This window comes from Pseudomonas sp. D4002 (genome assembly GCF_013385665.1).
Lineage (GTDB): Bacteria > Pseudomonadota > Gammaproteobacteria > Pseudomonadales > Pseudomonadaceae > Aquipseudomonas.
The window spans coordinates 474-44,362 of sequence record NZ_JACAPN010000030.1 but is presented as its reverse complement, the minus strand read 5'-3'; the positions used below and the strand labels follow the sequence as shown (position 1 = coordinate 44,362).

Annotated in this window: 41 protein-coding genes and 1 pseudogene; 14 read left to right on the top strand and 28 right to left on the bottom strand. The window is 62.7% G+C overall.

The features are described from left to right. Positions 1–19 precede the first annotated feature (19 nt). Together HX824_RS21675 and HX824_RS21670 are read right to left on the bottom strand one after the other, a co-directional pair. Positions 20–334 (bottom strand): SCP2 sterol-binding domain-containing protein, encoded by a 315-nt coding sequence (locus HX824_RS21675; protein ID WP_017479029.1) that lies wholly within the window; start codon positions 332–334, stop codon positions 20–22. Positions 335–390: 56 nt separating this feature from the next. Further along, positions 391–1,101 carry a histidine phosphatase family protein gene (locus tag HX824_RS21670; protein WP_177019898.1) on the bottom strand — a complete coding sequence of 237 codons (711 nt, stop codon included), beginning with the start codon at positions 1,099–1,101 and terminating at the stop codon, positions 391–393. Positions 1,102–1,294: 193 nt separating this feature from the next. On the opposite strand from HX824_RS21670, the gene sohB reads away from it, so the two are divergent. Next, a complete protein-coding gene (sohB, locus tag HX824_RS21665) occupies positions 1,295–2,320 on the top strand; it encodes a protease SohB (protein ID WP_008434663.1) in 1,026 nt (341 codons plus the stop codon). 152 nt (positions 2,321–2,472) lie between these two features. Here sohB and HX824_RS21660 read toward each other — a convergent pair whose 3' ends face one another. Further along, a complete protein-coding gene (locus HX824_RS21660; RefSeq protein ID WP_177055047.1) occupies positions 2,473–4,002 on the bottom strand; it encodes an MFS transporter in 1,530 nt (509 codons plus the stop codon). Continuing rightward, positions 3,999–4,484 carry a heme-binding protein gene (locus HX824_RS21655; RefSeq protein WP_177008647.1) on the bottom strand — a complete coding sequence of 162 codons (486 nt, stop codon included), beginning with the start codon at positions 4,482–4,484 and terminating at the stop codon, positions 3,999–4,001. The genes HX824_RS21660 and HX824_RS21655 overlap by 4 nt, the downstream gene beginning before the upstream one ends. 103 nt (positions 4,485–4,587) lie before the next feature. On the opposite strand from HX824_RS21655, the gene HX824_RS21650 reads away from it, so the two are divergent. After that, positions 4,588–5,469 (top strand): LysR family transcriptional regulator, encoded by an 882-nt coding sequence (locus tag HX824_RS21650; RefSeq protein WP_102605152.1) that lies wholly within the window; start codon positions 4,588–4,590, stop codon positions 5,467–5,469. A 141-nt stretch (positions 5,470–5,610) separates the two neighbouring features. On the opposite strand, the gene dhaL is transcribed toward HX824_RS21650, so the two are convergent. From dhaL to HX824_RS21615, 7 genes are all read right to left on the bottom strand, one after another. Next, the gene (gene dhaL / locus HX824_RS21645; protein WP_003215682.1) at positions 5,611–6,255 is read right to left on the bottom strand and encodes a dihydroxyacetone kinase subunit DhaL; all 645 of its coding nucleotides are present in this window, start codon (positions 6,253–6,255) and stop codon (positions 5,611–5,613) included. A gap of 3 nt (positions 6,256–6,258) precedes the next feature. Further along, on the bottom strand, positions 6,259–7,260 hold the full coding sequence (locus HX824_RS21640) for a dihydroxyacetone kinase subunit DhaK (protein ID WP_003215684.1): 1,002 nt from the start codon (positions 7,258–7,260) through the stop codon (positions 6,259–6,261). A gap of 181 nt (positions 7,261–7,441) precedes the next feature. Further along, positions 7,442–8,557: an erythritol/L-threitol dehydrogenase gene (locus HX824_RS21635; RefSeq protein ID WP_008434653.1), complete on the bottom strand. Its 1,116-nt coding sequence runs from the start codon at positions 8,555–8,557 to the stop codon at positions 7,442–7,444. A gap of 28 nt (positions 8,558–8,585) precedes the next feature. Further along, positions 8,586–9,341 carry an SDR family oxidoreductase gene (locus HX824_RS21630; protein WP_076016986.1) on the bottom strand — a complete coding sequence of 252 codons (756 nt, stop codon included), beginning with the start codon at positions 9,339–9,341 and terminating at the stop codon, positions 8,586–8,588. Positions 9,342–9,492: 151 nt separating this feature from the next. Next, on the bottom strand, positions 9,493–10,500 hold the full coding sequence (locus tag HX824_RS21625; RefSeq protein ID WP_087694868.1) for a substrate-binding domain-containing protein: 1,008 nt from the start codon (positions 10,498–10,500) through the stop codon (positions 9,493–9,495). Positions 10,501–10,539: 39 nt separating this feature from the next. Then, the gene (locus HX824_RS21620) at positions 10,540–11,529 is read right to left on the bottom strand and encodes an ABC transporter permease (RefSeq protein ID WP_003215711.1); all 990 of its coding nucleotides are present in this window, start codon (positions 11,527–11,529) and stop codon (positions 10,540–10,542) included. Beyond that, positions 11,526–13,013 (bottom strand): sugar ABC transporter ATP-binding protein, encoded by a 1,488-nt coding sequence (locus HX824_RS21615; RefSeq protein ID WP_003215714.1) that lies wholly within the window; start codon positions 13,011–13,013, stop codon positions 11,526–11,528. Before HX824_RS21615 ends, HX824_RS21620 begins: the two co-directional genes overlap by 4 nt. 284 nt (positions 13,014–13,297) lie before the next feature. Between HX824_RS21615 and rpiB the strand changes: the two genes are divergently transcribed. Next, positions 13,298–13,759 carry a ribose 5-phosphate isomerase B gene (rpiB, locus tag HX824_RS21610; protein WP_102368794.1) on the top strand — a complete coding sequence of 154 codons (462 nt, stop codon included), beginning with the start codon at positions 13,298–13,300 and terminating at the stop codon, positions 13,757–13,759. A gap of 63 nt (positions 13,760–13,822) precedes the next feature. After that, a complete protein-coding gene (locus tag HX824_RS21605; protein WP_003215718.1) occupies positions 13,823–14,803 on the top strand; it encodes a sugar-binding transcriptional regulator in 981 nt (326 codons plus the stop codon). Positions 14,804–14,943: 140 nt separating this feature from the next. Here HX824_RS21605 and HX824_RS21600 read toward each other — a convergent pair whose 3' ends face one another. Then, complete coding sequence (locus tag HX824_RS21600) at positions 14,944–15,897, bottom strand: aliphatic sulfonate ABC transporter substrate-binding protein (RefSeq protein ID WP_134326328.1); 954 nt, start codon at positions 15,895–15,897, stop codon at positions 14,944–14,946. 138 nt (positions 15,898–16,035) lie between these two features. Here HX824_RS21600 and HX824_RS21595 point away from each other — a divergent pair, with 138 nt between their 5' ends. Further along, the gene (locus tag HX824_RS21595; protein WP_177055046.1) at positions 16,036–16,641 is read left to right on the top strand and encodes a histidine phosphatase family protein; all 606 of its coding nucleotides are present in this window, start codon (positions 16,036–16,038) and stop codon (positions 16,639–16,641) included. A 101-nt stretch (positions 16,642–16,742) separates the two neighbouring features. Here the strand turns inward: HX824_RS21595 and HX824_RS21590 are convergent, their stop codons facing one another. Then, positions 16,743–17,183, bottom strand: coding sequence for a GFA family protein (locus HX824_RS21590; RefSeq protein WP_177008644.1), 441 nt, complete (start codon positions 17,181–17,183; stop codon positions 16,743–16,745). 117 nt (positions 17,184–17,300) lie between these two features. Here HX824_RS21590 and HX824_RS21585 point away from each other — a divergent pair, with 117 nt between their 5' ends. Together HX824_RS21585 and HX824_RS21580 are read left to right on the top strand one after the other, a co-directional pair. Continuing rightward, positions 17,301–18,194, top strand: a complete 894-nt coding sequence (locus HX824_RS21585) for a LysR family transcriptional regulator (RefSeq protein WP_102605159.1) — start codon at positions 17,301–17,303, stop codon at positions 18,192–18,194. A 30-nt stretch (positions 18,195–18,224) separates the two neighbouring features. Then, positions 18,225–18,404 (top strand): annotated as a pseudogene (locus HX824_RS21580) (cupin domain-containing protein); the annotation flags it as partial. Positions 18,405–18,410: 6 nt separating this feature from the next. On the opposite strand, the gene HX824_RS21575 reads toward HX824_RS21580, so the two are convergent. Further along, positions 18,411–19,274 carry a LysR family transcriptional regulator gene (locus HX824_RS21575; protein WP_177022116.1) on the bottom strand — a complete coding sequence of 288 codons (864 nt, stop codon included), beginning with the start codon at positions 19,272–19,274 and terminating at the stop codon, positions 18,411–18,413. A gap of 102 nt (positions 19,275–19,376) precedes the next feature. Here HX824_RS21575 and HX824_RS21570 point away from each other — a divergent pair, with 102 nt between their 5' ends. Continuing rightward, positions 19,377–20,375 carry a quinone oxidoreductase gene (locus HX824_RS21570; RefSeq protein WP_177055045.1) on the top strand — a complete coding sequence of 333 codons (999 nt, stop codon included), beginning with the start codon at positions 19,377–19,379 and terminating at the stop codon, positions 20,373–20,375. A 238-nt stretch (positions 20,376–20,613) separates the two neighbouring features. Here HX824_RS21570 and HX824_RS21565 read toward each other — a convergent pair whose 3' ends face one another. The 3 genes from HX824_RS21565 to HX824_RS21555 form a co-directional block, all read right to left on the bottom strand. Continuing rightward, a complete protein-coding gene (locus tag HX824_RS21565) occupies positions 20,614–20,922 on the bottom strand; it encodes a hypothetical protein (protein WP_008434626.1) in 309 nt (102 codons plus the stop codon). A 137-nt stretch (positions 20,923–21,059) separates the two neighbouring features. Next, positions 21,060–21,782, bottom strand: a complete 723-nt coding sequence (locus HX824_RS21560; RefSeq protein ID WP_008434624.1) for a pirin family protein — start codon at positions 21,780–21,782, stop codon at positions 21,060–21,062. Positions 21,783–21,865: 83 nt separating this feature from the next. Next, positions 21,866–22,297, bottom strand: a complete 432-nt coding sequence (locus HX824_RS21555) for an AraC family transcriptional regulator (RefSeq protein WP_023658747.1) — start codon at positions 22,295–22,297, stop codon at positions 21,866–21,868. A gap of 170 nt (positions 22,298–22,467) precedes the next feature. Between HX824_RS21555 and HX824_RS21550 the strand changes: the two genes are divergently transcribed. From HX824_RS21550 to HX824_RS21535, 4 genes are all read left to right on the top strand, one after another. After that, the gene (locus HX824_RS21550) at positions 22,468–23,058 is read left to right on the top strand and encodes an antibiotic biosynthesis monooxygenase (protein ID WP_003207311.1); all 591 of its coding nucleotides are present in this window, start codon (positions 22,468–22,470) and stop codon (positions 23,056–23,058) included. Next, positions 23,055–24,893, top strand: coding sequence for an amidohydrolase (locus HX824_RS21545; protein ID WP_003207313.1), 1,839 nt, complete (start codon positions 23,055–23,057; stop codon positions 24,891–24,893). Before HX824_RS21550 ends, HX824_RS21545 begins: the two co-directional genes overlap by 4 nt. Positions 24,894–24,917: 24 nt before the next feature. Continuing rightward, a complete protein-coding gene (gene ycaC / locus HX824_RS21540; protein ID WP_003207315.1) occupies positions 24,918–25,535 on the top strand; it encodes an isochorismate family cysteine hydrolase YcaC in 618 nt (205 codons plus the stop codon). Between the two features lie 182 nt (positions 25,536–25,717). After that, complete coding sequence (locus HX824_RS21535; RefSeq protein WP_003212824.1) at positions 25,718–26,605, top strand: LysR family transcriptional regulator; 888 nt, start codon at positions 25,718–25,720, stop codon at positions 26,603–26,605. 1 nt (position 26,606) lies between these two features. Here HX824_RS21535 and HX824_RS21530 read toward each other — a convergent pair whose 3' ends face one another. The 11 genes from HX824_RS21530 to HX824_RS21480 form a co-directional block, all read right to left on the bottom strand. Next, positions 26,607–29,285, bottom strand: a complete 2,679-nt coding sequence (locus tag HX824_RS21530; RefSeq protein ID WP_256347042.1) for a TonB-dependent siderophore receptor — start codon at positions 29,283–29,285, stop codon at positions 26,607–26,609. Between the two features lie 36 nt (positions 29,286–29,321). Further along, positions 29,322–29,813, bottom strand: coding sequence for a RidA family protein (locus HX824_RS21525; protein ID WP_177055044.1), 492 nt, complete (start codon positions 29,811–29,813; stop codon positions 29,322–29,324). Positions 29,814–29,838: 25 nt separating this feature from the next. Continuing rightward, positions 29,839–31,413 (bottom strand): FAD-dependent oxidoreductase, encoded by a 1,575-nt coding sequence (locus HX824_RS21520; protein ID WP_177055043.1) that lies wholly within the window; start codon positions 31,411–31,413, stop codon positions 29,839–29,841. 26 nt (positions 31,414–31,439) lie between these two features. Further along, positions 31,440–33,560, bottom strand: coding sequence for a TonB-dependent receptor (locus HX824_RS21515; RefSeq protein ID WP_177055042.1), 2,121 nt, complete (start codon positions 33,558–33,560; stop codon positions 31,440–31,442). 309 nt (positions 33,561–33,869) lie between these two features. Continuing rightward, positions 33,870–34,829, bottom strand: a complete 960-nt coding sequence (locus HX824_RS21510; protein WP_087694855.1) for a D-isomer specific 2-hydroxyacid dehydrogenase family protein — start codon at positions 34,827–34,829, stop codon at positions 33,870–33,872. Continuing rightward, positions 34,826–36,004, bottom strand: coding sequence for an acyl-CoA dehydrogenase family protein (locus tag HX824_RS21505; RefSeq protein ID WP_003211304.1), 1,179 nt, complete (start codon positions 36,002–36,004; stop codon positions 34,826–34,828). The genes HX824_RS21510 and HX824_RS21505 overlap by 4 nt, the downstream gene beginning before the upstream one ends. A 139-nt stretch (positions 36,005–36,143) precedes the next feature. Beyond that, positions 36,144–37,148, bottom strand: a complete 1,005-nt coding sequence (locus HX824_RS21500; RefSeq protein ID WP_003211303.1) for an ABC transporter substrate-binding protein — start codon at positions 37,146–37,148, stop codon at positions 36,144–36,146. A gap of 13 nt (positions 37,149–37,161) precedes the next feature. Continuing rightward, entirely contained in the window at positions 37,162–38,505 is a 1,344-nt protein-coding gene (locus HX824_RS21495; protein ID WP_177055041.1) for an LLM class flavin-dependent oxidoreductase, read from the bottom strand. 13 nt (positions 38,506–38,518) lie between these two features. After that, positions 38,519–39,475 (bottom strand): ABC transporter substrate-binding protein, encoded by a 957-nt coding sequence (locus HX824_RS21490; protein ID WP_003211301.1) that lies wholly within the window; start codon positions 39,473–39,475, stop codon positions 38,519–38,521. A gap of 102 nt (positions 39,476–39,577) precedes the next feature. Further along, a complete protein-coding gene (locus tag HX824_RS21485) occupies positions 39,578–41,158 on the bottom strand; it encodes a rhodanese-related sulfurtransferase (protein ID WP_177055040.1) in 1,581 nt (526 codons plus the stop codon). Next, on the bottom strand, positions 41,155–41,778 hold the full coding sequence (locus HX824_RS21480; RefSeq protein WP_008434600.1) for a cysteine dioxygenase: 624 nt from the start codon (positions 41,776–41,778) through the stop codon (positions 41,155–41,157). Before HX824_RS21480 ends, HX824_RS21485 begins: the two co-directional genes overlap by 4 nt. A 220-nt stretch (positions 41,779–41,998) precedes the next feature. On the opposite strand from HX824_RS21480, the gene HX824_RS21475 reads away from it, so the two are divergent. Together HX824_RS21475 and HX824_RS21470 are read left to right on the top strand one after the other, a co-directional pair. Next, positions 41,999–42,904: a LysR family transcriptional regulator gene (locus HX824_RS21475; RefSeq protein ID WP_008434597.1), complete on the top strand. Its 906-nt coding sequence runs from the start codon at positions 41,999–42,001 to the stop codon at positions 42,902–42,904. Between the two features lie 107 nt (positions 42,905–43,011). After that, the gene (locus HX824_RS21470) at positions 43,012–43,806 is read left to right on the top strand and encodes a class II aldolase/adducin family protein (protein ID WP_063031004.1); all 795 of its coding nucleotides are present in this window, start codon (positions 43,012–43,014) and stop codon (positions 43,804–43,806) included. Positions 43,807–43,889 lie beyond the last annotated feature (83 nt).

Here is a 43,889-nt window from a genome sequence, read left to right as displayed (position 1 = left end):
CTTGCCAGGGTTGCCCTGATCAGGCCGGGAACAGCTCGCTCAATTTCATGGCCAGCATCATGTCGCCTTCAGTGCGCAGTTTGCCGCCCATGAATGCCTGCATGCCGTCGGTGGAGCCGTCAACGATGCCTTTCATGGTTTCGCCGTCCATCACCAGGGTGACTTGGGCGTCCGGGTTTTCACCTTCCAGCAGTTCGCAGGTTTTGTTTTTCACGACCAGCGAGAAGTTCTGGGTGTCGTCGATACGGAAACCGAACACCAGGTCCAGGCCGTCGGCAGCGGCTGGGTTGAATTTGGCTTTCATTGCTTCTACGGCTTTAGCTACGTCAGTCATGGTTTCGATCCTTTTATGGTGAGTCCAGTGACCTTGGGGTCACGGTTGGCCGCAATTCATCGGAAAGTGATGAGCTGCGGCGCCTTCAACAGTTGCAAGTGGGTATGGCTGTTGAAGGAAGCCAGTGCCACCTCGCGACCACGGAATTTCAGCTGGTTGAGCGAGGTGTTAACAATTTGCCAGTTCAGTTCGAAGGCCTGTGCGGCAGGCATTCGGGTAATCAGGTGGAGCAGGGCCGTGATGGTGCCACCGGAGGTGAACACGGCGATCTTGTCACGGTTGTCGGCGGCTTCGAGGAGGCGTTGCAGGCCACCCTGGACACGTTCGACAAATCCCAGCCAGCTTTCCAGGCCCGGCGGGTCGTAGGTGCCGGCCAGCCAGCGTTCGATGATCAGGGAAAAGATGCGCTGGAATTCGCCACGGTTTTGCGCGGCGTTGCGCAGGATATGCAGGGCTTCGGGTTCGCTGTGCAGCAGGTCCGGGAGCAGGGCGCGGATGATCGCCTCGGCGTCGAACTCGTTGAACGCGCTGTCGACTTCCAGCGTGGGTACCGGCAGGCCGAGGGCGCTGTATTGTTCGAAGGCGGCGGTAGCAGTGTGCTGCTGGCGGCGCAGGTCGCCCGACACGCAGCGGTCGAAGCTCAGGCCCAGTTCCGCCAGGTGGCGGCCAAGCACTTGCGCCTGTTGCACACCGATGGGCGACAGCACGTCGTAGTCGTCTGCACCGAAGGAGGCCTGGCCATGTCGAATCAGGTAGATGCTGCCCACGTCCGTTTTCCCGGTACGTTGAAAGTCTGGCGAGGTTATGAGGATGCCGGGAAGCTGTCAATGAAAAAACATACGCTTGTTTTAAAAGGTCGTTAGAGGCCCGCTGCTGGCGGTTTGATCACTGGCCCCATGGCGGTGGCGTCGGTATGCTTGGGCAATCCGCGCCTGGCGCACTGCACTTGTAAGGAGTCACATGGATTTTCTGGCCGAGTACGCTACTTTCCTGGCTAAAACCGTCACCCTGGTCGTCGCCATCCTGGTGGTGCTGATCAGTTTCGCCGCACTGCGCAGCAAAGGCCGCCGCAAAGCTGCCGGCCAGTTGCAGGTCAGCAAGCTCAATGACTTCTACAAGGGTTTGCGTGAGCGCCTGGAGCAGACCCTGCTCGACAAGGACCAGCTCAAGGCCCTGCGCAAGTCTGAAGGCAAGGCCGAAAAGAAGAAGGGCAAGAAGAAGCCAGAAGCCAAGCCACGGGTGTTCGTGCTGGATTTCGACGGCGACATCAAGGCCTCGGCCACTGAAAGCCTGCGCCATGAAATCACGGCACTGCTGAGCCTGGCCACACCCAAGGACGAAGTGGTGCTGCGCCTTGAAAGCGGCGGCGGCATGGTTCACAGCTACGGCCTGGCGTCGTCGCAACTGGCGCGTATCCGCGAGGCGGGCGTGCCGTTGACCGTGTGCATCGACAAGGTCGCGGCCAGCGGCGGCTACATGATGGCGTGCATCGGCGAGAAGATCATCAGCGCACCGTTTGCCATCCTTGGCTCGATTGGCGTGGTGGCGCAGTTGCCCAACGTCAACCGCCTGCTGAAGAAGCACGACATCGACTTCGAAGTGCTGACCGCCGGTGAATACAAACGCACCCTGACCGTGTTTGGCGAAAACACCGAGAAGGGCCGCGAGAAGTTCCAGGAAGACCTGGACATCACCCATCAACTGTTCAAGAACTTCGTGTCGCGCTACCGCCCGCAGTTGGCCATTGATGACGTGGCCACCGGTGAAGTCTGGCTGGGCGTCGCGGCGCTGGACAAGCAACTGGTGGACCAGCTGCAAACCAGCGACGAATACCTGGCGACCAAGGCCAAGACCGCCGAGGTGTTCCACCTGCACTATGCCGAGCGTAAAAGCCTGCAGGAGCGGGTGGGCCTGGCGGCCAGCGGTTCGGTCGACCGGGTGCTGCTGACCTGGTGGAGTCGCCTGACCCAGCAGCGTTTCTGGTAACAATTCCGGCTGACGTTCGAAGATCAAAATGTGGGAGCGGCGGTGCGACGATTCGACTTGCTCGCGAATGCGGTGGATCAGTCACAGATGTATTGACTGACCCACCGCATTCGCGAGCAAGCCCGCTCCCACATTGGGTCGTGGTGGTCGCATTATCGAGTCAGTAAAGAGGCCTGCGGCACCGCCGGTATGGGATGCCGCATCAACGAGCCCACCACCAACGCCCCCAGCAAACCCAACACCCCCGCCACCCACAACACCACGCTGAACCCGCCGACAAACGCCTGCCGCGCCAGTGGCTGCACCATCCCTCGTGCCGTTTCAGGCAGCAGCGCCATGGCCGCCGGCATATCGCCCGCCACTACCCGTGAAGCAATCCCTGCCGCCTGTTCCTGCCACTGGGAGCCGATGCTCGTGTGCAGCAACTGTTCGCTATGGCTGCTCAACAACGCCCCATACACCCCAATCGCCAACATGATCGCGCTGAAGCGCATGGTGGTGCTCATACCCGACGCCATCCCCGCGCGGTCCCGTGGCACGCAAGCCATGATGTTTTTCTGCGTATCGCCATTGAGCAATCCCGCGCCGGCCCCCGTGACGGCAATCGCCAGGGCGAACGGCAGATAACCACCGATATTGACCGCCCAGGCACTCAGCAGGTTGCCGCAACCCACCAGCGCCAGCCCCGTCGCCATCAGAGTGGCCGGGGCAAAGCGGCCGGCCAGGCGTGCGCCTATCCGCGGACAAATCAACATGGTCAAGGCAAACGGCAACATGCCCAGCCCGGAGGCAATCGCGGAGAACCCCAGGCCGTTTTGCAGGTAGAACGGCAGCAGCGTCATCATCACCTGGGCACAGCCGGCGTAGGCGAACATCCCCAGCAGTGCGCCGATAAAGCGCGGGTGCCTGAACAGTTGCAGGTCGACCATGGGCCGCTGTTGCAGGCGTTCGGCGAGTACAAAAACACCCAGCAACGCAGCGCCTCCCAGCAGCCGCGCATAAGTCAGCGGGTTGTCCCAGCCGATACGGTTGGCTTCGATCAAGCCCCAGATCAGGCACAGCAGGCTGGCACTGAAACTCAGGCTGCCCCAAGGGTCGAGCCTTGCAGCCTGGGCATCGCGGGATTCCGGAATCGCGCGCAGCACCAGTCCCATCAGCACCAGGCCGACCGGCAAATTCAGATAGAAAATCCAGCGCCAGCCCAGGTACTGGGTAATCAACCCGCCGAGGGTCGGTGCGGCGGTCATCGCCACGCCCATGCACGCGCCCCAGAAGGCCCAGGCCTTGGCGCGCTCCACTTCGTCATGGAAGGTATGGCCAATGGAGGCCAGGGCCGAGGTCAGCAGCAGCGCTGCGCCGACACCTTTGACGGCGCGAGCGATATCCAGGAACAACGCACTCGGCGCCGCACCGCAGCCGAGGGAGGCGAGGATGAAAATACCCAGGCCCCAGACCAGGGTCTTCTTGCGGCCAAAGCGGTCGGCAATGCTTCCGGCCGGCAATAACAGGGCGGCGAAGGCCAGCATATAAGCGCTGACCACCCATTCGATATCGGCAAAATTCGCCCCCAGGTCCCGGGCGATGCTCGGCAGGGTCACGGCGACGATGTTGGTGTCGAGCACGATCAGCGAACAGACCCCGGAGGCGGTCAGCAGCGTCAGGCGCGGGCTGACCTTGCTCATGGTTGCACCGAAGCCACCGCCGCGAGGGCGATCTCGTCATCGTGGGCCGGAGTATCTGCGCTGATGCCGATGGCGCCCACTACCTGGCCTTCAAGGATGATTGGCTGGGCGCCCTTCATCATCAACAGGCCGGCGGTGATGGCTGCCGGGCGGCCATTGTTGATAGCGTTTTCCAGGTCCCCGGACGGCCGCTTGAAGAGCGCGGAAGTGCGCGCCTTGCCCTGGGCCAGCTCAATACCGGCCACCACGGGAGCGCCATCCATGCGCAGCGTCAGGATCGGCCAGCCACCGTCATCGACGATGGCTACGGCGCAGGGCCAGCCCTTGTCGGCGGCGACCTTGCGCGCGTGTGCGGCGATCTGCTGGGCCGTTGCCAGGCTCAGGATTGCCTTGTGGGCAATGCTTGCGGGGGCTTCTGCGGCCAGCGCTGCGGGCACGGTGCAAAGACCGGCAAGCACCAGGACCAATGATTTGACGAACATGGGAAAGCCTCTCTACTGTGAACGTACCGCGAGCTTATCCCCGGCAGGTGGCGTCCTTGTTAGGCGCCATACAGAACTTCATTACCTTTGAGCTAATCCTGTGATGGAAATACGTCATTTCCGCTACTTCCTGGCGGTTGCCCGGCAACGCAATTTCACCCGTGCTGCCGAACAGCTGGGTATCGCGCCGCCGACCCTGAGCCGGCAGATCCAGGACATGGAAACCACCCTCGGTACGCGCTTGTTTATCCGCCGCCAGCGCGAGGTCAGCCTGACCGAGGCGGGCGCGGCCTTGCTGATCGAGGCAGAGGCCACCGTGCGCCAGTTCGAGTTTGCCCAACGCAATGCCCAGCGCGCCGGGCGTGGCGAGATCGGTCATATCGAGCTGGGTTATGTGGCGTCGGCGGTGTATTCGGGGTTGTTGCAGCGCCAGGTGCAGTCGTTCTGCGCGGACTGCCCGGACGTGAGCCTCAGCGTGCGTGAGAGCCCCATGGCGGCGTTGCCGGGGCTGGTGGCGGAGGGGCGTTTCGACATTGGCTACATTCGTTCGCCGATGACCTTGCCTGATGGGGTCGAAGCGGTGCGGTTGAGCAGTGAGGGGTTTGTGCTGGCGTTGCCCCAGGATTCGTGGCTGCTGGGGTTGAAGGCAATCAGTTGCGAGCATCTGCAGAACGAGACGTTTATCTTGCCCGAGCAGATCAGCGGCACGCTGCACGTGGCGGCGCAGGGTGGTTATGCGCCGCGCCTGGGGCCGCAGCCGGGTGGGTTGGTGGCGGTGATTGCGTTGGTGTCACTGGGGCAGGGCGTGGCGGTGGTGCCGGAGTCGGTGGTGGGGCATGTGAGCTTGCCGAATGTCGTGTACCGCAGCATTGAAGGCAGCGAGGCGTCGTCCTGGTTGTCGCTGATTTACCGGCGCTTTGAAAAGGCGCCGGCGGTGGCGCGGTATATAGAGCAGGTGAAGCAGGTAGCCAGGTTGAAGGTTTGATCGCGGCGGGTTAGGTGCTTCACGGGTTAAGTGTGTTGCTGCCTTCGCGAGCAAGCCCGCTCCCACCTTCGACGGCATTCCAAAGATGGAACTCGGTCGAAGGTGGGAGCGGTCTTGCTCGCGAAGGGGTCATTTCAAGCACTACACCAACCGCGGTTGAACCGAATCCGCCAATCGCGTCAGTATCAAGCAGCACGATACCGCTCCGGCATCCAGTACACCCAACGAGCGCTCGCCCAGGCGGCTGGCACGCCCAATCTTCGCCACCAGATCCCTGGTGGAATCCCGCCCCCGCGAAGCAGCACTTTTCATCGCCTCCAGCGCATCGCTGAATGACGCTCCTGACCCATGGGCCTGTTCAAACGCCTCCACCGCCGGAATCAAGGTGTCCATCAAACACTTGTCACCCACGCCGGCTTCGGTGATGTCCTGCAACGAGGTCAACCCGCCCCGCAGCAAATGGGCAAAGGTCGCCGCGTCAATCTGTTCGCTGCCGCGCACCTCATCCGCCATGCCGATAAACAGGCTGCCATACAACGGCCCCATGGAACCGCCGATGCCTTCCATCAGGCTCAGTGTCAACTCATCCAGGGCTTCGGCCAGGGTCAGCTGGCGGCCTTCAATGGTGCGCCCGCAATGGGCAAACCCCTTGGCCATGTTGATGCCGTGGTCGCCATCGCCAATGGCGCCGTCGACTTCGCTCAGGTATTCGCGGTTGGCAACGATCACGCTGACCAGGTCGGCGACGATGGCGCTGCCGTCGTGGGTGGAGAAATGCTGGCTCATGGTTTAGTCCGCCTGGGTCATGCCGATGGAACGGCAGGGTTGGTCGATCAGGGATTTCAGCTCGGCGTCCAGGCCCAGCAAGGTCAGGGTCACGCCCATCATTTCCAGGGAGGTGAAGTAGTTGCCCACGTAGCAGCGGTGAATCTTCAAGCCCCTGGCTTGCAGCTGACGTTCAACCTCGGCGTAGAAAATGTAAAGTTCCATCACCGGCGTCGCACCCAGGCCCGAGACCAGCACCACCACGCTGTCGTCCTGGCTGAAGTCGCGGTCGGCGAGGATCGGTGCGAGCATGCGGGCCGCCATGGCCTCGGCGGATTCGATCGGGATGACTTCAATGCCAGGCTCGCCGTGATGGCCGATGCCCAATTCCATCTGCCCGTCGGGAATCTGGAAGTTCGGCTTGCCCACCGCTGCGATGGTGCAGGGCGTGAGGCCGATGCCGATGGAGCGGCAGTTGTCGACCGCTTTCTGGGCGACACGAATCACCCCGTCCAGGTCGTAATGCTGGGCCGCGGCCGCACCGCCGACCTTCCACATGAAGATCTCGCCTGCCACACCGCGACGCTTGGCGATGTCGGCCTTGGGCGCCGAGGCCACGTCGTCGTTGGCGACCACGGTGCGGATGCGCATGTCCTTGCTGGCGGCCATCTTCATCGCCAGCTTCACGTTCATGTTGTCGCCGGCATAGTTGCCGTACAGGCACGCCACCCCGGCGCCGTGGTCGGCGGCACGGAAGGCGTCGAAGAAGCTTTTGGCGGTGGGCGAGGAGAAGATTTCGCCGACGGCCACGGCGTCCACCAGGCCCGGGCCGACATAGCCAAGGAACGCCGGTTCATGGCCGGAGCCGCCGCCGGTCACGATGCCCACCCGGCCCTGTGGTGACGGCTTGGCCTTGCCGATCACCCGGGGATTGGTTTCGTATTGGCGCAGCTCGGGGTGCGCGACCAGAATACCCCGCAGCATGTCCTCGACCACCTGGTCCGGATCGTTTATCACTCGATTCATAACGCGGTTTCCTGTGTTCTTGTTCTTGGTGTGGGAGCCGGGGGCTTTTGTGGGAGCTGGCTTGCCTGCGATTGCATCGGCTCGGTGTCACAGACAGACCGAGGCGTCTGCATCGCAGGCAAGCCAGCTCCCACAAAAAGCCTAAGCCCGGCGCCCGCAGGGTTTTGTGTTATTGGGCCAATCAGGGTTCCAGGACGACTTTAAGCGACTTGTCCCCGCGCTCCATCACCGCAAACGCTTCCTTGAAGTCCGCCAGGGCAAACTTGTGGGTCACCACGTCGCGCATGTCGATCTTGCGGTTGCCGATAAAGTCGATGGCGCGCGGGTACATGTAGGGGCCGAGGTGCGAGCCCAGCACGTCCAGTTCCTTGCGGTCACCGATGATTGACCAGTCCACCGTGGCCTCGTCGTTGAACACGCTGAATTCCACGAAGCGCCCCAGCTTGCGCAACATCGCCAGGCCCTGGTTCACCGCCTTGTGGTGCCCGGTGGCTTCGATGTAAATGTCGCAACCGTAGCCGTCGGTGATCTCGCGAATCTTCGCCATCACGTCGACTTCAGCCGGGTTCCACACTTCATCCGCACCCATGCGCAGGGCGAGGGCGGCGCGTTCGGGTTTCATGTCGAGCACGATGAGCTTTTTCGGGTTGCGCATGCGCACCGCACCGATGATCCCCAGGCCCAGGGTGCCGGCGCCGGCCACCACCACGATGTCGTCGAAATCCACATTCGCCCGTTCCGCCGCGTGCAGCGAACAGGCCAGGGGTTCGATCAGGATGGCTTCGTCTGGGGCAATCGAGTCCGGTACTTTGTGGATGATGCCTTCCTTGGTGAAGATCATGTACTGGGCCATGGCGCCCTGGACGTTGTTCTGGAAGCCGTACAGGTCGTGTTTCTGGCACATCCAGTACTGGCCGTGGTTGCAGAAGCGGCAGCCCCAGCACGGCACGATCTGTTCGGAAATCACCCGGTCGCCGACCTTCACCCCGCGCTTTTCCGCGCCGGGGCCGAGGGCGACCACGCGGCAGACAAACTCGTGGCCGGGAATCATCGGCGGCTTCACGTAGCGCGGCTGCTCGGCGTCGCCCCAGAACGAGGGCGCGCCGCGGTAGGTCTTGATGTCGCCCATGCAGATGCCGCACAGCTCGACCTTGGTGAGGATTTCGTCGGGGCCGGGCGTCGGCACATCGACGGTCTCCAGGCGATAGTCTTCGGGGCCGTGACAGACCACGGCCTGCATGGTTTTCGGAATGACGGGGGACAGTTGTTCGGCAGTGCGTTCGGTAACGGTAGACATGACGATAAACCTCACGACAAAAGATCAATTACTGGATGCTGTAGCCGCCGTCGATCACCACGTTTTCCCCGGTGATCATCTGTGCGGCGTCGCTGAGCAGGTACAACGCCAGCCCGGCGATTTCTTCCGGCTGGGCAAAGCGGCCCGCCGGGATCTGCAATTTGGCCCGTTCCCCCAGCTCGCCCGCCCAGGCCTTTTTGCCGAGGGCGGTTTCGACGATGGTCGGGGAGATGGCGTTGACGTTGATGTGGGGCGCCCATTCCATGGCGAGCACCTTGGTCATGCCGACCACGGCGGCCTTGCTGGCGCAGTAGGCGACGTGACGGTCCAGGCCGATCACCGCCGCTTGGGAGGCGAGGTTGACGATGCGCCCGCTGCCCTGGGCCAGCATGTGTTTGGCGCAGGCCTGGGCCACGAAGAAACTGGCCTTGAGGTTGATGTCGAGAGTGGTGTCCCAGGCGTTTTCACTGACGTCCAGGGCCTTGTCCAGCAGGGCGACGCCGGCGCTGTTGACCAGATAATCCAGGCGTTTGAAGTGATCGAATACGTAATCGACGGTGCTGTGCACCTGGTCAAGTTGGCGCAGGTCCACGGCGATGCCGATGTTCCCGGCGCCGAGGCTGGCGGCGACTTCGACCACGGCCGGGTCGCGGTCCAGCAGGGCCACCCGCGCGCCGCGTTCCACCAGCAGGCTGGCACAAGCCAGACCGATCCCGGCGGCCCCGCCGGTGATCACGGCGCAGCGGCCGGTGAGGTCGAAGGCTTGATTCCAGAATCCAGACATGAACATGACTCCATTTTTCAGATCGGTGGAGATCCAATGTGGGAGCGGGCTTGCTCGCGAAAGCGGTGTATCAGGTGGCACATCTGTTGAATGATCCACCGCTTTCGCGAGCAAGCCCGCTCCCACACTTGACCGGGTTTCAAGTCAAAACTTACTTCGTACCGCTCACCTGCTGATACAGCGCATCCGCATTCGCATTGGTCACCGGCACCCACGGCAGGATGTAGTTCCTGGCGGTGCCGTCACCCCATTTCACGTCCTTGCCATAACGTTCCCAGATCACCGACTGCGGCTTGTAATCCTTGCCGGCCAGCGCCCGCAGCGCCACATCCAGCGCGCCTTGGGACTGGGCCTGGGCGTCCTGCAGGAAGGTGGTCACTTCATCTTTCTTCGCCGCCTGGATCGCATCCGGCATGCCGTCGATGGACGTCACCGGCACATCCTTGGACGTCAGCCCATGGGACTTCAACGCCTGCACCGCGCCGAGGGCCATGTCGTCGTTCTGCGCGATCACCCCGTTGATGCCCTTGGGGTGTGCGTTCAGCCAGTCTTCGGTCAGGGCCAGGGCCTGGGCGCGGTCCCAGTTGGCGGTTTTCTTCTCGATGATCTTGATGTCCGGGTGCTTGCCCAGTACTTCCATCTCGCCCTTTTCGCGGTCGATCTGCGCCGACTGGCCAATCGGGCCCTGGATGATCACCACGTTGCCGCGGCCCTTGAGTTTGTCGACCATGGCCTGGGCCTGCAGGCGACCGCCTTCCACGTCATCGTTGCCAACATAAGGCACGTTGGCGTCCGCCACCTTGGTGTTGGAGGCGATCACCACCACGTCATTGCTCATGGCGGCCTTCACGGTGCCGACGCCGGCCTTGGTGTCGATCGGCACAAACAGGATCGCGTCGTAGTGCTGGGTCACCATGTTTTCAATCTGGTTGTTCTGGGTCAGTGCGTCATAGTTGCCGTCGAACACGGTCAACTGCACGGTGCCGTCCTTGACTGCGGGGTGTTCCTTCAGCTCGCGCACCCAGTTCTGCATGAACTGGCCCTTGAGCCCGTACACGGCGGCGCCGATCTTGTAGGTCTTGCCATCGGCGGCCAGGGTGACACTGCTGGCGAGCAGGGAGAGTGCCGCGACGGCGGCCAAAGTCGTACCAGGTTTCATGAGAGAACTCCGTTATTGTTGTAGTGGTAGTTTTCAGAACTAGCGTTTCTTCTTGCGCCACACGTCAATCAGCACTGCGAACACGATGATCAGGCCCTTGGCGACCTGCTGGTAATAGGAGGACACGCCGAGCAGGTTCAGGCCGTTGTTGATCACGCCGATCAGCAATGCGCCAAACAGCGTGCCGACAATCGTGCCGGTACCGCCCGACAGGCTGGTGCCGCCGATTACCACGGCGGCAATCGCATCCAGCTCATACGAGGTGCCGGCCTGGGGCAGGGCAGAGGTGGTGCGCGCCGACAGCACCACACCGGCCAGCCCGGCGAGCAGGCCCGAGACCACGTACACCGAAAACATCACCTTGCGCACGCCGATCCCGGAGGTGCGCGCGCTCTTCTCGTTGCCACCCACCGCGTACACATAGCGGCCGTAGGTGGTGTAGCGCAGCACCATCCAGAAGATCAGCGCGACAACGGCGAAGATCACGATCGGCACACCGATCGGGCCGATCTTGCCAATACCCAGCGCCAGGTAGGCGTCGGGCAGGTCAGTGATCGGGCTGCCGTCGTTCAAGATGAAGGTCATGCCCCGGGCAATGCTCAGCATGCCCAAGGTCGCGACAAAGGGCGGGATCGACAGGTTGGCGACCATAAAGCCGTTCACCACCCCGAGCATCGCCCCGGCGAACATCCCGGCGCTGACTGCCGCGAGCACGCCATAGCCCTGGGTCGCGACCATGGCGCTGCACAGCCCGGCAAAGGCCAGGATCGAGCCCACCGACAGGTCGATGCCCTTGGTCAGGATCACGTAGGTCATGCCCACGGCGAGGATCCCGTTGATCGAGGTCTGGCGCAGGATGTCCATCCAGTTGCGCCAGGTCATGAAGTATTCGCTGGCGAAGGCCATCACCAGGCACAGGAGGATGAACACCAGCGGCAGACCGAAGCGGTCGAGGGATAGGCGCAGGCGGCTGCGGGGTGCGGTCGTGACGGGGGCGGCTGCAGGTGTAGAAAGTGATTTGGCATTCATGAGGCAAGACTCAACAAGGCTTCCTGGGAAAGGGCGGTATCGCTGCTGATGGTCACCAGCCTTCCGCCTTTGAACACGGCAATACGGTCACTCAGGTGCAGCAATTCCGGGGCTTCGGACGACACCACAATTGCCGCGCCGCCGGCGCGCACGAACTGGTCCAGCAGGTGATAGATCTCCTGCTTGGCGCCTTCATCGATGCCCCGGGTCGGCTCATCGCACAGCAGGCAGATCGGCTGGGTCGACAGGCATTTGGCGAGCACTACTTTCTGCTGGTTGCCGCCGCTCATGGATTCCACCGGCAGGTCCAGGGAAGTGGTCTTGATCTGCAGGCGCTTGACCATGTCCTGGGCCAGTTGGTTTTCCTTGCGGGCATTGATCAGCGACCAGCTCGACAGCTGCTTGTACGCCGACAATGCGATGTTCGAGAGGATGCTGCCGCTGAGCACCAGGCCGCTGTCCTTGCGGTCTTCGGTGACCAGTGACATGCCGGCCTGGATCGTTGCCTTGGGCAGGCCGATGGGCATCGGTTTGCCTTGCAGGGTCACGCTGCCGGAGTCCGGCGTGGTGAGGCCGTAGATGCAGTTGAGGAATTCGCTGCGGCCCGAGCCCATCAGCCCGTAGATGCCGAGAATCTCGCCCTGGCGCAGTTGCAGGCTGATGTCCTGGAACTCGCCGGCGCGGCTCAGGCTGTCGACGTCCAGGCAGCATTCGGCGGCGCATTCGCGGCCGACCTTGTGGTCGATGCGGGTCAGTTCCTGGCCGACGATGCCGCGCACCAGGTGGGCGCGGTCGATATCGGCCATGCGCCCGGTCTCAACGAAGGCGCCGTCGCGAAAGATGCTGTAGTCGTCGGCAATCTGCGCCAGTTCACTGAGGCGGTGCGACACATAGATGATGCCGGCACCACGGGCGGTGAGGCGGCGGATGGCCTTGAACAGGGTTTCGGCCTCGCGCTCGCCGATGGCCGAGGTGGGCTCGTCCATGATCATCACCTGGCAGTCGTGGCTGAATGCCTTGGCGATCTCCACCAGCTGGATCTGCGCCACGCTCAGGCGATGCATGGGGCTGGTGGCGTCGACGTCGAACTCCAGGCCTTCCAGCAGTTCGCGAGTGCGCCGGTTGAGCTCCTTGCTGTCGACGATGCAGCCGGCGCGGCGCGGTTCGCGGCCCAGCCAGATGTTTTCGGCGACGGTCATGTAGGGAATGGGTTCCAGCTCCTGGGTGATCATCGCGATCCCCGCCGCGAGTGCTTCGCTGGGGCGGTTGAACTGGACGGGGGAGCCGTTGAGCAGGATGGTCCCGGCGTCACGCTGGGTGATGCCCATCAGGATGCTCAGGAAAGTCGATTTGCCTGCGCCATTGCCGCCGCACAGGGCGTGGACGCTGCCGGCCCGCAGAGAGAGGCGCCCCTCACGCAGGGCAGGAATCCCGGCGTAAGCCTTGGCGACGTGTTCAGCCTGGAGCAGTAATGGCGTGGCCATCGGCGTGTCCTCGTGCTGTGAATTCTTATTAGGTCGCACAGTCATGTTTCGCTGTGAGCATATGTGTATCAAATGAAATTCTGATCAGTCAATCTCTTTCACTGAAAAGTTGTAAATGGATGGATTTGCGCAAAGTACGCCGGTTTAGAGGGCTTTGACTGGAAGGTCAGCTAAATCCTGCTTGACAGGGCGACTGGAATATCCGAGAAATGACTGAGCTAAATTTCACAGAGTGATCATATGATCACTCTCCAGCAACCAAAACGGCAGCGGAGCCAAACGCCATGAACACACCTTTCCCGGTGGCTATCGGATGCGATGAAGCGGGTTATGAGCTCAAAGAACTGTTGAAGCGCCATATCGAGGCGCTGGGTTACCCGGTGACGGACTTCGGCACCCACTCCACGGCGCCGGTGCTGTACCCGGACATTGCCCTGGCGGTGGCCACGGCGATCAATGCCGGCGAGCAACGCTTGGGCGTGCTGGTGTGCGGCACTGGCATCGGCATGGCCATCTCGGCCAACAAAGTCCTGGGGATTCGTGCGGCCCAGGCCCATGACACCTATTCGGCGGAGCGGGCACGCAAGAGCAACGATGCGCAGATCCTGTCCATCGGTGCACGGGTGATCGGCGCGGAACTGGCCAAGAGCGTCGTCAAGTCGTTCCTGGAGTCGGAGTTCGAAGCCGCGCGTTCCGGGGCCAAGGTCGACCGCATCAACGCGATCGAGCGTGACGGGCATCAGTAGTGGACGGAACGGGGCAAGAGTCGGGAGAATGCGCCTTTGACACCGAAACGGAAGCCCGTGCCCATGAGTGACAGTACCCAGCGCATCGCCAGCGACATCGACCTGATGACCGAAGTGGCAATGCTCTATTACCTTGAGAACGTCACTCAGGAAGCCATCGCCAAGCGCTTCGACCTGTCCCGGGCAAAAGTCAGCCGCCTGCTCAAACGCGCACGGGATGAAGGGATTGTCGAGGTGCGGGTGTTGCAGCACCCGGCGATGAACAACGAGCTGGAACAGGCGCTGGTGGAGCGCTTCCAGCTGGACCGCGCGTTGATTGCGGTCGACCACAGCGACCCGGACACCCAGCGCTCGGCGGTGGCGAGCCTAGTGGCCAACTACCTGAACAAAACCCTCAGTGACGGCATGATCGTCGCGGTCGGCATGGGGCGTAACGTCGGTGCGGTGGCCGATAATGTGTTTTTGCCGGTGACCCGCAACTGTACGTTTGTGTGCGCCATTGGCGGTTCGCTCAAGGCGGGTGAATACATGAATCCCGACCATATTTGCCGGCGCCTGGCCCTGCGGTTTGGTGGCGAGAGTGAAAGCCTGTACGCCCCGGCGCTGGTGGCCAACCCGGAACTGCGTGGGGTGTTGATCAGCAACGATACGGTGCGTTCCACGCTTGACCGTGCCCGCCGTGCGGACATGGCGTTGATCGGCATCGGTGACATGAGTGAAAACAGCAACATGGTGCGCATGGGGTGGTTTTCGCCCCAGGAAATCGCCCAGGCGCGGTTGTCCGGCACCGTGGGGGACATGATGGGTTATGACTTCATCGACATTCATGGCCAGCCGGCGGTCAACGCGATTCAGGGGCGGGTGATCGGGTTGACGGTGCAGGAGCTGTTTCGGATTCCGGATGTGGTGGCGATTGCCAGTGAAAACACCAAGGCGGCGGCAACGCTGGGGGCGTTGCGTTCGGGAGTGATCAATACCCTGGCGACCACGGTGACCAATGCTCACACCATCCTTGCGCTGGATGACGCGACGCGTAAAAGCTGACACCGCCGATAGTCCAGGCCCTGAACATCACCTGTGGGAGCTGTCGAGCCTTGGCGAGGCTGCGATGGCATCACCGCGGTATGACTGGAGTACCGAGTTGTCTGCATCGCGGACAAGCCCGGCTCCCACAGTTGACTGCCTCAGGGTTTCCACACCTGCACATCCTGCGCATCCACCGCCTTGGGCAACAACCCCGCCTTGAAGAACGCATCCGCAATTTTCTGCTGTTCCCCCAACTGATCCAGCGTCACCGGTTGCACCTCATAGCTGCGATGAGCATTGGCGGCCTCGACAGTCTCCACATCCAGGTTGCCCCACAATGGCCCCAGCACTTTCGCGGCATCACGCGGGTGGCTCTTCACCCACTCGCCAGCCTGGTGCAACTGCTCGTACACCAGCTTCAGCACTTCGGGATGCGCCTGGGCATAGGGCGTACCCGTCAGGTAATAGCGCTTGTAACTGGCCAGCCCGGTACCGTCCGCAAGGGTGCGGGTGGGCAGTTGGCGCTGCACGCTGGTGAGGAACGGTTCCCACGTGACCCAGGCATCAACCTTGTTGTTTTCAAACGCAGCGCGGCCATCGGCGGGCGTCAGGTACGCCGGCTCGATATCGGAGAAGGCCAGCCCCGCCTTGTTCAAGGCTGCGATCAATAAATAGTGAGTGCCGGCGGCCTTGGTCACGGCGATTTTCTTGCCTTTCAAATCCGCCAGTTGCTGGATCGGCGAGTCCTTGCGCACCACGATCGCCTGGGCTTGGGGCGAGGGCGCTTCCTGGGCGAAGTAGGTGAGCTTGGCCTGGGCGGCCTGGGCGAAGATCGGCACGGTGTCGGCCACGTCGGCGCTGATATCCACGTTACCGACGTTGAGTGCTTCCAGCAGCGGCAGGCCACTGGGGAACTCGTGCCAGGTGACGTCGATGCCGTCGGCCTTGAGGGCTTTTTCCAGGGTGCCCTGGGTTTTCAGCAAGGTGATCAGGGTCGAGGATTTCTGGTAGCCGATGCGTACGGTTTCCTGGGCTTGTGTGCTCAGGGTGGTGCAGAGGCCCAGTGTGGCAAGGCCTGCGATGAAAAGGCGATGGAGCGAAAACTGGGGCATGGCGTGCTCGACTCTTAATGGATTAAGGTGAGCTTATTGTTCTAAAAAACATTCGATAAATAATTTTTCGATCTTAGCTTAGGCCTTTATCGGGTGCGTCGTTCGCGGCCTTTCAGCGTCAGGATGAAGGAGGGCGGTATGCAGTTGTATGTTGTTCGTCACGGCGAAACTCAAGCCAATGCCGAGGGGCGTTACCAGGGCTCGCTGGACATTGATCTCAACGAACGGGGCGTGCTGCAGGCGCGGGAGTTGCGGGAAAAATTGCCGGCGCAGATCGACGCCGTCATGGTCTCGCCGCTGCGCAGGGCTCAGCAAACGGCGGCCATTGTGTTTGCGGATGATGGGCTGCAACTGCCTACGCTGGATGCGTTTCGTGAGCGCGGCGTGGGGGTGTTTGAGGGACTGACCCAGGCGGAGGCGGCGCAGCGTTATCCCGACCTTTGGGCGCAGAATATTACCCGGCAATGGGAGCGGGCACCCACGGACGGTGAGTCAATCTCGCAGTTCGTCGAGCGCATCCGGGGCGGATTGAATCAGTTGCTGGTGAACCATGGGCAACAGGTGGTGGTGCTGGTTGCCCATGGGGTTGTCGCCAAGGCGATTCGCGCCCTGGTTCGCGATGACTTTTCAGACTTCTTCGCCTGGCAGTTGCGCAATGGCGAAGTGCTGAGTCTCAACATCGACGCAGAGCCCAATGTGGCGAGGGAGCTTGCTCCCGTTGGGGTGCGAAGCGCCCCCTGGTAGGCCGCTGCGGTCTTTCAGGATGGGCCGGTCAATGCTTTTGGGGTTGCTGCGCAACCCAGCGGGAGCAAGCTCCCTCGCCACAGTGTGGGTGTGAGTCATGTCTACAGGGGAACGCTCAACGCCTGCGCAAACGCCTGGGGCGTAGGGCTTTCCGGCCAGGTCGGAACACCCTCCGCCAGTGTTACCCACGGCTGCTTGTGCCGCAGCCAGATATGCGCCACCGGCTGCACGGACGGGCTCTCATCCAGTGTCCCGACCCGCAGCACAACCAACCCCGGCGCGGCCGTCGTGGTGTTGCAGATCCGCGTATGGCACACCCCGCACAACCGATGTTCCGAGCGCTGCCCATCAACGTCATAGGCATATTCCGTCAGCGAACCTTCAACCTGCAGCGCATCCGCCGGCAACAGCGCATGCAGGGCAAACGCGCTGCCGCTCCAGGTCTGGCAGTGGCGGCAATGGCAGGCATACACCGCCAGCGGCGCGTCGGTATCGAGGGTGTAGGTCACGCGGGTGCAGCGACATTGGCCCGTGAGTGTCATCAAAAACGATCCTGTGCAAAGTGAGGGCGAAAGCCCCATCGGTTATGCTCGCCAGCATGCCGCAGCCCCCGAACAAAGAACATCCGCCAAAACTGCCCAGCGGCTCACAGGAAATGTATGAACGCCCCGCAACTCCAATGGGAAACCCAGCGCGCCTTCCTCGCCGTGTTGCGCACCGGCAGCCTGTCGGGCGCGGCCCGTTTGCTGGGGATCGCCCAGGCCACTGCGCGGCGAAGGATCGAGGCCCTGGAGCAGAGCGTCGGGGTCAGCCTGTTTATCCGCTCACCCGCCGGGCTGTTGCCCACCGACACGGCCAAGGACCTGATCAGCCACGTTGAAGCGATGGCCGTTGCCGCCAACGCCTTCAGCCGCGCAGCCTCGGCCGACACGGCCCTCGCCGGCGGCACGGTGCGGCTCACCAGCGGCAAGCTGCTGGGCGTTGAAGTGCTGCCGCCCATGTTGCGCAGCCTGCGCCGTGATCATCCGCAATTGGCCATCGAACTGAGCGTATCCAATCGGCTGCAGGCACTTGCCCGGCAAGAGGCCGACGTCGCCGTACGCATCCGTCGCCCGGTCGAATCCACGGTGGTCGCGCGCAAGGTCGGCGACCTTCACGTAGGGTTGTACGCCGCACCCGAACTGTTGGCAGAGCAGGGCACGCCGGACACCGTTGCGCAATTGCACGGCTACCCGCTGATCGGGCCGGACCGCAACTTGCTGGAGATCGAATTCCTGGGTGAGCGCGGTTTCGACTGTTTGGCGCCCAGTACGGTGATTCGCACCGACGATCACCTCGCGCAGTTGGCCGCTCTGCGTGCGGGGCTTGGGATCGGCGTGTGTTCAGCCCAGGTGGCACAACGTCACGGGCTGGTGCGGGTGTTGCCCGCGCAGGTGGATTTCAAGGTTGACGTGTGGATCGCCATGCATCAGGACATGCGCAAGGTCCCGCGCATCGCCGTGGTGTTCGATGGCTTGGGCGCGGCCCTGACGGACTTCTTTCAGCCGCGATAACGCAACGCGTCAACCAACAATGCAAATGCGGGGGAGGCCGTGCGGGCCATTCGCCCCGGCGACACGGTATGGATTGCACCCGGTGTCAAGCATTGGCATGGCGCCACGGCGAACACCGCCATGACCCATATCGCGATCAACGAAATGCTCGACGGCAAGGTGGTGGACTGGATGGAGCAGGTCAGCGACGAACAGTACGCCGCGCAGTAATCGGTTTCACCGCCGCAACTGCGGCTCGCCTTCAATGCAGCTCACCAGAAACTCCATCACCACCTTCACCGAAGGCGAGCGGCGCATATCCGGATACACCGTCAGCCAGATATCGCGAACCGGGCCTTCGGTGGTCGTTGCCAGGCGCACCAATGCCGCGTCGTGATCTCCCACCAGCGTGGGCAACACCACCGCACCCACCTGGGACCGGGCGGCCATTTGCTGGGTGATCAGGTCGCTGGCGGCGAAGGCAATCGTGCGGTTGCCGCGCACCTGATGCATCCACGCCTGTTGGGGCAGGTGGTCGCGGGTGGCGTCATAGGCAATGAACGTCCACTGTTCAGCGGGTAACTGCTTGAGCTCGGGCGTGGCATAGAGCCCGAAACGCACGGCGCCGACCTTTCTGCGTACCAGCGCTTCCTCATCGGGACGCACCGTGCGCAGGGCAATGTCGGCTTCGCCTTTGTCGAGGGCGGCCAGCGTCGTCGAGGACATCAACACGATATTCAGCTTGGGATACTGCGCCCTGAACCGTGCGACATGGGGCGCGATGCAGTGGATGGCAATCGACGGCGGGCAACTGACCCGCACGGTGCCGGCCACTTCGATCGAGGCCACGCGGGACAGGCGCATCACTTCGGTGGCCATGTCGCCCATGCCTGACGCCAATTTCGCCAGTGCCCGGCCTTCCTCGGTGAGCGGCCGACTGCGGGGCAGGCGGTCTACCAGTTTGACGCCGAGGGCTTTTTCCAGGGCATCGACGCGCCGGCCGACGGTGGCGTGTTCCACCTGCAGCTCGCGGGCGGCAGCCGACAGTGATTGGGTGCGCGCCAGCACGGTGAAGAAATACAGATCCTGCCAGTCGAACATCGGGTTATTTTCGCACGGAGGGTGGGAGGTGTTGGGGAATTCTCGTACAGATTAGCGCCTTTTACCATGGCGCATTCCCACTGCAAACGGAGTTGTCCCGCGATGAAAGCCCTCACCCTTGAAACCTACGGCGGCCCGGAAGTTGTTCAACTGCGCCTTGATGTGCCCAAACCCCAGGTGACCGCCGGCCATGTACTGGTCAAGGTGGCCTGTGCCGGGATCAATTTCATGGATGTTCACACCCGCCAGGGCAAGTACGCCAAGTCGGTGACCTACCCGGTACGGCTGCCGTGCACCCTGGGTATGGAAGGCGCGGGTGTGGTGGTGGCGGTAGGCGAGGGTGTGAGCCATCTGGCGCCGGGTGATCGGGTGGCCTGGTGCATTTCATGGGGCGCGTTCGCCGAATACGCCAGCGTGCCCGCCGCGCGAGTGGCGCAGATTCCCAATGCGATCGGCTTCGATCAGGCGGCTGCGGCGATGTTCCAGGGCTGCACGGCTCACTACCTGATTGAAGACGTCGCGCGGTTGCAGGCGGGCAACAGCTGTTTGATCCACGCGGCGTCCGGCAGCATCGGCCAGTTGCTGGTGCAAATGGCCCATCGGCTCGGTGCCACGGTGTTCACCACCGGCAGCAGCCTCGAAAAGTGCTCGATTGCCCTTGAGCGTGGCGCGGATCAGGCCTGGCAATACGACGGGTTTGCCGAGCGGGTGTTGGAGGCCACGCAAGGGCAGGGCGTGGATGTGGTGTTCGATTCGGTGGGCAAGGCCACCTTGCGCGAGAGCTTCAGGGCGTGCCGCACGCGGGGGTTGATCGTCAATTACGGCAACGTCTCCGGTTCGATCACTGATCTGGACCCGATGGAGTTGGGGGAAGCCGGTTCACTGTTCCTGACTCGCCCACGGCTCAACGACCACATGGCCGACGGCCCGACCGTGCAACGGCGTGCCAATGCGGTGTTTGCAGCGATGCTCGAAGGTTCGCTGACGGTGGATATCGAAGGGCATTACGCGCTGGAAGAGGTGCAGCAGGTGCACGCGCGGATTGAGGCACGGCAGCAGATTGGCAAGGCGGTGGTGTGGCTGGATCGTGAACTTCACTAATGGCCAGAGAGCTTGTGTGGCGAGGGAGCTTGCTCCCGCTGGGCTGCGAAGCGGCCCCAACACCTGCCAATGGGGTCTTCCTGGAGAAACGCGGTGAGTTCATTGGGGCTGCTGCGCAGCCCAGCGGGAGCAAGCTCCCTCGCCACAGGGGTCGTGGCGCTTGTGAGGATCAGTTAACAGCAGGCGAAAAAAAGCCGGCTGATCAGGCCGGCTGGGGGTGAACCGCGAACGACAGGGGTTACGCGCGGTTTTCCATCAGGCGGTCAGCACCACCTTCGGCTACGCGGTTTTCTTGAAGACGGTCAGCGCCACCTTCAGCTACACGGTTGCCCTGGAGACGTTCAGCGCCCCCTTCAGCAACACGACGTTCCAGCAGGCGATCAGACCCGCCTTCAGCAACGCGGCGTTCCAGCATACGGTCAGACCCACCCTCAGCCACGCGGCTGTCCATCAGGCGATCCGCGCCGCCTTCAGCGAGGGCAGGTTGGGTAAAGGCGCTTACAGCAAGTACCGAGAAAGCGAGGCTAAGCAAGAGTTGGCGTTTCATGAGGGTGTGCTCCGGGAAAGTCGTTGGTTGGTATGGATGCGATGTTACGCGGCAGATTTTTTAAGAGAACTTCATTGGGCTGATGGTGACTATCGACGCCAGCGATGGCCCGTTTTCCCGGGCCATCGCGTCGCTCATCACGGCATTTCTGGCAGTTCCCGAGGGCGCAGGTCGAACACCAGCACCTCGGCGTCCTCCCCATGGCTCAGGTGAATCTCCCGCTCATCGCGCACTCGGGCGCCGTCGCCTTCGTGCAAGCGCTGGCCATTGACTTCAACGCTGCCCCGCGCCACATGGATGTAGGCGTAGCGTTCCGGGGCCAGCGGCAGGCTGGCGGTTTCAAAGCCGTTGAACAGCCCGGCATACACCCGCGCGTCCTGGCGCACGCCGAGGGAGCCGTCGGTGCCTTCCGGCGAGATGATCAGCTGCAACCGGCCGCGTTTCTGCGCCTCGGTGAAGTGCTCCTGCTGATAGCGAGGTTCGGCGCCCGCCACATCCGGCACGATCCAGATTTGCAGGAAGTGCACGCCCTGGGTGTGGCTGTGGTTGAACTCGCTGTGGGCCACGCCGCTGCCGGCGCTCATCAGTTGCACATCGCCGGGGCGGATCACCGAACCGGTGCCCAGGGTGTCCTTGTGTTCCAGGGCGCCTTCGAGCACATAGGAGAAAATCTCCATGTCGCGGTGCGGGTGTTGGCCGAAGCCCTTGCCGGCGGCAACCCGGTCATCGTTGATCACCAGCAGGTCGGAAAAACCCTGTTCTTTGGGATTCCAGTAGTTGGCGAACGAGAAGGTGTGGAACGACTTCAACCAACCGTGATTGGCGGCGCCGCGTTCCGAGGCTTTGCGAAGGGTCAGCATGGGGTGTTCTCCTCAAGGGAAGCCTGGCTGCGAGATGCAGGGCTTCGGTGTGAGGAGAAGATTACTGGTTAACGATAGGTTGATTAAGAAGCTGAAATCGGAATGACTGTCTCTTTTAGGTTGACTATCGCCAGCTGTGCCGTCCGCAGATGATGGCGGTAGCGCAGCTGAAGTTTGCGCCAGGCCATCGGGTTCACGCCTTCGCTGCGGCTGAACAGGTGACAGAAGTGCGCCTGGTCGCAGAACCCGCATTCCTGGCTGATCTGCGTCAGGCTTAGGGCGGAGCCGGTGATCAGCACCTTGGCCTGCTTGATGCGTTGCTGGCGAATCCATTCCTGGGGCGATACACCGGTGGTGCGCTTGAAGGCCCTGGAGAAATGGCTGCGGGACAGCTCACAGGCGCGAGCCAGTTCCGTCACCTCCAGGGGGCCAGCAAGATTGGCGAGGATCAATTGCTTGACCCTCTGTTCCCGCTCTGAACACAGGGTTCCGGTTGCAGCTGCTGGTTGAGCCATGATCGCTATCCGTGGTCGATGGGCGCTTGTTTTCACACACCTTACCGGTGAATGAATCCCCAGTGTAGACCGCTGCAAGCATCTGTTGAACTGAGCACATGCATGCAATTTTTCTGGATCGGGCCGTCGCACACTAGCGCGAACGTTCAAGCATCCAGGGGAAGGGCACGATGGACTCAACAGCACAAGGCGGGCCGGACGAGGTCGTGACCCTGGTGGTCAAGCACCGCATAAAACCCGGGCTTGAAGCCGACTACGAAGCCTGGCTGCGACGCATCGTGCGTATTGCCGGTGAGCGTCCCGGCCACCTCGGCGTTGACGTGGTGCGCAGCAAGCAGGGCGGCCTTGCGCTGTTCACCTGCGTGCTGCGTTATCGCTCCACGGAAGACCTGGAGCGCTGGCTCGATTCGCCGCAGCGCCTGGAACTGATCAACCAAGCCGCACCGATGCTGGCCGATGGCGACCAGACCGAAGTCGGCGCGGTCAACGAGTTCTGGTTCTCGCCCCTGGCCGATGCTGCCGCCAAGCCGCCGCGCTGGAAACAGGCAGTGGTCACGCTGCTGGTGATCCTGCCGCTGACGTTGCTGGTGCCGATCATCTGGGGCCCGGTACTGCGGCTGCACCCGTTCCTGTCCAACTACATCGTCGCCACCTTCCTGGTCACCCTGACCATCGTTGTACTGGTGGTTTACCTGCTGATGCCGGCGGCCACCCGCCTGTTCGCGCCCTGGCTTGAAGCCTCTGTAAAGGAAACCCTATGAACGCCGACCTGATTCTGTTCAATGGCCAGTTCCACACCGTGGACCGTGAAAATCCCCGCGCCACGGCAGTAGCGATCCACCAGGGACGCTTCGTCGCGGTGGGCACCGACGGCGAAGCCATGGCCCTGCGCGGCAGTGGTACCCAGGTCATCGACCTCAAGGGTCGCACTGTCATCCCTGGCCTCAACGACTCGCACCTGCACCTGATCCGTGGCGGCCTGAACTACAACCTCGAACTGCGCTGGGAAGGCGTGCCGTCACTGGCCGATGCCCTGCGCATGCTCAAGGATCAGGCTGACCGCACGCCCACGCCGCAGTGGGTGAGGGTGGTGGGCGGCTGGAACGAATTCCAGTTCGCCGAAAAACGCATGCCCACCCTCGACGAGCTCAACCAGGCCGCCCCCGATACGCCGGTGTTCGTGCTGCACCTGTATGACCGCGCCTTGCTCAACCGCGCGGCCCTGCGGGTGGCCGGCTACACCAAGGACACGCCGAACCCGCCCGGCGGCGAGATCGTGCGCGACCATAACGGCAACCCCACCGGCATGCTGGTGGCGCGGCCCAACGCGATGATTCTCTACGCGACCCTGGCCAAGGGCCCGAAACTGCCCCTGGAATACCAGGTGAATTCCACCCGCCAGTTCATGCGCGAACTCAACCGCCTGGGGCTGACCAGCGCCATCGACGCCGGCGGTGGTTTCCAGAACTATCCCGACGATTACGCGGTGATCGAACAGTTGGCCAAGGACCAGCAACTGACCGTGCGCATCGCGTACAACCTGTTCACCCAGAAGCCCAAGGAAGAACTCAGCGACTTCAAGAACTGGACCGGCAGCGTGACCCTGCATCAGGGCGACGACTACCTGCGCCACAACGGCGCCGGCGAAATGCTGGTGTTCTCGGCGGCCGACTTCGAAGACTTCCTCGAGCCACGCCCGGACCTGCCGCTGACCATGGAGCAGGAACTGGAGCCGGTGGTGCGCCACCTGGTGGAACAGCGCTGGCCGTTCCGCCTGCACGCTACCTACAACGAGTCGATCTCGCGGATGCTCGACGTGTTCGAGAAGGTCAACCGCGACATCCCGTTCAACGGCTTGCCATGGTTCTTCGATCACGCCGAAACCATCACCCCGCAGAACATCGAGCGCGTGCGGGCGCTGGGCGGCGGCATCGCGATCCAGGACCGCATGGCGTTCCAGGGTGAGTACTTTGTGGAGCGCTACGGCGCCAAGGCCGCCGAGGCCACGCCGCCGATCAAACGCATGCTCGCCGAAGGCGTGCCGGTGGGCGCCGGCACCGACGCCACCCGGGTGTCGAGCTACAACCCCTGGACCTCGCTGTACTGGATGGTCAGCGGCCGCACCGTCGGCGGGCTGGAACTGCACGCCGAGGGGCTGCCCCGGCTGACGGCCCTAGAACTGTTCACCCACGGCAGCGCCTGGTTCTCCTCCGAGCAGGGCAAGAAGGGCCAGATCAAGGTCGGCCAACTGGCGGACGTGGCGGCACTGTCGGCGGACTTCTTCAGTGTCGACGAGGAAGCCATCAAGTGGATCGAATCGGTACTCACCGTGGTCGGCGGCAAGGTGGTCTACGGCGCCGGCGACTTTGAAGATTTCGCACCACCCAGCGTGCCGGTGCTGCCGGACTGGTCGCCGGTGGTCAAGGTACCGGGCCACTGGCGCCCGGCGTCAGCGCTGCAAGCCCAGGTGCACCAATGCAGCGGCCCCTGTGGCGTGCATGCCCATAGCCATGAACGGGCGCGTCTCTCGAACGTGCCGGTCAGCGACTTCCAGGGTTTCTGGGGCGCGTTTGGCTGCTCGTGTTTTGCCTTCTGAACCCACCCCCAAAGGACTGTACTCATGACTTACAAACGCTTGAACAAAGATGACGCCGTGGTCCTGCTGGTAGATCACCAGACCGGCCTGATCTCGCTGGTGCAGGACTTCTCGCCCAACGAGTTCAAGAACAACGTGCTGGCCCTGGCGGACCTGGCCAAGTTCTTCAAGCTGCCGACTATCCTCACCACCAGTTTCGAAAGCGGCCCCAACGGCCCGATGGTGCCGGAGCTGAAAGAACTGTTCCCGGACGCGCCTTACATCCCGCGCCCTGGCCAGATCAACGCATGGGACAACGAAGATTTCGTCAAGGCAGTGAAAGCCACCGGGCGCAAGCAACTGATCATTGCCGGTGTGGTGACCGACGTGTGCGTGACCTTCCCGACGCTGTCGGCCCTGGCTGAAGGGTTTGAAGTGTTTGTGGTCACCGATGCTTCGGGCACCTTCAATGAGACCGTGCAACAGGCGGCGTGGGCACGCATGACGGCGGCCGGTGCACAGCTGGTGAACTGGTTCTCGGTGGCCTGCGAGCTGCAGGTGGACTGGCGCAACGACATGGAAGGCTTGGCGAATCTGCTGTCGCCGCGTATTCCCAACTATCGCAATTTGATGAACAGCTACTCGGCGCTGACGGCCAAATAAACCGCTCTCTGATATGCAGGTAATCCAATGTGGGAGCGGGCTTGCTCGCGAAGGCGGTGTGCCAGTCAATACATGTACCGACTGACCCACCGCCTTCGCGAGCAAGCCCGCTCCCACATTTTGATTTGTGGTGTGGCGACTGACCGGCTATAAAACAGCCCAGCGTCCACCGAGAAGCGACAATGAACCCCTTCGAAGACATGCGCCTGTTTTGCCAGGTCATGGAATCCGGCAGTTTCACCGCTGCCGCCGAGCATCTTGGCCTGTCCAAGCAATTTGTCAGCCGCCGCCTGATCCAGCTGGAAGAGCGCCTCGGCGTACGCCTGCTCAACCGCTCCACCCGCCGCCTGGACGTCACGCCGCTGGGCCAGAGTTACTACGAATCCGCCCTGCGCCTGCTCAGTGAAGTCGAGCAAGTGGAGCAGGGCATCGCCGGGCAAAACACCGAGCCCCGAGGCACCATTCGCCTGAGCGCGCCGTTGTCGTTTGCCATGGCGCACCTGGGTTGCCTGTTGCCGCTGTTCCTGCAACGCCACCCTCACGTCACCGTAGAAGTGGACCTCAGCGACCGCCCGGTAGACCTCATCAGCGAGGGCTACGACCTGGTGCTGCGCATCGGCACCCTCGAGGATTCGACCCTGATCGCCCGACGCATCGCCAGTGTGCAGCGCGTCTACTGCGCCAGTCCCGACTACCTGGCCCGCCACGGCACGCCGCAGAGTCCCGATGACCTGGCCGATCACGCATGCCTGCCTTACGGCCATGGTCGCCAGGTGCAATGGCACTTCAAGGTCGATGGCAAACCCCATACCCGCAACGTCAGCGGGCGCATGCGGGTCAACAACGGTGAGCTGCTGCGGGATGCCGCCGTGGCCGGGTTGGGCATCACCTATCTACCCCATTTTATCGTTGCCCAAGCCTTGCAGGACGGCCGCCTGGTGACGCTGCTGGAAGACTGCGCGCCCGAACCCCTGACCCTTTCCGCCGTTTACCCCCAGCACCGCCAGAGCTCGCGCCCGGTGCAGGCGTTGATCGAGTTCCTGCGTGAACGCCTGGCCGGCGGTTGTTGAATCAGAACGCGTACTGCACCCGGCTGTAGTAATACCCGCCGGTAAACCCGAACGGCGAATAGCTGCCCCAGTTATCGCCGAACGACGAGTTCTTCACGCCTATGTGATCCGGGTATTTGTCGAACAGGTTCTGCGCACCTACGGCCACCGTCAGCTGTTTGCTGATCGCGTAGGCCACGTCGAGGTCAGTGATCCACTGGGCCGAATACGTGCGGTCCAGGCTCGCGTCGCTGGAGCTGTTGACCTCGGTGTAGGTGCCGTAGCGAGTCAGGCGCAGGTTGACGTCGAAGTCGTGGATCGCCCAGTCGGCGGAGAAGATCATCTTGCTGCTGGGTGAAGTCTTGGTGATCAGTGCCCGTGACTGGCGACCCATCAACTGGAAGTTGCCCAGGGCGGCGAGCTGCGCCGGGGTGTCGTTGACGCTGAGGATCTGCGTGTGGTTGTAGTTCAGCGCCGCCGTCCATTTCACCGAGCCGTAGCGGTCGAGGTTCTGCCGGTAGTTGCCCACCACGTCCACCCCGGAGGTGCGGGTGTTGGCGCCGTTGGTGAAGTACTGCGCGCCCGCCGTGGCCGGTACGCCGATGCTGTCCAACAGGGAGGCAATGCCCGGGCCCTGGAAGCGTTCGCTGAGCACCAGGCGGTCCCGCAGGTTGATCACGTAGCCGTCCACCGTGAGGCTCAAGTCATCGCTTGGGGTCACGGCGAAACCGAGGCTGAAGTTGGTTGAGCGCTCCGGCTTCAGTGACTTGGCACCCAATGCCTGGGCGCCGGCGGAATCCACCGGCAGGATCACGTAGTTATACGACTGGTACACGCCATTGATGGTGTCGAACCCGGTGGAGCGTGCGGTGAAGATCTCGTTGGCCAGGGACGGTGCGCGAAAGCCGTTGCTCACGGTGCCGCGCAGGGCGAACACCGGGTTGAACGCATACCGCGTGCTGAGCTTGCCGCTGCGGGTACCGCCGACGCCTTCGTTGTAATGTTCGTAGCGCCCGGCCACGCCGATGTACCACTGCTCGGTGGGGTAGAACCCGAGGTCGACATAGCTGGCGACGCTGTTGCGGCTGACCTTCTGCGCGTCTTCCGGACGGATGCCGTTGGTGACCTGGGCCCCCGGATCGGGACGCTGCCCGGCACGCGGATGGCCTGCCGGGAACACGTAGCCGCCATCGATATAGGAAGCCTCGGAGCCGGCGCGGGTCTCGTAGCTTTCGCGCCGGTGCTCCAGGCCGAACGCCACGTCCAGCGGCTTGGCCAGGCCGATCTCGTAGGTGTTTTTCAGGTCGAGGTTGGTGGTGAGCTGGTCGGCGATGTAGATCCCGGAGGTGAACTTGTTCGGTGTGCTTTCGCCCAGGGACGGGTTCTGGTTGTCGTAGGTGCGCTGCTTGGCGTAGTTGCGCCCGTAGGTGCTGCTCAGGTCCCAACCCCAACCGCCGCCAAGGTCGTTGCCCTTGGCGCCGAAAGCCGATTGGAAGTCCGTCTCGTTGACCAGCCAGTACGGGCTGTAGCCATCGGGGTACCCATTGGGCCCGGTGGTGATGGTGTTGCGGCCGTTGGGCAGGCGGAAGTTCTGGCCGTCGTTGTTCTCCCGGGTGGCCAGGGTGGAAAACGAGTACAGCGTCAGGTTGTCGTTCAGCGGCAGGTCGAGGTTGTACGCCACATCGCCCAACTGGCTGCGGGGCGAGCCGTAGCCTTTGTAGGTGTGGTGGCTGGAGGTGGCTTCGCGCGGGTCGGGGGAACCGTCCGCCAGCGGGTAGTAATGGCTGCTGTAGCCGTTGCTGCCGGCCTTGTTGTCGCGCTCCTGGTAGCGGGTGTCGAGGGACACGTTGAGCACCCCGGCTTCCCCCACCTGGAAGCCATAGTTCAGCGCCTCCTGGCCGGTGCCGCGCTTGCCGTCGTAGTTCTGGCCCAGGGTGGTGTCGGAACTGCCGCCGGTGGTCTGCTTGAGGATGATATTGATCACCCCGGAAATCGCATCCGAGCCGTATTGCGCCGCTGCACCGTCGCGCAGCACCTCCACATGGTCGATGGCAGCCACCGGGATCAGGTCGAGGTCGCTGGGGGCCGCGCCGCTGTTGATGCCGTTGATGTTCAGGGTGGCGCTGGTATGGCGGCGTTTGCCGTTGACCAGCACCAGTACGTGAGAGGCGGTGAGGCCGCGTAGGGTGGCCGAACGCACCACGCCGCTGGCATCCCAGCCGGCGCGGTCGGGCAGGTTGAACGAGGGGATGAGCTTGCCCAACGCTTCGAGCAAACTCGGCTTGCCCACGGCCCGCAGTTGTTCGCCGCTGATCACATCAATCGGCGTGGGGCTGGTGGTGACGGTGCGTTGTTCGGCGCCACGGTTGCCGGTGACCACCACGGTGTCGAGGGTGGGGGAGCGGTCTTCGGCAGATTCGACGCCGAAGGACGCCAGGCCGCACGCCAGCGAGAGCGGCAGGAGTTTCAGATGATTGTACCGGTGTAGCCTTTTACGATGAGCGAGCTTGCTGTGGCCAGGGAGCTTGCTGTGGTGAGGAAGCTTGCTGTGGCGAGGGAGCTTGCTCCCGCTGGGCTGCGTAGCAGCCCCAATACGGTCTTCCGAGGAAATTGCGGAGTCAGGCTTCAGGGCCGCTACGCGCCCCAGCGGGAGCAAGCTCCCTCGCCACAAAGGTGCCGTCAGCCAGTTGAATTTTCGCATGAGAGTGGAGCTCCTTGGTCTCGAGTGATGTCCCTGTCAGTGTTTGCGCGCGGCAACCGCTTCGATTTCTACCAGCCCGCCGGGCAATGGCAACGCGACGACTTGCACCGCGGTGCGCGCCGGTTTTTTCGGCTGCTCGGCACTGCCGAAAAACGGCGTGTAGCCTTCCTGCAACCCGGCAAAGTCGAGCTTGCCGCCCTTGGCTGGATCGCCCACCAGGAATATCCGCAGCTGCACCACATCTCCCAAATCCAGGCCCTGGCCTTGCAGCACACCCTTGAGCTTGTTGAGGATCGACGTGGTCTGGATGGCCGTGTCGCCATAGGCGGCAAACGAGTCTTTTGGCGCCTTGGGGTCATGCAGGTCGGCCAGCAACCCACTCACAAACAGCAGCTCGGTCTGCGGCGGCACCGACACCGCCAATGAGATCGGGAAGTTCGAGTTCGGCAGCGGCACGCGCTTGATCTCATCGGCGTGGGCGGCAAGGGTGGTGGCGGTCATCAGCAGTCCTGCAAAAAGCGTCTTCATCGGTTCATTCCTTGAGAGAGAAAAGTCAGGCGGCGACGCCCGGTTGCTGGCGTTCGGCATGCCGGCCGATCAGCGAGACGATGCGCCGCGCCGAATCGGCGGCGCTGTTCTGCCAGATGCCGACGCCGCCGTGGGCGAGGGCGTCGCTGGCCAGGTACGTGCGGCCCTGGGGCTCGTTGAGCAGGCGGTAGGCGCTTTCGCCGACCTCGTCGTTGACGATCCACGGGCCCTTGCTGTAGCTGACTTTCGACCAGTTGATCGCCACCGGTTTTTGCAGCTTGGCGCTGTGGCCGGGGTGCAACAGCTCCACCGCCTGGCGTGAGGAGGCGAACTGTTCGGCCAGGGATTTCTGGCTGAAGGCCTGGGCCGATTCACTGGTGTTGTAGGCCGCCACCAGAATCCCCTGGGCGCTGTTGAGGCGGTCGCTGGGGTACCACAGGCCTTTGACTTCATGGTCGAGGTACGACAGGCCGCCGTAGATGTTGAAGTCGGTTTCCCAGAAGCGCGGCGCCTGCCAGGCCACCTTGTTGGCCTGGTCGCTTTGCGCGGTCTGGATCGCCTGCTTGAAGGGTGCCGTGAAGTTGGTTGGCAGCTTGGCCAGCAGCGGCAAGGGCACGGTGACAATCGCGTAGTCGGCACTCAGCACCTGGGTCTTGCCGCTGATGCGGTCGCGGTAGGTGATTCGGCTGCCTTGCTCCGAGGTCTGGATATCGCTGACTTCGGCGTTGAAGCGCACCGCATCTTTCAGATGCTCGTAGAAGGCATACGGAATGCGGTCCATGCCGCCCACCGGCTGGAACATGGTGGAGGAAAACTCCGGGATTTCATCGAACACCAGCGCGCCCCATAGCTTGGGATTAAGCAGGGTCTGCAGCTCCAGCGGCGCGCGGGTCAAGCCGGTCTGGTCGCCGGCGCCGGGCACGCGGGTGTAGCCGGAGCGCACCGAACCCTTGTATTGCAGGTCGCCGTTGAGGTCGCCGTACACTTTGAGGAAACTCAGCAACGCTTTGCGGTCATCCACGCTCAGATCCTGGTCCAACGCCTTGCGGCTGACTGTGCGGGCCAGCAGTTCCGAGAGTTGGCCGCGGGTGTCGTTGACCGCCTGGCGCAGTTGGAATGCCGGTTGCTGCGTATCCGGCCGGGCCAGGGCGTTGCGGCTGCTGTTGACCAGTACTTGCAGCTCCACACCCAGCTCGCGGCAGTAGCCGAGAATCGTCTGGTGGTGGCTGGGAATACGCGCGGGGCCGGCGTTGAAAAACTGCCCGTCATCAAAGTCGACGGTCTGGCTGACGCCGTCGTCGAAATCGACCTTGGTGCCTCGGCGCAGGGTCCAGTTGCGTCCACCCACCCGGTCGCGGGCTTCCAGGATCGTCACGTTGAACCCGGCCTTGCGCAGCTCATAGGCGCTGACCAGCCCGGAGATCCCGGCGCCGACCACCACCACCTGCTTGCCTTTGCCGGTGCTGCCCAATTGCAGCGAGGTAAAGCTCGATGCCACCGCCTGAGGCGTCAGCCCCAGCGCGCCCAATGCGCTGACAGCGGCGGAATAACCGCCCACGGCGGCAATACGGGAAATCAGTTCCCTGCGGGTAAAAGCCATGATTCGCTCCTTGAGATAGCGGTTTGTCAGAGGTCGTAGCGCACGGTCAGCAACAGGGTTCGCGGGTCGTTGACCGAGTAGTAGCGGGCGCCGCTGGAGGGCACGTAGCCCACCGACTGCGGGTAGGCGCGGTCCAGCAGGTTTTTCACCGCCAGGGTGGTGGTCCAGTGGCCGTCGCCGCTGATGTAGCGGGTGTTGGCGTTCCAGAAGGTCTGTTGCGGGATTTCCTGGATGTCGTCGTTCAATGCGTTGGCGTAGGACTTGGTCTGGAACTGCGCATCGGTGCCTGCCAGCCAGGTGCCCGGCAGCCCGGCCGGGATGGTGTAGTTCAGGCCAACGCTCGCGTTCCAGCGTGGCGAGAACACCAGTTGCTTGCCGTTGGCATCCACCCCGGCACCGCTGGCGTTCTGGAAGTCGTCGTACTTGCTTTGCAGGTAGCCGACGTTGGCGGTCAGTTGCAGGTCGCGGCTCAGGGCGGTGAGGGTTTCCAGCTCCACGCCGTAGGTGTGGGCACGGCCGACGTTGGTGCGCAGGCTCACCCCCAGCGCCGGGTCATAGGCGTTGGTTTGCAGGTCTTTGTAGTCGTTGTAGAACAGCGCGACGTTGGCCCGCAGGCGCTGGTCGAAGAAGTCGCCCTTGACCCCGGTTTCCCAGGTGGTCACGTCTTCCGGGGAGAACGCCTGTTCGGCGGCGGCCTGGGTGGGGGCGCGGTTGTCGTAGCCACCGGCCTTGAAACCCTTGGCGACGTAGGCGTATTGGTTCAGGTGCGGGGTCCAGGCGTATTCGAAGCCGATCTTCGGGCTGGTGGACTGCCAGGATTTGCTCGACTCGGCGGTGAAGTTGGTGCCGGTGATTTGCCGGTCGGTGTTGATCGCGTAGTTGGTGAAGTCGAAATTCTTGTGCTCGCGGGTAAAGCGCAGGCCGGCGATCAGCGACAGTTGTTGCGTCAGCTTGTAGGTGCCCTGGCCATACAGCGCATAGCTTTCGGTGTTGGTGGTGCTGTATTGGCCCTGGCCGATCACCCGATTGCGGGCGATGGAATAGGTAAGGTTGTCGCGGTCGGCGTCGAACTTCTCGCGGTACAGGTACACCCCGGTGCTGAAGCTGAAATCGTCGTAGTCGCCGTTGAGCTGGAACTCCTGGGTCGCATAGTTTTGCTTGTACAGGATCAGGTTGTTCTGGATCAGCGCGGCTTGCCCTGAGTTGTCGTAGTCCACCGGTTGGTGGAACGCCGAGTAGGCGGTCACCGACTTGAAGTTCAGGTTGTCATTGATCGCGTAAATCGCCCGCAGTACCGAGCTGCCCTGGTCCAGGCGGTTTTTTGGGTCGAGGCTGCTGTAGCTCTTGAATTTGTCGAAATGCCCGTTGGCGTCGAAAGGCGTGTAGCTGGTGGTGTCGCCCCGGTCGAAGGTACCGGCCAGGGTCAGTTGCACATCCCACGGCGAATCCACCGGCTTGTAGCGCAGCTTGCCGCGATAGGACTGGATGTCGACGTTGTTTACATCCTTGCCCCGGGTGGGGTCGGAGACAGTGCCGTCGCGGCTCAGGCGGATCGCCGAGAAACTGCCGAACAGCGCGTTGTCCACCAGCGGGCCGCTGATCAGCAGGCGTGCGTTCTGCGCATCGTAGTTGCCGGCGCCCAGCTCTACAAAACCACGGGTTTCCTGGGTCGGGTCGCGGGTGATCACGCGGATCGCGCCGGCGCTGCTGTTGCGTCCGTACAGGGTGCCCTGGGGCCCGCGCAGCACTTCGACACGCTCCACATCGTTGAAGTCGAGCATCGACGAAATCGCACGCGGGATGTACAGGTCATCGGCATACACGGCGACGGCGGCTTCCTGGATCGGGTCGGTTTCACCGATACCGCGAATGCCGTAGGTCTGCGCGCTGTAGGAGATCGACTGGCGGCTGAGTGTCAGGTTCGGCACCTGGCCCGAGAGGTCGCGCACGCTGTTGATCTGCTTGTCTTCCAGGGCCTTTTCATCAAACGCGGAAATCGCCAGCGGGGTTTTTTGCAGGTCTTCGCTGCGGTGCTCGGCGGTGACATTGACCACCGGCAGGGCGGTGTCGTCGGCGTGAACGGAAAGCCCGAACAGGGCGAGGGAGATGGCCAGTGTCAGGCGATTGGGTACGGCGGTAGGACTCATGATGGACCCCTGAGGTGGTTGACGGTTTAGGCAAAATTGGGCCTCCACCTGGTCAGGGGTCGGTACTGGATGTAACAGTATTTGTATAAACGCCGGGCGTAAAAGTCCGATTAGTTATAAGTTAATTATAAAAAATAGGTATGTATTGGTTTGAATGTGATGCGTAAGGCTGATGATATTTTTCAGCCGACAAAAAACAAATGTGGGAGCGGGCTTGCTCGCGAATGCGGTCGCTCAGTCAACATTGATAGTGACTGAAACACCGCATTCGCGAGCAAGCCCGCTCCCACATTTTGATCTCTGTTGGGTTTAGTAACCGCGTTGGGTATCAGCGAGGTTTTCCAGCGGCCGATCACTCAGATACCTTTCCAGATTGCCCAGGAAACTGTCCGCAATATCATGCCGGCTATTGGTCGAAATCGCCGACGTATGCGGCGACACCCTGACCCTCGGATGCCCATACAACGCATGCCCGTCCGGCAATGGCTCGGGCTCGGTCACATCCAGCGAAGCCAGCCCGATATGGCCGCTGTCCAGCGCCTCCAGCAGCGCCTCATGATCCACCAATCCTCCCCGGGCAATATTGATCAGGTGCAACCCTGGCTTGGCATTCGCCAGCGCCTCCCGATCGACGATATGCCGTGTGGCCTCGGTCAGTGGCGCTGCCAGCACCAGGTGATCGGAACGAGCAAACAGGTCATGGATATCCCGCGCCGCTTCCACACCCTCTACGTCAAACGGCGTGTCACTTTGGCGTAATGCCACCACCTTGATCCCCAACCCATGAGCCTTCTGCGCCAGGCTGCGGCCAATCGCGCCAAACCCGAGAATCCCCAGGGTGGTGCCCTTGAGCGGGCGCAACGGGGTGAACTGCCATTGGGCATCCTTTACCCAGATATCCGGCAAATGCTTGGCCGCCGCGAAGATTGCCGCGAGGGCGAACTCGGCGAGGTTTTCGGCGGCGCTGCCCCGTGAGGTGCTCACCGGCGGCCCGTTGAACAGCCACCTGGGATAGAAGTCGATGCCCGACGACACCACCTGGATCCACTGCACGCCGTACGGCCAACCCGGTGGCGGTGTGTCCGGCGCGGTGTAGCCGCGCACATTGATCGGCCGGGCCAGCAGGATATTGGCCTGGGCCGGCAAGTCGCTGGGCACACCGGCCGGCACACTGATCACCTCGGCACCGGGGTGGGTGAGGGCCAGGCGCTGGCGGATGACTTGATTGAAATCTTCGTCCAGCTGGCTGGCGATAATCACCTGGCTCATGGGCGTTCCTTGTGTCGTTGAGCGAAGACGGCCTTGCCGACGCCTTGCAGCACCGCGTCGTTCTGCGGGGTATGCACGCGGCTGCACAGCACGTCGCGGTAATGCCGCTGCAGTGGGCTGTGTCGGGACAGGCCGGGATTGCCGGACGCCTCGATGGCCAACTCGACGGCACGGATCGCGTTGCCGGTCACCAGGTATTTGATCTGTGCGGCGTGGGCTGCCGGGGTGTGCCCGTCGGCGGCGGCGTCCAGCAGGCTGCGGTTGGCAAACAGCAGAGTGTCGATATGCCCGACGGTCTCCTGAAAGCGCGGCAAGGTCGACAGCGCGGCGCCGAGGTTGGACGGCTTGCGTTGTTCCAGCCAGTCCACCAGCCAGTCGCGCGCGGCCTGGGCCACGGCGTCGTACACCGATGAGAGCAGTACCGACATCCACAGGAACCCGTCACCGTCCAGTTCCGCCTGCGGTGCGCTCCAGGGGCTGACGCTGACCGCGTGGTCCAGCGGCACCAGCACGTTGTCGAACACCACTTCATGGCTGCAGGTGGCGCGCATGCCGAGGTGGTCCCAGGTGTCGATGATGCTGATGCCGGGGCTGTCCCTGGGCACCAGCCAGGCGCCTACCAACGGGTCTTCATCGCTGCTGCGGGCCCACACGCTGAACCAGCTCAGGCCATGGCTGCCGGTGGAGTAGATCTTGCGCCCGCTGATGCGCCAGCCGGCGGCGGTACGCCGGGCGATGGTCGCGGGCAGGCCGCCACGGGCCGGGGTGCCGAGATCGGGTTCGACGCGCAGGGCATTGATCAGCGCCCCATTGCGCACAGCGTCTTCGGCGACCTGGGTGCGCAGGGCGGGCGGCCAGGTTTTGCTGTCTTGCAGGCGCGTGTGTTGCAGGTACTGCATCACCAGGATCAACGCGGTGGACGGCTCGCCCTTGGCAATCGCGCTGATGGCCTTGCGCGCCTGGCTCAGGTTGGCACCGCCACCGCCGAGGGCCTTGGGCACGGTCAGGGCGACAAGGCCGTGTTCGTGCAGCAGCTTGAAGTTGTCGTGGGGGAAGGTGCCGCTTTCATCAACGATGTGTGCAGTGGCGGCGAGCTGGGCGCTGAGGCGTTCCAGCAAGGCTTCGAAATTGGCCACTTCCACGGAGCGCAGTGACGGTTGAGAAGAAAGGCTCATGATGGGTGTACTCGTTCAAAATGTGGGAGCGGGCTTGCTCGCGAAAGCGGTGTGTCAGGTTGCACATCCGTTGGCTGATCCACCGCTTTCGCGAGCAAGCCCGCTCCCACATGGGTTATTCGGCGTTTTCGAAGGCGGGTTATATCGGCAGCAACTTAAACTGCCGATCCCACAACGGGCTGACATCCAGCCGCTCGTTCAATACCCCGGCATTGAAGAACAGGTCGGCCACTTCCTGCTGCGAAGCGATGGCCTGGTCGTTCACCTCGATCACGCTGTAGGGCTGGCTGCGGTTGTTGTACACGTCGAGGAACACTGCCTTGTCCACACCGAGCAACTTCGCCGATTTTTCAGCCCACGGCTCAGGGTTGTTGTTCATCCATTCCAGCGTGCGCGCCTGGCGCTGCAAGTAATCCTGGATCGCCTGTTTGCGCAGTGGGTCTTCCAGGGCGGCGGGGCGGGCGCCGATCAGGTAGTTGCCGGAGAGGTAGCCGAGGGCGGTTTTCAATACCCGGGCGCCGCTGCGGAATTTCGCCAGCTGGATAAACACCCCGTAGATCACCCAGGCGTCCAGCTGGCCACTCTGGAACGCGCTGAAACCGTCCTGTGGCGTGAGTGCCACGGGGGTGATGTCGTTGAAGGTCAGCCCTTGCTCCTTCAAGGCCTTGATCAAGAAGTAGTGCGAGGTGGTGGAGCGCACATAGCCCACACGCTTGCCTTTCAACTGGGCGATGGATTCAATTTTCGACTCCTTGGGAATCAGGATCACCTGGTTATTCACGTCACCTTGCAGCACCGCAATCAGCTTCGGCTCGCGGTGGCTCTGGATCGAGAAGATCGGCGGGATCTCGCTCATGCCGCCAATGTCCAGGCTGCCGGAGGCCAGCGCTTCGACGATCAGGTTGCCGCCGGCAAATTCGGCGTAGTCGACTTTATAGGGCGTGTTGGAAGTGCCGGCGTCGTCGGTGAAATACGAGTCCTGGCCACGGTAGGTGGCGACGGCCAGGGTCAGGTCCGAGAGCTTCGCAGGTGCAGCGAAAGCCCGGGGCACCAGCGACGCGAGGCCCAGGGCGCCAAGGGCAATCGAACTGGCACCCAGGAAGCCGCGACGATTGAACTGTCCGTGTTTGATCGTGTTCGTCATGGTCGTGCCCTGGTCAGATGGCGATCTGCGTTGGTTGAGTTTCGAACGGGGTGCTGTAGCGGTTCGCCGGCACGTCCAGGCCAAGGTTTTCCCGCAGGGTGGCGCCGCTGTATTCGCTGCGCAACAGCCCGCGTTGTTGCAGCACCGGCACTACCAGCTCGGTGAAGTACTGCAAGCCGTCCGGCAGCAGTGAATTGATGATGAAGCCGTCGGCCGCGCCGGCTTCGAACCAGGTCTGGATCGCGTCGGCGACCTGCTCCGGGGTACCGACAAAATCGCGCTTGGGCCGGGAGAACCGCAGGGCCACTTCCCGCAGGGTCAGGCGTTCATCGCGGGCCAGTTGCTTGATGCGGTCGGAGCCGCCTTTCTGGCTGTTGGAGCCCAGGTCGCCGAGTTCCGGGAAGGGTTCGTCCAGCGGGTACTTGCTGAAATCGTGGTCGTTGAACGGGCGGCCCAGGGCGACGATTGCGTCCTCGACGGTCACCAGCTCCACAGCTTGCTGATAGCGGCTTTCCACCTCGGCTTCGTCGCGGCCAACAATCGGCCGGATGCCCGGCAGGATCGACAACTGATCAGCATCACGGCCAAAACTGCGGGCGCGTTTCTTCAAGTCCTGGGCGTAGGCTTTGGCTTCGTCGAAGGTCTCGGCATGGACAAAAATCGCGTCGCTGTTTTCGGCGGCAAAATTGCGCCCGTCCTCGGAAGTGCCCGCCTGGAAAATCACCGGCTGGCCCTGGCGCGAGCGGGCGATATTCAGCGGGCCCTTGACCGAGAAAAACTCGCCCTTGTGCCCCAATGCATGCAGCTTGCCGGGAGTGAAGAATTCGCCGCTTTGCTTGTTGTACGCAAAGGCATCGTCTTCCCAGGAATCCCACAGGCCCTTGACCACATTCACGTGCTCCCTGGCGATGCGGTAGCGCACGGCGTGGGGCGGGTGCTCGGCCTTGCCGAAGTTGTCGGCGGTGCCGCTGAGCCACGAAGTCACCACGTTCCAGCCGGCGCGGCCGCCGCTGATGTGGTCCAGGGAGGCGAACTGGCGTGCCACTTGGAACGGTTCGGTGTAGCTCACGGTGACGGTCGCCACCAGGCCGATGTTCGAGGTCAGGGCCGCCAGGGCCGAAAGAATGGTCAGTGGCTCAAAACGGTTGAGGTAGTGCGGGCTGGATTTTTCATGGATATGCAGGCTGTCGGCGATGAACACGAAGTCGAACTTCGCGCCTTCGGCCAGTTGCGTCTGATGCTTGTAGAACCCGAAGTTGACGCTGGCATTGGGTTGCGCCTGCGGGTGGCGCCATTCGCCCCAGCCGTGACCGACGCCGTGCACCATGGCACCGAGTTTCAGTTGGCGTTTGCTCATGTTCTCTCTCCTTTTAGCGGGAAGCCTGGGTAAGCGGGGCACGTTTGGCGTTGAAGCTTTTGTCGAAGCCTTGGGAGACGTCGATGTGTTTGGTCAGCAGGCCTTCGTCCTGATAGATGTCGGCGGTGGTTTGCAGGCCGCTGATCACCGAGTCGTCAATCGCCACCGGTTGCATATGGGTGGCGTTGGCCACGGCTACGTGCACCTCCAGCGGCAAGCCGGTGATTTTGGCCATGGCGGCGGCGAACGCCTGCGGGTGATCGTTGCTCCAGCGGTAGGCGCGGTCGACCCGGGCCACGAAGTCGTCCAGCTGCACGCGCTTGTCGGCAATCGCCTTGCTGGTGGCGGCGAGGTACAGGTGATTGCTCAGCAGGTTGTTGCCGCTGGCAAGGACCCTTGCCTGGCTCTGGCTGGTGACCACGGTGGTGTAGGGGTCCCAGGTCGACCAGGCATCGGCGGTGCCGTTATCCAGCACCAGCCGTGACTCGCTGGGCAGCAGGAAGATGAACTGCACGTCGTGGGTGGAAAGGCCGGCGCTGCGCAGCGCCTTGATCGCCAGGAAGTGCCCGATGGAGCCGCGGGTGGTGACGATGCGCTTGCCCTTGAGGTCGGCAAGATCGTGGATCGGGGAATCTTTCGGAACAATCAGCGCGGTGGTGTTGCGGCCTTCGGCGTGGATGATGCTCACCACCTTCAGCGGTGCTCCGGCACCGAGGGCGAACACGTAGGGCGCGTCCCCCAGCGCGCCGATGTCCACGGCCCCGGCGTTGAGGGCTTCGCCCAGCGGTGCGGCGGCGGGGAACTCGGACCACTGGATTTCGTAGGGCACATCCCGGGTTTCGCCGGCGACTTCCAGCAGCGCCTTGATGGTGGATTTCTGGTTGGCCACTCGCAGGGGCTGCAGGTCGGCGGCCTGGCAAGTCGCACCCAGGGTGAGGGCGGCCAGTAAAAGGGCAAGGGTAAAGCGCATCAGGCGGGCTCCAGGCTAGGTCTTGCGTTCAGTCGCCTCCGCCTGGAGAAGGGGTCGGCTGGTAGTGGGAAGAGGAGCGAGCGGACTCGCTCCTGGGGGTGTTCAGATCACATAAAACCCGTGGGTGCCGTCGCGGGCCAGCTGGTCCACCAGGCCGAACTCCCAGTCGAGGTAGGCCTGCATGGCTTCCTTCGGATTGTCGGTGCCTTCGTACGGGCGGCGGTAGCGGTCGATGCGCGGTGAAGCGAGGCGGGTCTCGCCTTCCTCCAGCGGCAGTTGCGCGGCGATCCAGCTGGCAGTGCCGTCCTGCAGCAGGAACACGGGCTTGCCGGTCAGCGCTTCGACTTGCGCTACCGCGAGGCGCGCCAGCTGGCTGCTGCCACAGGTCAACACGTAGCGTTCGGCAGCAGGCACCTTGCGCAAGGCTTCGGGCAACTGCCCGCGCAACGCCCACCAGGCACCGGGAATGTGGCGCTTGACGTAGTTGGCGCTGGCGGTGAAATCCAGTACTGCGGTGTCGCCATGAGCCTGCCATTCGGCGAGGGTGTGCGGGCTGATGAGTTCGGCCTGTTGCGGCGCCGGGACGGGGGCAACCCAGGCCCCCGGTGCGCTGAAGTGTGCAGGTTGCAGGTCATCCAGCACATGCACTTCCCAACCCAGTTGTGCGAGCCAGGACGCAGACATATTGGCCCGCACGCCGTCGTCATCCACCAGTACCAGCCGGGCGCCGCGTACGCTGGCGACGTGATCGGTTTCCTGCACCAGTTGGCCGCCCGGTGTGGAGCGCGAGCCGGGCAGGTGGCCGGCTTCGAATTCTTCCGGGGTGCGTACGTCGAACAGGTAAGTGGTGCGCGCCGCTTCCTGCTGCCAGCGTTGCAGGTCGGCGAGGGTGGCACGGCCTACGCGGGCCTTGTCGGCGACTTGGCGGGCGTCCCTGGCGGCGATCTGGCGGTGTTCTTCCGAGGTCGGCGCGAAGCGTCGAGCCTGGCCGTGTTGCAGCTTCTGCCCGGCCAGGGTCCAGCCGATGGTGCCGTTGCGCAGGGCAGACACCGGGTTGGCGATGCCGGCATTGATCAGCGACTGGGTGCCGATGATGCTGCGGGTACGCCCGGCGCAGTTGACGATAATGCGGGTGGCCGGGTCCGGTGCCAGCTCACGGGCGCGCAGCACCAGTTCGGCGCCGGGCACGCTGATGCCGGTGGGAATGCTCATGGTCTGGTATTCATCGAAGCGGCGGGCGTCGAGCACCACCACGTCGGCGTTGCTGTCGAGCAACGCCTGCACTTCTTCAGCCGCCAGCGACGGTGTGTGGCGCTGGCTTTCCACCAGCTCGCCAAAGGATTTGCTTGGCACGTTGACGTCGATAAACAGCTCGCCACCGGCGCTGCGCCAACCGTCCAGGCCGCCTTCCAGCAGGCTGACCTCGGTATAGCCGAGCGCCTGCAAGCGCTGGGCGGCGATCTGTGCCAGGCCTTCACCGTTGTCGTACACCGTCACCTGGGTATCCCGGCGTGGGATGCGTGAATACACTTCCAGTTCCAGTTTCGACAGCGGGATATTCGCGGCGAACAGCGGGTGGGATTCGGCGAAAGGCGCTTCCTCGCGCACATCCACAAGGGCGACTTCTTCACGGTCCAGCAGGGCCTGGCGAATCTGGGCGAAGCTGCGGTTCGATACAGTCATGGGGCAGGGCTCTCTTTGGACAGGGCGTCTTTGGACAAATCCCAGATGTTCGGGAGAAAAGCGTTGGAATAACCGGAGATAAACAGTTTCTCGCTGCCGTCCGGCTGGTACACGGCGCGGCGCACCGCACCGATGTTGGCGCCATACACATGAATGCTGATGGACACCTGGTCACTGAAGGCATTGCTGACTTGATGGATGTCACCGATCTTCGGCGACACGGCTTCCACCTGGCCGGGTTCCAGCTGGATGCGCTTGCCGTCGGCGACCAGTGCGCCCTCGGCGTTACGCTCAAAGCCCTGGGAATACTCGGAACCGCGCAGCATGCCGATCAGCCCCCACACGCGATGGTCATGGATCGGCGTGGTCTGCCCCGGCCCCCACACAAAGCTGACGATGCTGAAGCGCTGGCGCGAATCGGCGTGCAGCAGGAATTGCTGATAACGCTCGGGGTCGGGTTGGGCAAACTCGTCCGGCAGCCAGTCATCGTGGCTGACCAGTTGCGCCAGCAGCTTGCCGCCGCGGTGCAGCAGGTCGCCTTCGCGAGGGTTGCCGTCGATCAATTCCGCCAGGGCGCCAATGAATGCTCTGAGTCTCTCCGGGTGTCGGGCCTGGGTCATGACAATTCCATCGTGGGTGGTTCGTGGTGATGGGTTTATCTAAGCATAATGTTTATAGTTAATATGCTATTTTTTAATGATTAGGTTATAGCGGAAAGTAATTTAGAACCGGTTTGAATAGCGTTAGACGTTATCGATCCGGGGGTTGGGCTATCCAGCCACCGTTTATGGAACTATGCTTTTCACACATCTTAATGACTGTTCTCTATGTGCGGCCCAAATGAAAATTGACGATATCGATGCCTTTGTCGAAGTGATTCGTTGCCAGTCCATCAGCCATGCCGCCGAGTCGCTGCAACTGACCCAGCCGGCCATTACCCGTCGCGTGCAGAACTTCGAGCAGGCGCTGGGGGTGGAGTTGTTCGACCGCAACACCAAGCCGCTCAAGCCTACTTTGATCGGAACGCGGGTGTATGAACAGTGCCGTTCGATCCTTCGGGAAATGGACGCCCTGCGGGAACTGGTGGCCACCGACGCGCCGCCCACCGGCCTGCTGCGCCTGGGGGTGCCGCAGACCATTGGCGACGTGGTGTTGCTGGACGCCCTCAAGCACCTGCGCAGTGAATTCCCCGAGCTGCGGGCCCAGGTGGCTACCGGCTGGGGCAGCCAACTGGTGGGCAAGATCGAGCGCGGCGAACTGGACGCGGCGGCGGCGCTGTTTCCGGCGGGCAAGATCTTCCCGGACAACATCGTCGGCGAGTCCATCGGCAAGATGGAACTGGTGGTGGTGTGTGCCAAGGCCCAACTGCCGAAGAAGCCCTGCAAGCTGGCGGACGTGTACCAGAATGGCTGGATCCTGAACCCGGATGGCTGCGGTTTCCGTGCCGGGTTGCAACGCACCCTGTCGGACCAGGGCCTGGCGTTGCGGGTCAACCTGGAGACCTTCGGCACCGAGCTACAGTTGGGCCTGGTGGCTGACGGCCTGGGCCTCGGCCTGGTGCCACGCCCGCTGCTGGAGCGCAGCGCCCATCGCGATCAACTGGCGGCCATGCCACTGAAGGACTTCAAGCCGGTGATGGACCTGTGGCTGATCTACCCGCATTTCCTGGGCAACCTGCAAGGGCCGGTGGACGCGTTTGGCAAGCTGGTGGCGGCGTCGTTGCACAAGGTGCGCAATGCGGCGTGATATGAAAAAAAATAATAATTAGCTTAGATTAAAATGTGCTTTTTATTATTTTTGGTCATCCCCTAGGCTTGCCTGGAAGTCCTTAAGGCCATCCAGGAAGTTTTGCCATGAGCAGCGTCACCTCGATCTCCAGTGTCTCGAACAACGTCCGCCAGCGGGTTACCCCGGAAGAGTGGGAGGTGCGCGTTAAACTTGCGGCGGCCTATCGGCTGGCGGCCTTGTACAAGTGGACCGACCACATCTACACGCACTTCTCCGCCCGGGTGCCGGGGCCTGAGGAGCATTTCCTGATCAATGCCTACGGGCTGTTGTTCGATGAGATCAGCGCTTCGAATCTGGTCAAGGTGGATATCGACGGCACGATTGTCGATGACCCTACGGGCCTGGGGATCAACTATGCGGGCTATGTGATCCACAGCGCGATCCATGGGGCTCGCCACGATTTGCAGGCCGTGCTGCATACGCATACGCGCGACGGTATTGCGGTGTCGGCGCAGAAGGACGGGTTGTTGCCGATCTCCCAGCATTCCATCGGGTTTTCCGGGCGCGTTGCGTACCACGGGTATGAAGGTGTGGCCCTTGACCTGGATGAGCGTGAGCGGTTGGTGGCGGACCTGGGGGACAAGAGTGTGATGATCCTGCGCAACCATGGATTGCTGACGGCGGGGGTGAGTGTGGAGCATGCGTTCCAGCAGCTGCAGGGGCTGGAGCGGGCGTGCAATATCCAGATTGCGGCGCAGGCGGGGGGGAATGCCGAGTTGATCTTTCCGCCGGCGGAGGTGGTGGCCAAGGTGGAGAAGCAGGCAGAAGTGTTCAAGAGCGGGGATGGGCCGGGGGTGGCGCGGCACTGGAATGCGTTGATTCGGCAATTGGAGCGTACGGATACTGATTACAAACTTTGACGTTGTGGGTTTGGTATTTTCGCTTGGTTGTGGGTGTATATCCGTTATTTAGGTAACGGCCACTATTGGTTCCGCTCTTACAG

Bases quoted from the DNA above. Each gene is read 5' to 3' on its own strand.
- HX824_RS21510 (WP_087694855.1), bottom strand. From the start codon at position 34,829: ATGAGCCAGGTGATTATCGCCAGCCAGCTGGACGAAGATTTCAATCAA.
- HX824_RS21635 (WP_008434653.1), bottom strand. From the start codon at position 8,557: ATGTCTACCGTTACCGAACGCACTGCCGAACAACTGTCCCCCGTCATT.
- HX824_RS21495 (WP_177055041.1), bottom strand. From the start codon at position 38,505: ATGAGCAAACGCCAACTGAAACTCGGTGCCATGGTGCACGGCGTCGGT.
- HX824_RS21675 (WP_017479029.1), bottom strand. From the start codon at position 334: ATGACTGACGTAGCTAAAGCCGTAGAAGCAATGAAAGCCAAATTCAAC.
- HX824_RS21485 (WP_177055040.1), bottom strand. From the start codon at position 41,158: ATGACTGTATCGAACCGCAGCTTCGCCCAGATTCGCCAGGCCCTGCTG.
- HX824_RS21565 (WP_008434626.1), bottom strand. From the start codon at position 20,922: ATGAAACGCCAACTCTTGCTTAGCCTCGCTTTCTCGGTACTTGCTGTA.
- HX824_RS21660 (WP_177055047.1), bottom strand. From the start codon at position 4,002: ATGAGCAAGGTCAGCCCGCGCCTGACGCTGCTGACCGCCTCCGGGGTC.
- HX824_RS21650 (WP_102605152.1), top strand. From the start codon at position 4,588: ATGGAAATACGTCATTTCCGCTACTTCCTGGCGGTTGCCCGGCAACGC.
- HX824_RS21500 (WP_003211303.1), bottom strand. From the start codon at position 37,148: ATGACGAACACGATCAAACACGGACAGTTCAATCGTCGCGGCTTCCTG.
- HX824_RS21615 (WP_003215714.1), bottom strand. From the start codon at position 13,013: ATGGCCACGCCATTACTGCTCCAGGCTGAACACGTCGCCAAGGCTTAC.
- HX824_RS21535 (WP_003212824.1), top strand. From the start codon at position 25,718: ATGAACCCCTTCGAAGACATGCGCCTGTTTTGCCAGGTCATGGAATCC.
- HX824_RS21520 (WP_177055043.1), bottom strand. From the start codon at position 31,413: ATGGCTTTTACCCGCAGGGAACTGATTTCCCGTATTGCCGCCGTGGGC.
- HX824_RS21560 (WP_008434624.1), bottom strand. From the start codon at position 21,782: ATGCTGACCCTTCGCAAAGCCTCGGAACGCGGCGCCGCCAATCACGGT.
- HX824_RS21490 (WP_003211301.1), bottom strand. From the start codon at position 39,475: ATGCGCTTTACCCTTGCCCTTTTACTGGCCGCCCTCACCCTGGGTGCG.
- HX824_RS21630 (WP_076016986.1), bottom strand. From the start codon at position 9,341: ATGTCTGGATTCTGGAATCAAGCCTTCGACCTCACCGGCCGCTGCGCC.
- HX824_RS21640 (WP_003215684.1), bottom strand. From the start codon at position 7,260: ATGAATCGAGTGATAAACGATCCGGACCAGGTGGTCGAGGACATGCTG.
- HX824_RS21480 (WP_008434600.1), bottom strand. From the start codon at position 41,778: ATGACCCAGGCCCGACACCCGGAGAGACTCAGAGCATTCATTGGCGCC.
- HX824_RS21470 (WP_063031004.1), top strand. From the start codon at position 43,012: ATGAGCAGCGTCACCTCGATCTCCAGTGTCTCGAACAACGTCCGCCAG.
- HX824_RS21655 (WP_177008647.1), bottom strand. From the start codon at position 4,484: ATGTTCGTCAAATCATTGGTCCTGGTGCTTGCCGGTCTTTGCACCGTG.
- HX824_RS21545 (WP_003207313.1), top strand. From the start codon at position 23,055: ATGAACGCCGACCTGATTCTGTTCAATGGCCAGTTCCACACCGTGGAC.
- HX824_RS21605 (WP_003215718.1), top strand. From the start codon at position 13,823: ATGAGTGACAGTACCCAGCGCATCGCCAGCGACATCGACCTGATGACC.
- HX824_RS21575 (WP_177022116.1), bottom strand. From the start codon at position 19,274: ATGTTCGACTGGCAGGATCTGTATTTCTTCACCGTGCTGGCGCGCACC.
- HX824_RS21570 (WP_177055045.1), top strand. From the start codon at position 19,377: ATGAAAGCCCTCACCCTTGAAACCTACGGCGGCCCGGAAGTTGTTCAA.
- HX824_RS21595 (WP_177055046.1), top strand. From the start codon at position 16,036: ATGCAGTTGTATGTTGTTCGTCACGGCGAAACTCAAGCCAATGCCGAG.
- HX824_RS21585 (WP_102605159.1), top strand. From the start codon at position 17,301: ATGAACGCCCCGCAACTCCAATGGGAAACCCAGCGCGCCTTCCTCGCC.
- rpiB (WP_102368794.1), top strand. From the start codon at position 13,298: ATGAACACACCTTTCCCGGTGGCTATCGGATGCGATGAAGCGGGTTAT.
- HX824_RS21525 (WP_177055044.1), bottom strand. From the start codon at position 29,813: ATGAAGACGCTTTTTGCAGGACTGCTGATGACCGCCACCACCCTTGCC.
- HX824_RS21515 (WP_177055042.1), bottom strand. From the start codon at position 33,560: ATGAGTCCTACCGCCGTACCCAATCGCCTGACACTGGCCATCTCCCTC.
- HX824_RS21620 (WP_003215711.1), bottom strand. From the start codon at position 11,529: ATGAATGCCAAATCACTTTCTACACCTGCAGCCGCCCCCGTCACGACC.
- HX824_RS21625 (WP_087694868.1), bottom strand. From the start codon at position 10,500: ATGAAACCTGGTACGACTTTGGCCGCCGTCGCGGCACTCTCCCTGCTC.
- HX824_RS21600 (WP_134326328.1), bottom strand. From the start codon at position 15,897: ATGCCCCAGTTTTCGCTCCATCGCCTTTTCATCGCAGGCCTTGCCACA.
- HX824_RS21530 (WP_256347042.1), bottom strand. From the start codon at position 29,285: ATGCGAAAATTCAACTGGCTGACGGCACCTTTGTGGCGAGGGAGCTTG.
- HX824_RS21590 (WP_177008644.1), bottom strand. From the start codon at position 17,183: ATGACACTCACGGGCCAATGTCGCTGCACCCGCGTGACCTACACCCTC.
- HX824_RS21550 (WP_003207311.1), top strand. From the start codon at position 22,468: ATGGACTCAACAGCACAAGGCGGGCCGGACGAGGTCGTGACCCTGGTG.
- HX824_RS21555 (WP_023658747.1), bottom strand. From the start codon at position 22,297: ATGGCTCAACCAGCAGCTGCAACCGGAACCCTGTGTTCAGAGCGGGAA.
- HX824_RS21475 (WP_008434597.1), top strand. From the start codon at position 41,999: ATGAAAATTGACGATATCGATGCCTTTGTCGAAGTGATTCGTTGCCAG.
- dhaL (WP_003215682.1), bottom strand. From the start codon at position 6,255: ATGAGCCAGCATTTCTCCACCCACGACGGCAGCGCCATCGTCGCCGAC.
- HX824_RS21505 (WP_003211304.1), bottom strand. From the start codon at position 36,004: ATGAGCCTTTCTTCTCAACCGTCACTGCGCTCCGTGGAAGTGGCCAAT.
- sohB (WP_008434663.1), top strand. From the start codon at position 1,295: ATGGATTTTCTGGCCGAGTACGCTACTTTCCTGGCTAAAACCGTCACC.
- ycaC (WP_003207315.1), top strand. From the start codon at position 24,918: ATGACTTACAAACGCTTGAACAAAGATGACGCCGTGGTCCTGCTGGTA.